At 73.0% G+C, this 55,859-nt stretch carries 51 protein-coding genes (1 of these 51 running past the window's edge); 12 read left to right on the top strand and 39 right to left on the bottom strand.

What is annotated here, in order from left to right; all coding sequences use genetic code 11:
• A protein-coding gene (locus ACGWYJ_RS21225; protein WP_395107951.1) for a maleylpyruvate isomerase family mycothiol-dependent enzyme crosses the window boundary here: on the bottom strand, window positions 1–482 show its 5' portion. It extends 253 nt beyond the left edge of the window; the window shows 482 of its 735 coding nt (coding positions 1–482); the start codon lies at window positions 480–482; its stop codon lies off the left edge, out of view.
• 59 nt (window positions 483–541) lie between these two features.
• Complete coding sequence (locus ACGWYJ_RS21220; RefSeq protein WP_395107950.1) at window positions 542–781, bottom strand: hypothetical protein; 240 nt, start codon at window positions 779–781, stop codon at window positions 542–544.
• A 175-nt stretch (window positions 782–956) separates the two neighbouring features.
• On the opposite strand from ACGWYJ_RS21220, the gene ACGWYJ_RS21215 reads away from it, so the two are divergent.
• Together ACGWYJ_RS21215 and ACGWYJ_RS21210 are read left to right on the top strand one after the other, a co-directional pair.
• Complete coding sequence (locus tag ACGWYJ_RS21215) at window positions 957–1,889, top strand: endonuclease (RefSeq protein WP_395107948.1); 933 nt, start codon at window positions 957–959, stop codon at window positions 1,887–1,889.
• A gap of 87 nt (window positions 1,890–1,976) precedes the next feature.
• A complete protein-coding gene (locus ACGWYJ_RS21210) occupies window positions 1,977–2,429 on the top strand; it encodes a hypothetical protein (RefSeq protein ID WP_395107947.1) in 453 nt (150 codons plus the stop codon).
• Window positions 2,430–2,570: 141 nt separating this feature from the next.
• On the opposite strand, the gene ACGWYJ_RS21205 is transcribed toward ACGWYJ_RS21210, so the two are convergent.
• From ACGWYJ_RS21205 to ACGWYJ_RS21175, 7 genes are all read right to left on the bottom strand, one after another.
• Window positions 2,571–4,166: a hypothetical protein gene (locus tag ACGWYJ_RS21205; protein WP_395107946.1), complete on the bottom strand. Its 1,596-nt coding sequence runs from the start codon at window positions 4,164–4,166 to the stop codon at window positions 2,571–2,573.
• Between the two features lie 12 nt (window positions 4,167–4,178).
• Window positions 4,179–6,572 carry a GTPase-associated protein 1-related protein gene (locus ACGWYJ_RS21200; RefSeq protein ID WP_395107945.1) on the bottom strand — a complete coding sequence of 798 codons (2,394 nt, stop codon included), beginning with the start codon at window positions 6,570–6,572 and terminating at the stop codon, window positions 4,179–4,181.
• Entirely contained in the window at window positions 6,565–9,426 is a 2,862-nt protein-coding gene (locus ACGWYJ_RS21195) for an SAV_2336 N-terminal domain-related protein (protein WP_395107944.1), read from the bottom strand. The genes ACGWYJ_RS21200 and ACGWYJ_RS21195 overlap by 8 nt, the downstream gene beginning before the upstream one ends.
• A 2-nt stretch (window positions 9,427–9,428) precedes the next feature.
• Entirely contained in the window at window positions 9,429–10,415 is a 987-nt protein-coding gene (locus ACGWYJ_RS21190) for an AAA family ATPase (protein ID WP_395107943.1), read from the bottom strand.
• A gap of 11 nt (window positions 10,416–10,426) precedes the next feature.
• A complete protein-coding gene (locus tag ACGWYJ_RS21185; protein WP_395107942.1) occupies window positions 10,427–12,013 on the bottom strand; it encodes a hypothetical protein in 1,587 nt (528 codons plus the stop codon).
• Between the two features lie 17 nt (window positions 12,014–12,030).
• The gene (locus ACGWYJ_RS21180; RefSeq protein ID WP_395107941.1) at window positions 12,031–13,095 is read right to left on the bottom strand and encodes a trypsin-like peptidase domain-containing protein; all 1,065 of its coding nucleotides are present in this window, start codon (window positions 13,093–13,095) and stop codon (window positions 12,031–12,033) included.
• Between the two features lie 218 nt (window positions 13,096–13,313).
• Complete coding sequence (locus ACGWYJ_RS21175; protein WP_395107940.1) at window positions 13,314–14,183, bottom strand: AraC family transcriptional regulator; 870 nt, start codon at window positions 14,181–14,183, stop codon at window positions 13,314–13,316.
• A gap of 92 nt (window positions 14,184–14,275) precedes the next feature.
• Here ACGWYJ_RS21175 and ACGWYJ_RS21170 point away from each other — a divergent pair, with 92 nt between their 5' ends.
• Both ACGWYJ_RS21170 and ACGWYJ_RS21165 read left to right on the top strand, forming a co-directional pair.
• Window positions 14,276–15,058, top strand: a complete 783-nt coding sequence (locus ACGWYJ_RS21170; RefSeq protein WP_395107939.1) for a phytanoyl-CoA dioxygenase family protein — start codon at window positions 14,276–14,278, stop codon at window positions 15,056–15,058.
• A gap of 233 nt (window positions 15,059–15,291) precedes the next feature.
• Window positions 15,292–16,119, top strand: a complete 828-nt coding sequence (locus ACGWYJ_RS21165) for an alpha/beta fold hydrolase (protein WP_395107938.1) — start codon at window positions 15,292–15,294, stop codon at window positions 16,117–16,119.
• A 24-nt stretch (window positions 16,120–16,143) separates the two neighbouring features.
• On the opposite strand, the gene ACGWYJ_RS21160 is transcribed toward ACGWYJ_RS21165, so the two are convergent.
• The 4 genes from ACGWYJ_RS21160 to ACGWYJ_RS21145 all read right to left on the bottom strand — a co-directional run bounded on the left by ACGWYJ_RS21160 (window position 16,144) and on the right by ACGWYJ_RS21145 (window position 18,895).
• Complete coding sequence (locus ACGWYJ_RS21160) at window positions 16,144–16,776, bottom strand: class F sortase (RefSeq protein ID WP_395107937.1); 633 nt, start codon at window positions 16,774–16,776, stop codon at window positions 16,144–16,146.
• A gap of 4 nt (window positions 16,777–16,780) precedes the next feature.
• Entirely contained in the window at window positions 16,781–17,233 is a 453-nt protein-coding gene (locus ACGWYJ_RS21155) for a hypothetical protein (protein WP_395107936.1), read from the bottom strand.
• Window positions 17,234–17,544: 311 nt separating this feature from the next.
• A complete protein-coding gene (locus ACGWYJ_RS21150; protein WP_395107935.1) occupies window positions 17,545–18,375 on the bottom strand; it encodes an SAM-dependent methyltransferase in 831 nt (276 codons plus the stop codon).
• Window positions 18,376–18,547: 172 nt separating this feature from the next.
• Entirely contained in the window at window positions 18,548–18,895 is a 348-nt protein-coding gene (locus tag ACGWYJ_RS21145; RefSeq protein ID WP_395107934.1) for a hypothetical protein, read from the bottom strand.
• Between the two features lie 52 nt (window positions 18,896–18,947).
• Here ACGWYJ_RS21145 and ACGWYJ_RS21140 point away from each other — a divergent pair, with 52 nt between their 5' ends.
• Window positions 18,948–19,370 (top strand): hypothetical protein, encoded by a 423-nt coding sequence (locus ACGWYJ_RS21140; protein ID WP_395107932.1) that lies wholly within the window; start codon window positions 18,948–18,950, stop codon window positions 19,368–19,370.
• A 10-nt stretch (window positions 19,371–19,380) separates the two neighbouring features.
• On the opposite strand, the gene ACGWYJ_RS21135 is transcribed toward ACGWYJ_RS21140, so the two are convergent.
• Window positions 19,381–20,376, bottom strand: coding sequence for an aldo/keto reductase (locus ACGWYJ_RS21135; RefSeq protein ID WP_395107931.1), 996 nt, complete (start codon window positions 20,374–20,376; stop codon window positions 19,381–19,383).
• Window positions 20,377–20,501: 125 nt separating this feature from the next.
• Between ACGWYJ_RS21135 and ACGWYJ_RS21130 the strand changes: the two genes are divergently transcribed.
• The gene (locus ACGWYJ_RS21130) at window positions 20,502–21,362 is read left to right on the top strand and encodes a helix-turn-helix transcriptional regulator (RefSeq protein ID WP_395107930.1); all 861 of its coding nucleotides are present in this window, start codon (window positions 20,502–20,504) and stop codon (window positions 21,360–21,362) included.
• A gap of 83 nt (window positions 21,363–21,445) precedes the next feature.
• Here ACGWYJ_RS21130 and ACGWYJ_RS21125 read toward each other — a convergent pair whose 3' ends face one another.
• The 4 genes from ACGWYJ_RS21125 to ACGWYJ_RS21110 form a co-directional block, all read right to left on the bottom strand.
• Complete coding sequence (locus tag ACGWYJ_RS21125; protein WP_395107929.1) at window positions 21,446–21,787, bottom strand: hypothetical protein; 342 nt, start codon at window positions 21,785–21,787, stop codon at window positions 21,446–21,448.
• A 100-nt stretch (window positions 21,788–21,887) separates the two neighbouring features.
• Window positions 21,888–22,985 (bottom strand): winged helix DNA-binding domain-containing protein, encoded by a 1,098-nt coding sequence (locus ACGWYJ_RS21120; protein WP_395107928.1) that lies wholly within the window; start codon window positions 22,983–22,985, stop codon window positions 21,888–21,890.
• Between the two features lie 202 nt (window positions 22,986–23,187).
• Window positions 23,188–24,573, bottom strand: coding sequence for a tannase/feruloyl esterase family alpha/beta hydrolase (locus ACGWYJ_RS21115; RefSeq protein ID WP_395107926.1), 1,386 nt, complete (start codon window positions 24,571–24,573; stop codon window positions 23,188–23,190).
• A gap of 126 nt (window positions 24,574–24,699) precedes the next feature.
• Window positions 24,700–25,386 (bottom strand): TetR/AcrR family transcriptional regulator, encoded by a 687-nt coding sequence (locus ACGWYJ_RS21110; RefSeq protein ID WP_395107925.1) that lies wholly within the window; start codon window positions 25,384–25,386, stop codon window positions 24,700–24,702.
• A gap of 171 nt (window positions 25,387–25,557) precedes the next feature.
• Here ACGWYJ_RS21110 and ACGWYJ_RS21105 point away from each other — a divergent pair, with 171 nt between their 5' ends.
• Together ACGWYJ_RS21105 and ACGWYJ_RS21100 are read left to right on the top strand one after the other, a co-directional pair.
• Window positions 25,558–27,465: a helix-turn-helix domain-containing protein gene (locus ACGWYJ_RS21105; RefSeq protein WP_395107923.1), complete on the top strand. Its 1,908-nt coding sequence runs from the start codon at window positions 25,558–25,560 to the stop codon at window positions 27,463–27,465.
• Between the two features lie 92 nt (window positions 27,466–27,557).
• Window positions 27,558–28,241, top strand: a complete 684-nt coding sequence (locus ACGWYJ_RS21100) for a DNA alkylation repair protein (protein WP_395107922.1) — start codon at window positions 27,558–27,560, stop codon at window positions 28,239–28,241.
• Here the strand turns inward: ACGWYJ_RS21100 and secD are convergent.
• The 13 genes from secD to ACGWYJ_RS21035 form a co-directional block, all read right to left on the bottom strand.
• Complete coding sequence (gene secD, locus ACGWYJ_RS21095) at window positions 28,210–30,492, bottom strand: protein translocase subunit SecD (protein ID WP_395107921.1); 2,283 nt, start codon at window positions 30,490–30,492, stop codon at window positions 28,210–28,212. The genes ACGWYJ_RS21100 and secD overlap by 32 nt on opposite strands.
• Entirely contained in the window at window positions 30,489–30,947 is a 459-nt protein-coding gene (locus ACGWYJ_RS21090; RefSeq protein WP_395107919.1) for a GreA/GreB family elongation factor, read from the bottom strand. The genes secD and ACGWYJ_RS21090 overlap by 4 nt, the downstream gene beginning before the upstream one ends.
• A gap of 93 nt (window positions 30,948–31,040) precedes the next feature.
• Window positions 31,041–32,318, bottom strand: coding sequence for an FAD-binding oxidoreductase (locus ACGWYJ_RS21085; protein ID WP_285697319.1), 1,278 nt, complete (start codon window positions 32,316–32,318; stop codon window positions 31,041–31,043).
• A 117-nt stretch (window positions 32,319–32,435) separates the two neighbouring features.
• Complete coding sequence (locus ACGWYJ_RS21080) at window positions 32,436–33,998, bottom strand: PucR family transcriptional regulator (protein WP_395107918.1); 1,563 nt, start codon at window positions 33,996–33,998, stop codon at window positions 32,436–32,438.
• A gap of 58 nt (window positions 33,999–34,056) precedes the next feature.
• Window positions 34,057–34,845 carry an IclR family transcriptional regulator gene (locus ACGWYJ_RS21075; protein ID WP_395107917.1) on the bottom strand — a complete coding sequence of 263 codons (789 nt, stop codon included), beginning with the start codon at window positions 34,843–34,845 and terminating at the stop codon, window positions 34,057–34,059.
• Window positions 34,846–34,861: 16 nt separating this feature from the next.
• Window positions 34,862–35,818, bottom strand: coding sequence for a PDR/VanB family oxidoreductase (locus ACGWYJ_RS21070; protein ID WP_395107916.1), 957 nt, complete (start codon window positions 35,816–35,818; stop codon window positions 34,862–34,864).
• On the bottom strand, window positions 35,815–36,036 hold the full coding sequence (locus ACGWYJ_RS21065) for a hypothetical protein (RefSeq protein WP_395107915.1): 222 nt from the start codon (window positions 36,034–36,036) through the stop codon (window positions 35,815–35,817). Before ACGWYJ_RS21065 ends, ACGWYJ_RS21070 begins: the two co-directional genes overlap by 4 nt.
• Complete coding sequence (locus tag ACGWYJ_RS21060) at window positions 36,033–37,091, bottom strand: Rieske 2Fe-2S domain-containing protein (protein ID WP_395107914.1); 1,059 nt, start codon at window positions 37,089–37,091, stop codon at window positions 36,033–36,035. The genes ACGWYJ_RS21065 and ACGWYJ_RS21060 overlap by 4 nt, the downstream gene beginning before the upstream one ends.
• A 141-nt stretch (window positions 37,092–37,232) precedes the next feature.
• On the bottom strand, window positions 37,233–37,712 hold the full coding sequence (locus tag ACGWYJ_RS21055) for a GyrI-like domain-containing protein (RefSeq protein ID WP_395107913.1): 480 nt from the start codon (window positions 37,710–37,712) through the stop codon (window positions 37,233–37,235).
• 77 nt (window positions 37,713–37,789) lie between these two features.
• Window positions 37,790–38,545, bottom strand: coding sequence for an endonuclease/exonuclease/phosphatase family protein (locus ACGWYJ_RS21050; RefSeq protein WP_395107912.1), 756 nt, complete (start codon window positions 38,543–38,545; stop codon window positions 37,790–37,792).
• A gap of 91 nt (window positions 38,546–38,636) precedes the next feature.
• A complete protein-coding gene (locus ACGWYJ_RS21045; protein ID WP_395107911.1) occupies window positions 38,637–39,179 on the bottom strand; it encodes a flavin reductase family protein in 543 nt (180 codons plus the stop codon).
• Between the two features lie 8 nt (window positions 39,180–39,187).
• Entirely contained in the window at window positions 39,188–40,345 is a 1,158-nt protein-coding gene (locus ACGWYJ_RS21040; protein ID WP_395107910.1) for an LLM class flavin-dependent oxidoreductase, read from the bottom strand.
• Window positions 40,346–40,498: 153 nt separating this feature from the next.
• Window positions 40,499–41,650 (bottom strand): class I tRNA ligase family protein, encoded by a 1,152-nt coding sequence (locus ACGWYJ_RS21035; protein ID WP_395107909.1) that lies wholly within the window; start codon window positions 41,648–41,650, stop codon window positions 40,499–40,501.
• A gap of 314 nt (window positions 41,651–41,964) precedes the next feature.
• Here ACGWYJ_RS21035 and ACGWYJ_RS21030 point away from each other — a divergent pair, with 314 nt between their 5' ends.
• The gene (locus ACGWYJ_RS21030; protein ID WP_395107908.1) at window positions 41,965–42,675 is read left to right on the top strand and encodes a YoaK family protein; all 711 of its coding nucleotides are present in this window, start codon (window positions 41,965–41,967) and stop codon (window positions 42,673–42,675) included.
• Window positions 42,676–42,695: 20 nt separating this feature from the next.
• On the opposite strand, the gene ACGWYJ_RS21025 is transcribed toward ACGWYJ_RS21030, so the two are convergent.
• Genes ACGWYJ_RS21025 through ACGWYJ_RS20995 form a run of 7 tightly spaced genes read right to left on the bottom strand, consistent with a single transcriptional unit; the run spans window position 42,696 to window position 49,400 of the window.
• A complete protein-coding gene (locus tag ACGWYJ_RS21025) occupies window positions 42,696–43,613 on the bottom strand; it encodes an ABC transporter substrate-binding protein (protein ID WP_395107907.1) in 918 nt (305 codons plus the stop codon).
• Entirely contained in the window at window positions 43,610–44,785 is a 1,176-nt protein-coding gene (locus tag ACGWYJ_RS21020) for an LLM class flavin-dependent oxidoreductase (protein WP_395107905.1), read from the bottom strand. The genes ACGWYJ_RS21025 and ACGWYJ_RS21020 overlap by 4 nt, the downstream gene beginning before the upstream one ends.
• Window positions 44,775–45,740, bottom strand: coding sequence for an LLM class flavin-dependent oxidoreductase (locus tag ACGWYJ_RS21015; RefSeq protein ID WP_395107904.1), 966 nt, complete (start codon window positions 45,738–45,740; stop codon window positions 44,775–44,777). Before ACGWYJ_RS21015 ends, ACGWYJ_RS21020 begins: the two co-directional genes overlap by 11 nt.
• On the bottom strand, window positions 45,740–46,768 hold the full coding sequence (locus ACGWYJ_RS21010) for an ABC transporter substrate-binding protein (RefSeq protein WP_395107903.1): 1,029 nt from the start codon (window positions 46,766–46,768) through the stop codon (window positions 45,740–45,742). The genes ACGWYJ_RS21015 and ACGWYJ_RS21010 overlap by 1 nt, the downstream gene beginning before the upstream one ends.
• A gap of 9 nt (window positions 46,769–46,777) precedes the next feature.
• Window positions 46,778–47,494: an ABC transporter ATP-binding protein gene (locus ACGWYJ_RS21005; RefSeq protein ID WP_395107902.1), complete on the bottom strand. Its 717-nt coding sequence runs from the start codon at window positions 47,492–47,494 to the stop codon at window positions 46,778–46,780.
• Complete coding sequence (locus ACGWYJ_RS21000; protein WP_395107901.1) at window positions 47,491–48,339, bottom strand: ABC transporter permease; 849 nt, start codon at window positions 48,337–48,339, stop codon at window positions 47,491–47,493. Before ACGWYJ_RS21000 ends, ACGWYJ_RS21005 begins: the two co-directional genes overlap by 4 nt.
• Window positions 48,336–49,400, bottom strand: coding sequence for an NrtA/SsuA/CpmA family ABC transporter substrate-binding protein (locus ACGWYJ_RS20995; protein ID WP_395107900.1), 1,065 nt, complete (start codon window positions 49,398–49,400; stop codon window positions 48,336–48,338). Before ACGWYJ_RS20995 ends, ACGWYJ_RS21000 begins: the two co-directional genes overlap by 4 nt.
• Window positions 49,401–49,776: 376 nt before the next feature.
• Between ACGWYJ_RS20995 and ACGWYJ_RS20990 the strand changes: the two genes are divergently transcribed.
• The 3 genes from ACGWYJ_RS20990 to ACGWYJ_RS20980 are packed head-to-tail and all read left to right on the top strand — an operon-like array spanning window position 49,777 to window position 55,238.
• Window positions 49,777–51,168, top strand: coding sequence for a PQQ-binding-like beta-propeller repeat protein (locus ACGWYJ_RS20990; protein WP_395107899.1), 1,392 nt, complete (start codon window positions 49,777–49,779; stop codon window positions 51,166–51,168).
• A 5-nt stretch (window positions 51,169–51,173) separates the two neighbouring features.
• On the top strand, window positions 51,174–52,961 hold the full coding sequence (locus ACGWYJ_RS20985; protein WP_395107898.1) for an HSP90 family protein: 1,788 nt from the start codon (window positions 51,174–51,176) through the stop codon (window positions 52,959–52,961).
• A 3-nt stretch (window positions 52,962–52,964) separates the two neighbouring features.
• Window positions 52,965–55,238 (top strand): hypothetical protein, encoded by a 2,274-nt coding sequence (locus ACGWYJ_RS20980; RefSeq protein ID WP_395107896.1) that lies wholly within the window; start codon window positions 52,965–52,967, stop codon window positions 55,236–55,238.
• On the opposite strand, the gene ACGWYJ_RS20975 is transcribed toward ACGWYJ_RS20980, so the two are convergent.
• Window positions 55,235–55,859: hypothetical protein (locus tag ACGWYJ_RS20975; RefSeq protein ID WP_395107895.1), on the bottom strand; the 625-nt coding region annotated here is incomplete at its 5' end. The genes ACGWYJ_RS20980 and ACGWYJ_RS20975 overlap by 4 nt on opposite strands.

Here is a 55,859-nt window from a genome sequence, read left to right as displayed (position 1 = left end):
AGCCAGGCGATGTGACGCAGCCGGGCGGTGTCGGGGTAGGCGATGCCGAGCGCGTCGGTGATGTCGTGCGCGTGGGTCCAGTTCTCGGCGAGGCGCGTGGTGGCCAGGGACGCGGGGGAGACGCGGTTGGTGACCCACCGCAGGCGTGTCCCCTTGGGCTGGGCGCGCAACGCCTGCGGGAGGGGGAAGGCGACCGCGCGCCAGCGTGCCAGCAGGTCGGCAGGGGAGATGCCGCGTTGCGCCGCGACCAGGCTGCCGGCCGAGTCGTCGACCTTGCCCGGCAGCGCCGCCGCGAACGCCTCCTCGTCCCCGGCGATCGAGGCCGCGACCAGCTCCTCCGACTGCGCCAGGTGCAGGACCACGTCGGCGACGCTCCATCCTTCGGCGGCCGACGGGCTGTCCCACTGGGCGGGGGTGAGCGTGGCGAGAACGCGGTCGAGCTGCTCGTAATCGGCGGCGAGGTCATCGAAGATGTCCGTCATCCGGCAACATTAGCGAACGAACCGGACCAACCGCGGTGAGAAGGCGCCGAGGCGTCAGGTCACGAGTCGTCCACGGGCGGGTCCACCCAGAGCACGGCCTGCGCGGGGGCGCGGATCGCGATCCTCTCGCCGGTGTTCAGCACGAGGGTGAACTGGGCGAGCGTCTCGCCGTGGGCGTTGCGGTACCCCTCGGCGTCCACCTGGAGGCCGCCCGCGACGCCGTCGATGAGGATCTCCACGTCCGTGCCGAGGAGGGGCGTCCAGGTGTTCGGCTGGATGGCCTGCGCGTCGGCGGTCATGCGCTGATCGTCCCACGGTCCGCGGCGGTGCGGTCACCGGGCCTCGCCGCGGCGGGCGGCGGCCTCACCGGGCGGCGGGACCGCCGCTTGTCGGCGCCCGGGGGCCGGGTTACGTTGCGGCCGTAGTCCGAACCTTCCTCACAGATGGGCCTCACCGATGGGCTCGGAGCTCCCCGTGCGTCAGAGTCCCCGCATTCTCGCCCTCGCCGTCCTGTCCGCCCTCGCCGCCCTGATCGCCGTCGTTCCCCTCGCCGGGACGTCTCCCGCCCACGCGGGCGCCCTCGCCTCCGGGACCTTCAGGGCGCTCACCTACAACATCGCCGGTCTCCCCGACTTCCTGTCGAGCGCGCCGAAGCCGCGGGCGCCCGCGACCACCGCCATCGGGCAGCGGATCGGGCCGTTCGACATCGTCAACGTCCAGGAGGACTTCAACTACCACGCGTACCTGTACGCGGCCGACGGCCACGCGTACCGGACGCCGACCACGGGTGGCGCGGGCTTCGGCAGCGGGCTCAACACCCTGTCGCACCTGCCCTACAGCGACCTGGACCGGATCACCTGGGACCGCTGCTTCATCAACCAGGCCGACTGCCTGACCCCCAAGGGCTTCACCTTCCTCCGCGTACGGCTTGCCGAGGGCGTGCACCTGGACGTCTACAACCTGCACGCCGACGCGGGGGACACGGCGGGCGACGAGTGGGCGCGCCGTGGCAACCTCGCCCAGCTGACGTCCTACATCCGCGCCCATTCGGCGGGGAACGCCGTGCTGGTCATGGGCGACACCAACACCCGGTACACCCGGACGGGCGACAGGATCGCCCAGTTCGCCGCCGACAACGGGCTGACCGACGTGTGGGTACGGCTCGTCCGCGGCGGTGTCGCGCCCGCGCCGGGCACGCCCGACCTCGGCTGCCCGGGAACGGACCCGGGCGTCGAGTGCGAGGTGGTCGACAAGATCCTCTACAGGAGCGGCACGGGGGTGACGCTCGACGCCACCCGCTACGCCAACCTCGACTCCGGTTTCCGGGACGACCGTGGCCGCATGCTGTCCGACCACTTCCCCATCGCCGCCGACTTCACCTGGACGAGCACCCCTCCGGCCGGGTGACCGGTCTCCCGGCGAGGACGGGAGGCTCCCGGCGCGAGTCGCCGCGGATTTGGGACAACACGTACAGTAGGCGAGTAAAGTCGTCCCGTGATCGTTACCCCCAAGGGCCTCTACGCCACCGCCCTGCTCCCCGTCCTCCTGCTCACCGCAGCCTGTGGAGGCGACGAGTCGGCGGCGCCCCCGCCCGCACCGACCACTCCCAAGGCCGCCCCGGCGACCAGCACCGCTCCCCAGCCGTCACCGTCGCCCACCCTGGCGTCCCTCGACGACGCCGCGGACGGCCGGAACCTGGACGCCTGCCGCGACGGCACCTGCGAGGTCGTCGTCAAACGGGGCGACGAGCTGCGCTTCGACAAGAAGTTCGACACCGGCCCGCTGCTCGTCCTCAGCGCGGGCGAGCGTTTCTCGGTCACCAACACGACCACGGGCTTCACCTCGTCCATCAGCGGCGGCGGCAACATCCAGACCGGCGGGATCCGCATCGACCTCGGCGAGTCCAAGGGAGACCGCACGGCCCTCACGATCAGTCCCCGCTCCTGAAGGCCCGTGCCGGACGCGGTGCCACGCGCGCCGGACGGCTAGGGGAGCGGGGAGCAGAGGCGGAGCAGCAGCGCGAGCGCGGCCACGGCGATCGTCAGGCTCAGGACCAGGACGAGCAGCCGGGCAGGGGCGTAGGGCTTGTCACGCATGGGATTCCTGGGTGTAGAGGATGCCCTGGCGCTCCAACATCCAGCGGGTCAGGCGCCGGACGCTCGGGTCCGTCCCGGCCTCGCCGTCCACGGCGGCGGTGCTGAAGTAGGCGACCTCGCCGAAGTACTGCTCCGCGAGCCTGGCCGTGTTCCCGAGCCCCAGGCCGTCGGGGTCGCAGAGCCAGTCGCGCACATGCTCCGCGTCCGGCATCCGGCCGGCGACGCCGGTGCTCGCCAGCAGGTCCGCCTTGGTCACCACCACGGCCAGGGAGATCCTCTTGAGACGCGCGCCCATCTGGCGCAGGCAGGTGAAGGTGGTCTCGAAGGCCAGCCCCTCGGCGCGCGGGTCGGAGCGTTGCCGGTCGAGGCGCTGCCGGTCCCGGGGCGGCAGCCCGGCCCAGAACCGCTCCACCGCCAGCGGGTCGATCGCCAGCACCAGGACGTCGGTGTCGGCCAGGTACTTCTGGTCCCGCCCGCGCACCGAGTCGTAGGTGAGCTCGCCCGGAGGGTCGAAGAGGTAGAACAGCCGTTGCGGGCCGGTGTTCAGCCGCAGCCGCAGCCGGTAGCCCTGCGGCCTCACGGCGGGCGGCGTGGGCGCGGTGTCGCCGGCGGCCTCCAGCCGCGCGTCGATCGCGGCCAGCCGCTCGCCGGTGCCGTCGATCGCCTCCACCGTGTCGTCCGCGTCCTCGGCGATCTCGCGCAGGCTTCGGGTGATGGCGCGCATGAGCCTGGTCTTGCCGGTGCCGACGCTGCCGGTGAAGGCCACCACGATCTCCGGGGTGGCGCCCGCGCCGCGCGGCAGGGGCTGACCGCAGGACGGGCAGTACGCGTCCAGTCCGCCCGACCGGATCACGAGCGTGGGCAGCGCGGTGCCGCAGGAGCAGTGACGCCGCAGGACCCCGTACGTGCCGGGCCGGGTGTCATGGTGGGCAGCGCCGCAGCCGGGGCATCGGTAGATGGGCAGCGGCGCCGCCTTCTGGCAGGTGCCGCACAGCGGTCTGTGCTTGCCGGAGATGAGGCGCACGACGGTGTCCAGTGCGCGTATCGCCCACGCCGCCGGGACGGCGACCAGGAGCACGGCCACGACCGCGACCGCATGCCCGAGCCCGGTGACGAGAAAGATGACGGTGCCGGCGAGGCCGCCCAGCGTGAGGCCGACGAGCTCCGCCCCCACCAGTATCCACACCAGGAGGGCGTCGAGGCCGCTGTGCCGCTGCACCAGGTCGACGAACCGGTCCAGAGTCGCCTTCCGGTACCGGCGCACGGCGAGCCGGGCGGCGCGGCGCAGGTCCGCGCGGACCGGCCCGGAGAAGTACCCGGGCACGGCCACGCCGCGATCGTCGGCCGGTCTCCCCTGAGCGACCGGGACGGGCCCTTCGGCCGCCCCCGTCTCTTCCCGCTCCGCCTCTTCCCGCTCCGGCTCGGCCCGCACCGCCGGGACGGGATCGGTCACGAGCGCCTCGACCAGCGCTCGCCCGTACGCGGTGCCGAAGGAGTGGACGCCCAGGTACATGCCGATCACCAGCCGGTACACGACCGCGAGGAGCACCGGGATGGCCTGGAGGAGGACGGAGAGCACGACGAGCATGGCACCCGCCCCTCACGGACGCCTGAACAAGCGGCCGAGCCGGCCGGGCGTCTCGGGCCGGTTGGTGCGGGCCCACAGCTCGAAGGCGCGGGCGTCGTTCTCGCTGCCCCGCTCCTGGACGACGGCGGCCACCGCGCGCAGTTCGCGGTGCGGCCACGACGGGACGGCCGGCACCAGCGCCTCGCTTTCCAGCAGCCGCGCGCGGTACCGGGCGTTCTCCCTGATCAGGTGCTTCATCAGCAGGTACGTCCAGGCCGCCAGGTCGCGCTCGGCCGGTCCGGTCGCCAGCCGTTCGCGCAGGTGCGCGCACAGCGCGTGGAACACCTGGTCGGGGCAGCGCTCCACCGAGGTGGTGTTCGCCGGATACCGGGTGATGATCACCGGCAGCCTGCGGTCCAGGAAGGTGCGCAGGTCCGGTCCGCCCTCGGCGTGGGCGGCGTAGAACTCCAGCAGCGACTCCTCCCGCGGCGGCATCGGCGAGGCGTGGATGCGGCGCAGCCGGGTGGCGATCTCCAGCATCCGCTCCGCGCTCGCCAGGTCGGCCTCGGGCAGCGCCGGACGCACCGTGATGATCTGTTCCAGCAGGTCCGTCCAGGGTTCGTCGGGACGGCCCGGACCCGGCGGATCGTGCAGGGCGGCGGCCAGCCACCGGCCCAGCGGCCCGCCGCCGAACGCCTCGCCCGGCAGTGCCGCCACCAGCCGGGCCGCGTCCTCGGGCGGCCAGCGGCCCTCCGGCCACAGCAGGGTCAGCAGCTCACCGGTGACGCTGTGCCGGGACACCCGCGCGATCAGCGGCAGCACGTCCGCCGCGGCGCCCTCGCCCTGCCGGGCGTGCTCGATCAGCCAGTCGACTTCGAGGGCGGGCCGATCGGCGAGGTCGTCCCGGTCGAACATCCGCACCGGCAGCGCGGCGAAGGCGGCGCGCCGCTCCGCCGTGGAGCGCGCGGCGAGCCCGTCCAGCAGTCCCCGGCGCAGCGCCGGCCAGGCGCGCGCCGCGTCCTCCAGCCGCGCGGGCGGCCGTCCGGAGAGCACGGCGGAGGTGAGCGCGCCGTTCCCGCAGGCGCGCACGACCTCGCCCGGGACGAGCGCGTTGGCGTCGGCGGCCCAGCCGAGCAGGTCCAGCGCCGCCTCCGCGCCGGCGTCCGGCAGCCACCGCGCGCACGCCTCCCCGGCGAGGCTGCGGCCCCCGGCGTCGCGCAGCGGCACGATCGCACCCGGGAGGCGGCCCGCGCGGAGCCGTTCGAGCGCGTCGTCGAGCAGCAGGCGTTCGATGTGGGCGGCGCGGTCCCCGTCGAGCTTGCGCGCGATCTCCATGAGCTGCCGCTGCCGCGCCTGCCCGAGACGGGCGAGGGGCTGGGCGAGCGACGCGTCGACCATCGCGCTCAGCGTCGCGTCCCCGGCCATGCCGCGGGCGTCCCAGAGCCAGCCGACCGCCGCGTCCAGCTCGGCGTCCAGCAGCGGCACCTTCGCGCGCATCGCGGCGGCGGCCAGCGCGGGGAACCACTGGACGAGCGAGCCGCCGGCTCCGGCGCGCAGTTCGGGCGCCGCCCGCCACAGCTCCCCGGCGGCGGCGATCCCCACCCTGGCCAGCAGGGTCGCCGCCGGATGCGGCCGCACGCCGGGCTCACCGCCTTCCGCCATGTCGAACAGGAGCAGGCCGCCGGGGGCGAGGCCGCCGGACCGGCCGACCGTCCCGATCATGTGGGTGCCGCAGTACTCGGGGCTGTGGCTGTAGGTGGAGAAGGTCAGGTCCGCCGCCAGCGCGTCCCCCAGCAGGTACGACACCGCCGCGACCCAGTGCGCGACCGCCGCGCTGCCGGCGCCGTTCACCAGGACGGGAGGCCCGTTGCCAGCCATGCACTCGTCCACCGCCGACAGCAGCGCGGGCAGCAGGGCGGCGTGCGGCTCGGCGTCCAGCCAGGCGATGACCGACGCGCGGTTCAGCGGGCCGCGCGTCGGCGGGTCCCGCAGGACGGGCAGGACGGGGTCGCGCACGGGTGCCGACCGCCACACCGGCGACTCCCACAGCTCGATGGGCAGCGTGCCCGCGAAGTCGGCGCGCGGGTCGTCGCTGATCAGCGTGTGCGCGAAGTAGTTGCCGGGACGGTTGGAGAAGTCGACGCCGGTGAACGCGACGCGGGCGGTGAGGGTGGCGCCGGGCCGCTCGGCGTGCTCGGCGCGGGTGTGCAGCAGGTTGACGGGGTAGGCGTCCAGCGGGAGCGTCCCGTCGGGGGACATCAGGCCGGTGGGGGCCTCGTAGACGGTCAGCTGCTCCACCTCCCGCATCGCGACCGGCGAGATCCCGGGGCTGGCCGCGTTGAACTGGAAGCCCGCGTAGTCGGAGAGCCCCCGTTCGCACGAGGTGTAGTAGAGCTGCCGCAACGCCATCCGGGTCCTCTCAGTCACGCCATGCGGGGATCATGCGGAACTGGCTGAGCAGCCAGAGGAACGGGTCGGTGACCCGGTGGGGACGCACACCGGACGCCACCCTGTTGTCGTGCGTGGGCGGGCCGCCCAGGGCGGACACGCCGAAGTAGCGGAAGCGGCGGTAGTGCTCCGACATGATCGTGTCGATGCCGGCGGCGCCCCAGTCGTCCAGCAGGCCCCGCACCTGCTCGTGCACCTCGCGGCCGTCGTCCTCGGCGTACGCCGGGTACCCGGCCGGCGGCTGCCGCAGGGGGCTGGACGCCGGGAACCCGTGCGCCAGCGCGTCCATCTTGGAGAAGACCACCGCGACCGGTTTGTCGACGATCGCGCCGCCGTCCAGCAGCGTCCGGGTGATCCGGTTCAGCACGGTGATCGGTTGCTCGGCGTCCCGGGGCCGCGCGGGCAGCGGCGTGCCCGGCTGGGCGTGCAGCCGTGCCTGGACGAGCTGGAGCGGGTCCAGCATCAGCAGGACGCCGTCCGCCCCCTGGAGATAGCGCGCGACGCGGTCGAGCCGTTCGGCGGAGGCGAAGTGCTCCCCGGCGGTGTCGTAGAACGACAGCAGCGTCTCGGTCACCCCGCGCCGCGGCAGGATCCCGCGCCGGGGCAGGGAGAACTGGAAGACCAGCGGCGAGACGCCCTGCGGCCCCGAGGGCCTGGTGACCTCCGGGAGGCGCGCCTCCTGGTACAGCGGCCACTCGTAGTAGCGGCGGAACCGCTGCCGCGTGGTGTCGTCCGCGCCCACCAGCGTCGCGTCCAGCAGTGACGAGACGGTGTGCTGAAGCTCGTGGACCAGCACCGTCATGTACGCGGTCTTGCCCGCCTCGCGCGGGCCCACCAGGGCGAGGAGCCGGCTCGGCATCTTGGCGAAGCGCGGGGGCAGCGTGCTGTGGCAGGCCGGGCACACCCGGATGCGGGTGGTGCCGCCGCAGTCGGGGCACACGGCCTGCTCGGCGCGGCCCCGCCCGCCGAACACGGGGGGCTGCGGGCGCCGGTAACCGGTCCGCTCGTACTGGATCCCGTCCAGCCGCGCCGCGCACACCCGCCCGTCCGGGCGGGGTTCGCCGGTGCAGCGGAACCTGATGTCGCGTTCGGCGAACCGGTCGTAGCAGTACGGGCAGATGTGCGGGGCGCGGCGGGCCGCGAACGGGACGCGCGGCGCCGGAGCCGGGCTCGGGGCGGTGGTGCCGGAGGTGGCGTTCTCGCCCAGCATCGCCTTGAGCTCGTCGGCCTTGCGCGCGTACCGGCCGCCGAAGCGCCGCAGCACCTGCTCGGCGACATGGGCGAACGGCAGGCTCTCGTCCTGGAGGAGGTAGTCGCCCTCGATGCCGGCGCCGGCGATGAACGCGCGGAAGTCGCGGTTCTGTCCCAGGCGCGCGCCGACCAGCGCCGACACCGCCTCCAGCACCCGCAGCGCCTCGGGCAGCGAGAGCCCGTTGCACAGCTCCTCGCGCACTCCCGGCAGGAAGTCGTAGCGGACCTGGTCGGGCGCGGTCCCCGGCGGCGCCGTCCCGACCCGCCGCAGCAGCCCTCCGAGCATGACCTCGGCGATCTGCGAGCCACGCGGCACGGGCGCCATCGCCTCGTGCACCAGGCGGACCACCGGCAGGCTGACCGGGGCCGCGGCCAGGCAGGTCGCCAGGCGGAAGGCGCCCGGCGACGCGGTGGCCTGGAACCTGGCGACCCGTTCGGCGGGCGCGAGCGCGGAGTCGTCCTCGTCGGGCGGCCACGGGTCGGGATCGCCCTCGTCCGGGTCGACGAGCACCGCCATGCCGTCGACGCCGCCGGTGCCCGCGCCGGTCAGCAACCGGGCCCACGAGCCCAGCCAGGCCGGTTCGATCTCCAGCACCGGCACCGGGAACGCGCCGTTCTCCGGGGCGGGCGCCTCGAAACCGGACCAGCGCAGACGGGTGTTGGGCAGCCCCGGCGCGCCCGCGTGCAGCCGTACGGGGACGGGGCGGGCGGCGCATCGTTCCCACAGGCGCTGAGGCAGCGGCTGGCAGATGGCGACCGGTCCGCGCCGCGCCCAGCCCGCCAGCATGCGGTGCGCGTCGCCCGACGACCATTCCGGCCCGGTGCAGTCGCTGAACACCAGGACGGCCTGCCGCCCATGGCCGTCGAAGACCGCGCCGGGACGCCGCGCGGCCGTGCCGGGTGAGCGCGGCCGTACGCCCAGCCCGCTTCGCGCGCCCTGCCCGCCGGGTTGCCGCTCCATCACCCAGGTGCGCACGTCCCGGAACGCGCCCGTCTCCTCCAGCAGCGCGCGCAGCTCCCCGGCGAGCTGGTGCCACAGCTCCATGGACCGGTGCCCGTCGATCACCAGGGCCAGGTCCAGCCAGCGGGTCCGCGCCGGGACCAGGACGGGCGCCCAGATCCGCTCGTCGGCGATCCGCCCGACCGTGGCCTCCTCGTCCAGGACGGTCTCGGTGCGGGACGGCGCGGTGCGCTTGAGCGGGCGCAGCGCCCGGCTCAGCGGCAGCGGACGGGCGATCCCCGGGGGAAGGGGAGCCCGGACGGGCGTCGCGCTGGCAGGGACCGGTCCCGCGTCCAGCTCCGGGGGAAGGTGCAGGGCCGCGGGCGCGGACAGGGCGGCGGACAGAGCGGCGGGCGGAGTGGCGGGCAGGGCGGCGGGCGCGCCGGTGCGCTCCGATGGCGGCGCGGGCTCCCGCGGTTCCCGCGAGTTCACCGGGTCAGGCGGTGGCGCGGGCGGCGCGGGCTCCGGTTCCCGCGACCGGACGGTGATGTGCCGCGCCAGCCAGAGCACGTCGCGCAGATCGTCCTCACCGGGATCGGCACCGAGATCCCGAAGCAACTGGACGAGGCGCGGCAGGGTCATGGTCAGCCGTCCATCGTCCGCAGATGCTGGAGCACCATCTCGATCAGGCGGTCCCTGCCGTCCGGCCAGCTTCCGTAGTAGTTCAGGTAGATGGCGTTGAGGAGCTGGTCGGTGGCCAGGTCGCCGTCGGCCCTGCGGCGCTCGAAGTCCTCGATCAGCGACTCGCCCTCGGCCGCCAGCTCCGCGCCCAGATGCGAGCGGACGATCGCGGTCAGCCGCTCCCGGTCCGGCGGCTTGATCCGCAGTTGCAGGCAGCGCCGCAGGAACGCGGGCGGGAACTCGCGCTCCTCGTTGCTGGTGATGATGACCAGCGGGAACGCCTCGCAGCGCACCTTGCCCCCGGTGATCGTCGCGTACTCGCTCCCGTCATGGGTCAGCACCCGCACCTCGGGCTGCCGCTTGGCGGCCCGCATCAGCTCCGGGATCTCGTACTCGCCCTCCTCGAACAGCGTGAGCAGGTCGTTGGGCAGGTCGATGTCGCTCTTGTCCAGCTCGTCGATCAGCAGCACCCGTGGCTGCTTCCCGGGCAGGAACGCCGTGCCGAGCGCGCCGAGCCGCAAGTACCGGCCGATGTCGCGCGGGTCGGCGTCCGGGGCGTCCAGCGCCTCGCCCGCCCCGGCGGCCCGCTCCCAGAACGTGGTGTCCTGGAGGCGGGCGATCGCGTCGTACTTGTAGAGCCCCTCCTGGCGCGTGGACCTGCTGGTGATCGGCCAGTACAGGACGTCGCCCAGCCGCAGCTCGTGGGCGACGCTGTAGGCGAGGGTCGACTTGCCCGTACCGGGCTTGCCCGTCACCAGCAGCGGGCGGCGCAGATACAGCGCCGCGTTGACCAGTTCGATCTCCTCCGTGCTGGCACGGTAGGTGGTGGCCCGTTCCGTGCCCAGACGGCTGCGCACGGGATCGAACCTGCGCCAGGGCGGCGGCGGTGGCAGGCGCCCGATGCCGTCGTGGGGCTCGCCATCGCCGCGATAGATCAGCCAGTCGCTCACTGCACTCACTCCTAGGGGGCCGCCCGTCCGAGGCGCTCGCGCGGCGGGCTTCGGGTGGGGTCGTCCCAGAGCACCGCCAGATGCCGCAGGGGCTTGTCCGCGAGCAGCGCGACCTTGCGTTTCTCGTACAGGGTCATTTGCAGGTCGTCCAGCCGCGTGCCGTCGAGGCACGTGGTGAGCTCAAGCCGGAACCGCGCGCCTTCGCACAGCCCGTTCTGGGACGGGTCCACGGAGGTGTCGCGGGCCCCATCCGTGCCGTGGACGCGCGCGGTGCAGCCCGCCGTGCGCCACACCGCGATGGGAACGCCCTCGTCCAGCGCGGTCCGCAGGGACGAGCGGTCACCCGGGGCGGGCGAGCAGAGCCCCACCGACACCCAGTCGCGATGCAGCAACAGGTCCCGCCGCAGCTCGTGCCGATGCGCCTCGGTCTCGGCGCAGCCGACCCAGCGGTGCGGCACGCCCGCGGTGTGACGGCCCTCGGCGATCGCCTCCCAGCGCGCGCGGGCCTTGTCCAGCAGCCGCCAGGAACGCTGCCTGACCAGATCGCGCACCACCACGGGATAGTCGAGGCCGAGGAAGGAGTCGTGCTGGTCGGTGTCGCCGAGCCACAGGTGCACGTCCTCGGCCATGAGGCCGCGCGGCAGGATGAACTCGATGACCAGCTGGTCGGAGGCGGAGATCTGGTTCTGGTGCTTGTGTTCCAGCGCCTGTTCCAGCAGGTGGGGCACCAGTTCCCGGACACGCTCCAGGCTCAGCGCCTCCTGGGCGTCGTCGCCGGTGGCCGTGGCGGCGTCGAGGTCGGCCGCCGCGGGGTCGAGCCGGGTGCAGCGGGCGCCGCCGTCCTCGTCCCACATGAACCAGGTGTCCAGCAGGAACCGCCGCTGATCGGTGCCCTTGGGCGCGAGCCGTACCACCAGCGTGGGACGGGCCGGAGCGCGCGCGGCGGCGTCGTGACCGTCGCGGCGGCGCCGCAACAGCAGCAGGGGCTGGTCGCCGCCCATGAGATCGGCGATCTCCCGGGCCAAGCGCTTCACCGGCAGATCCGCCGACGTGGTGACCAGCGTCAGCTCCCCGTACCGCTCGTCGAGCAGGCACAGCAAGGACAGCAGGGGATGCAGCCGCTCCCGGCCGTCCGAGCGGGGGACGGGGAGCAGCTCCAGCGCACGGATCAGGCCGTCCGCGTCGTGCGGCGCGCCGGTGCCCGCCCCGGGGCGGGAGAGCGCGGCCCGGTACAGCCGCTCCACCGAGCGCCACGGGGCCTGATCCCGCTCCAGCGTGCGGCGCAGCAGGTCGATCAGGGTGTCGCGCTGCCAGAGCGTGAACCACTGCGACGGCAGCACCTCCTGGCAGTACCGCATCGCGGCGTGGTGGTGCTCCGAGCCGCGATGGTCCGTGGACATCGCCTCGAGAAGCTCGTGCAGCAGCCCGGGACGGGACGCGGCGTACTCGGCGATGGCCGCGATGTCGCTCTCGTCGGTGCCGCCGCGGACCGGGTCGAAACGCGTCCCGGAGGCGCGCAGCACGCCGATCAGGTGGGTGCGCGCGTCCCTGTCGAGCATGCCGGGCAGCGAGCCCAGCAGCTCCGTGAGATGCCTCAAGTGCTCCGCGTGCTCGCTCACGTGAGCGTCGGGGCGGCGTTCAGGCGGTCACGGGCGGGGGAGGGAAGCGCTCGGAGGACGCTCGACATCAGGACCCCTTCGTTCCTGTAGGTGAACTCGCCGGTGGCGGGGTCGACCAGGTCGCCGCCGGCCCGGTGCACCGCGCACACCTGCCAGGAGTCGTTGAAGACGGGCGACCCCGACGATCCCGGGAGGGTGGCCGTCACGTACTGCACCACGTCGCCGCCGACGTACTCGACGAAGTTGCTCTGCATCGCGATCTGCTTGGGACGGCCGCCCGGGTGCTGGATGATGTTCACCCGCTCGCCGGCCGCGATCCGGGGCTCCTCCCAGGCCAGCCATCCCCAGCGCTCGCCGGGCGAGCCCCGCAGCTCGAAGATCGCGAAGTCGAGCCGGCGGTCGGCGTGGAAGAGCCCGCCGGGGGCCGGCGTGTACTCGGACCTCTCCAGGGCGTTGCCGAACCTGTCGTCCTCGTGGTTGAAGCAGACGGTCGTCCCCGCCAGGGCCTCCGGCGAGGGCACCACGTGCGCGCAGGTCACCATGAGGTCGGGCGCGACGAGGAACCCCGTGCCGAGCATCGTGCGGCCGCCGCCGTCGACCGTGACGAGCGCGACCGGGCGGGCCACCTCCAGCGCGTGCGCGAGGAACGCGATCGGCCGGAGCGTGTTCGCGACGATGATCTTCTCGGGTGGCGGGGCCGGGGCCGCGCCGCCCCGCCAGTCCCCGACCGGCGGGAGGTCGGCGACCGGCGTCATCATCGCGTGCCGTGTCATCAGCTCGCTCAGCACCCGCTGCCGCTCCGGCCCGGCCACCGGCTTCACCGCGTTGAGGAACAGGCCCAGCACCTCCTGGCCGCGCTCGTCGCGCCCGTAACCGGCCAGGTAGGTGACGATGTGCCCGATCGACAGGTAGGCCGACCCCTCCAGCCTGATGTGCCGCGCGAGACGCCCGAGCCCGGCGATCGCGAGCATGCTCCTGCGTCCTTCGCCGCTGGACAGTTCCTCGATTTCCAGAAGGACGTCGAGAAGCCGCCGTTGTTCTTCGACGCTCAGCTTCACCATGGGACCCCCGTGTGCCCTGGCAGAAGATTACGGCCCGGAGGCCATCGGAGCACGACCACGCCGGAGAAAAGGCAAGAACCGGCCATCCCGCGTCATTCGATGATCGACATCGTGGTCCGCTTCGCGGGTAAATCGGATGTTTCTCTTGTGCTGCGGGTATTCGTGAAACGGCCGGATCGTGCCAAAACGCGAAGGGAACGGCCGAACGCGGGCGCGCTTTACGGCCCCGCCGGGCCGGACCTGTTGCGCCGCCTGTACTCGGTGGGGGTCAGCCCGACCAGGCTCCGGAAACGCCGGGCGAAGTACGTCGGGTCGTCCCAGCCGACGCTCGCCCCGATCCGCGCGACCGGCAGCGCCGAGTTCACCAGCAGCGACGCCGCCCGCTCGGCCCGCACCCGGGCCAGGAAGCCGAGCGGCGAGAGGCCGAGGTACCGCCGGAACAGCCGTCCCAGATAGGCGGGGTCCAGGTTGACGGCCTCCGCCAGCTCGTCCAGCCGCCACGGGGCCGAGGGCGCCGCTTCGAGACGGGCGATGGTCGCGGCCACGGCGGGATGGACCGCCGCCTCCAGACCGGCGTCCTCGGGACCGCCGCGGTCGGTGCCGTCGGTCAGGATTCCCAGCACGGTGATCAGGCGGCCGAGCGTCCTGCCGGGGCGGCGGCCGGATTCCAGGTCGCGTTCGAGCAGTTCGATCTGCGCGATCGCCTCGTCCGCGTCCGGAGGGTCGAGGGATCGGACCGCCACGCCCCGGGCCCCCGACGCCACCGGGTCCGTCCACAGCAGCCTGCGCAGCGCCGGCAACTGGTAGAGCTCGGCGCGCAGGGCGTGCTCCGACAGGCAGCAGTTCGCGACGGTGAGGTCGGCGCAGTCCCGGAACGCGTGCCAGGCCCCGGGACGCACCACGATCGCGTCCCCGTGCCGCAGCGGGCGCTCGCCCGCGCTGGTGACGTGGCGCCCGCCGCCCGGCCCGACGATCGCGATCTCCAGGAAGTCGTGGGTGTGCGGCTCGACGCCGGCGGTCAGGCGGTGCCGCCCGCCCCAGATGGGTCCGTCGGCGAACAGCGCCTGCTCGTGCAGGGTGGTCACCATGTCGGGATCGTACGACTGCTCGCCGGAATCGGCCTAGCCCGTGGCGGTGCCTCTCGGTGAGGCTGGACGCACACCGATCGAGGAGGTTTCCCATGATGAGCGACACGATGATCACCGATGTGGACGCCGAAGGCCGGGTCTCGGAGGAACTGGTGGCGGCCTACCGCGAGAACGGCTTCGTCCGAATCCGCGGGGTCCTGGACGAGGCCGGGGTCGAGCGGTTCAGAACGGCCGCCGAGGGCTACCTGGAGGCCCATCGCTCCGAGAGCCTGGAGACCGGCGCCGTGTTCAGCCAGCTCGTCAACGTCTGGCGGCGCGACCCGGTGCTGCGCGAGCTCACGCTGAGCCCGCGGCTCGGCCGGATCGCGGAGCAGCTCGCCGGGTTCCCGCTGCGGCTGTGGCACGACCAGATGCTGGTCAAGGAGCCGCACAGCAACGCGGCCACGGAGTTCCACCAGGACCGCCCGTACTGGCCGCACGCCGGCGACCGCCTGGCCCTGTCGGCGTGGATCGCCCTGGTCGACGTCCCGCCGGAACGGGGATGCATGACCTTCCTGCCCGGCACCCAGAACCGGACCGACCTGCGCCCGCAGGACCTGCACGACTCGGAGGACCTGTTCGAGGCCGACCCGTCCCTGCGGTGGGCGCCCCGCGTCACCCTCCCGCTCCGGGCCGGGGACTGCACCTTCCACAGTGGCTACACCGGCCACATGGCGCTGCCCAACCGGACCGGGACGGCCCGGCTCGCGCACGTCACCATCTACATCGACGCCGAGACCACCTACTCGGGCGCCGGCCACCCGGTGACCGACGACCTCGGCCTCACGCCCGGCGACCGCCTGGACGGCGACACCTTCCCGCGCCCCTGGGCCTGAGCGCGGCCGCGGTCGCCGAGCGGAGGCGCGCGGCCGATCAGGTGGCGGGGATGAGGCGATAACGGCGAAGCCTCATCCCCGCGCCGCGGTTGCGGTTTCCGGTGTGCGGCGTCCGGTAAGCGGTGTCTGGTGTTCGGGTAAAGATTGAGCGACCCCGGCTTGTCTATTTTGTGTGGTCGGTCCGGGTATAGCGGTGCGGTACGACGACCACGAAAAGCACATCGGGGGAATCGATGCCGTTCATCACCACGCGTGATAATCAGGAGATCTACTACAAGGACTGGGGCCAGGGGGACCCCGTCCTCTTCATGCACGGGTGGCCCCTGAACGCCGACGCGTGGGACGACCAGATGAAGTGCGTCGCCGACACGGGATTCCGGGGCATCGCCCACGACCGGCGCGGCCACGGCCGTTCGAGCCAGCCCTGGGACGGCTACGACTTCGACACGTTCGCCGACGACCTCAACGACCTGATCAGCACGCTGGACCTGCGGAACCTCACGCTGGTCGCGCACTCGATGGGCGGCGGCGAGCTGGCCCGCTACATCGGCAGGCACGGCACGTCCCGGGTGCGCAAGGCGGTCATGGTCGGCGCCATCCCGCCGCTCATGATCAAGGGCCCGGACAACCCGGAGGGCGTACCGGAGAAGGTCTTCGAGGACATCAAGCGGGGCATCCTCGGGGAACGCTCCCAGTACTGGATGGACGCCTCCGAGCCGTTCTTCGGCGCCAACCGCCCCGACAACCGCGTCACCCAGGGGAACCGCTACGCGTTCTGGCGCATGGGGATGCAGGAGAGCATCCAGGCGGGCGTGAAGTGCGTGGACGCCTTCTCCCGGACGGCCTTCCACGACGACCTGCGCGCGTTCGACATCCCGACGCTGCTGGTGCACGGCGACGACGACCAGATCGTCCCGATCGACGGCACCTCCCGCAAGGCCATCCAGATCATTCCCGACGCCACCCTGAAGGTGTACGAGGACGGCCCGCACGGCCTGACCCTGGTCCCGGGCTACAAGGAGATGTTCAACAAGGACCTGCTGGCGTTCCTGAGGAGCTGACCGGCGGGTCCGCCGCGAACGCGGTCAGACCAGGTACCCGTAGACGATGACGTTCTCGGTGTAGTGACCGCGGTCGCCGTCGAACCGCCCGCCGCACGTGATCAGGCGGATCTCCGGCCGCGTCGTGCCCCCGTACACGCGGTCGGTGGGGAAGTCGTCCTTCGGCCGGCTCTCGATCCGGTAGACCTTGAACCGCGGGCTGGTGCCGTCCTCGCGGCGCACCCGGACGAGCGCCCCCGGCCGCAGAGCGCCGAGCCTGTAGAACACGCCGGCCTCGGTGCGCGAGTCGACATGGCCGACGATCACGGCGGGACCGGGCTCGCCGGGTGAGGGCCCCTCCTTGTACCAGCCCGCCTCGTCGACCCGGCTCAGCGGCGGGACGGCCAGCGTCCCGTCGCGGTTGAGCCCGAGCCCGGTCACGCGAGCGCGCACCTTGATGCGGGGGATCTCGATCCGTTTCGGAGCCGATCGCAGCAGCGCCTGGGTCGGGGCCGGCCCCGGCGCGGGGGCGGTGGCCACCGCCCCCGCCGCCGGCGGCCGTGGCGGCGCGCTGGTACGCAGCCCTTCGACGAACAGATGGCCGCCGCCGAGGATGAGGGCGGCGGCCACTCCCCATTGCAGGTAACGGAGGTGGCCGCCGCGCCTGTGCCGGATCATGCGCTCAGCTGTCCGCCGAGACCCGGCGACGCCGCGTGAGCACCAGCCCGCCGCCGAGGGCGATCGCGCCGAGCCCGGCGCCGGCCATCAGGTAGTCCGGCGACACGGAGGCGCCACCGGCACCGGCCGGGATGCCGCCGTGCGGGATCCTCTTGACGTAGCGCCCGTACACCCACTTGTGGTTGAACTTGCTGGGCGTGACGCTGAAGATCTGGACGTAGCCCCTGGTGGTCTTGCAGCTACCGGTGAACTTCCTGCCACGGGGCAGGCTGCCGAGGATCTTGCCCTGCGGCCTCTCGCGCACGTGCAACGCGCTGGCCGTGACCTCGTAGCGGCAGCTCGTCGGCTTGCTCATCCCGTCCATGGGCTGCTGCTGAGCCGCCGACGCGGGGCCGGCCACGCCAAGGGCGGCAAGGCCCATTCCGGCCGTGATCATCGCCGTTCCGATGAATCGCACTTCTGGGTTCCTCCTGTCGGGTCGTGGTCTTCCACGAACAAAAGGGGGCGTGCCCGAGTGAACGATTCACATAGTCAGACCATGATCAACATCGCGTAAAGAACTTGACTCACGAAAAGATCAGATATGTCCCTTAAAGGGGTGCGGGTCATGCCTTTATTTGATTCTCTCACCGGCGTTTTCGGCGTCGATGGCCCGATCGTCGTCGTCGTCCATCTCGCCTGTGGGAGGAATTCCTTGAAGAGGCGATCGGCTCGAATTCGCAGCGCCCCTTTTCCGGGCATGCCGCCGATGGCCCCGGCGGCGCGCCGTCAGGGCTTCCTGCCGACGGCGCAGAACTGGTACACCTCCGGCGGCAGCCCGCCGCCGGCCTCGGTGACCGCGGGACGCCACCGCGAGCACGACACCACGCCGGGCTCCAGCAGTTCCAGCCCCTCGAAGAAGCCGGCGAGCTGCTCCCGGCTGCGCAGGCACATGGGGGCGACCCCGGCCTCGTTGCTCATGTCCACCGCGCGCTGGGCGGCATCCCCGTTGACCTCACCGGTCGGGTGGGCGATCGCCAGGTGGCTGCCCGGCGGGACGGCGTCGAGGAACCGCCGGACGACGTCGTGCGCCTGGTCGTCGTCGACGATGAAGTTCAGGATCCCCAGCATCATGATCGCGACCGGCCGGGTGAAGTCCAGCGTTTCGGCCGCGCCCGCCAGCACCGTGCCCGGGTCGCGGACGTCGGCCTCGATGTAGTCGGTGGCGCCCTCGGGGCTGCTGGTCAGCAGGGCCTTCGCATGCACCAGCACGAGCGGGTCGTTGTCCACGTACACGACGCGGCAGTCCGGGGCGATCTCCTGGGCGACCTGGTGGGTGTTGGCGGCGGTGGGGAGGCCCGTTCCCAGGTCCAGGAGCTGCCGGATGCCGGCCTCGCCGACCAGATGGGTCACCGCGCGTCCGAGGAACTCGCGGTCGGCGCGTGCCGAGGTGACGATGTCGGGGATGAGGGCCTGGATCTGGTCGCCCAGCCGCCGGTCGGCGTCGTAGTTGTCCTTGCCGCCCAGCCAGTAGTTCCAGACCCGGGCGGTGTGCGGCACGGTGATGTCGAGCTTCGGTTGCTGGCTTGCCTGCTCGGTGGAGGGGGAGTCGCCGGTCACGACGGGCCTTTCGTCCGGGGTGTCCGCGGGTGCTGGGAAGGATAGGGCGAGGTTACCGACCGGCGGCCGGCGAAGCCCCGCAAAATCGGCAAAACACGATCTTTTGCCGCCTGGCTCCGCGACGCCATCGGGGGACCGGCCGGGGTCGGACAAGCGCCCACCACGAGAAGGATCACCGGCACCGCCCCACCTTGGCCCCGGCCGGACGCCGCGTGCCCCGGCGCCCGATCCGCTCCAGGCCGAGCACCTCGTCCAGAGGCACCGCCTGGTCGATGGGACGCGCCGTGAGCCAGGTGAACAGGAGCCGGCGGTCGGTGACGCACAGCAGCCAGGGCAGCTCTTTCTGGACCTCGTTCCGGAACCGCTTGGCGATGGTGTCCGCGGCCCCGGTGACCGGGCCGTCCGGCACGGCGCCATCCTTGATCGGGCCGGTCACCGACTCGACCTTGACCAGAGGCTCGCCGGGCTCCAGCCGGTCCACCATCCGCGCGGCATGCCGCCGAACGTTCCTGTCGGTCATAGCGCGCAATGCTAACGGCGACCGGGAAAACGGGCGGTGTCCTTCGTCGGCCATGCCGTCGATCATCCGGCGCGTCTCGATTGCCCGTACGCGAGAGCCGGCGGCGACCTCGGCGACATCGGCCGGCCGCGGGCAGCACCGCCTGACCGTCGATCGTCGCGGCCACCGTGCGCCGCAGCGCCGCGTCCGGAACGTCCCGCGGCGGCACGGAGCGCGCACCGGCCCGGACGGCACGGGCACCGGCCACCGCGGACGCGTCGTCCATCAGCGCGATGACGGACCCCGCGCCTTCGGCGGCGCTCCGGTGCCGGAGCGGCTCCCGCCGAAGCCGATCCAGAAGGAGATCGTCCGGCTGGCGCGGGACCCGGGCTACGACGTGGAGCGCATCCACGCCTATCGCCGCCGCGAGTACAAGAGCCTCGACATCGGCACGGACACGATCAGGGCCCAGTCCGGTCTCGACCGGCAACGCTGACCCGGCGGGCTCAGTTCCCCACGCCGAGGCCCGACATGAACGCGGGCGGGTACCGGTCGCCGCGTGCCGAGCCCGGCGGCACCGCCTTCTCGATCTCGGCGAGGTCGTCGGCGGTGAGCTCCAGGTCGATCGCGGGCAGCGCCTCGTCGAGCCGCTGGCGGGTACGGGCGCCGACCAGCGGCACCACGTCCTCCCCCTGCGCGGCCACCCAGGCGATGACGAGCTGGGCGACGGAGCACCCCTTGGCCTCGGCGACCCGGCGCAGCGCCTCCACGAGGGCGAGGTTGTGCTCCACGTTCCCGCTGGAGAACCGCGGGCTGGAGGCGCGGGCGTCGCCGGGGGCGGCGGCGCGGTCGGGGGTCCAGTGCCCGGAGATCAGGCCGCGGCCCAGAACGCCGTAGGCGGTCAGCCCGATGCCGAGATCCCGGAGCGTCGGCAGCACCTCGGCCTCCACCGCCCGGGAGATCAGCGAGTACTCGATCTGGAGGTCGGCGATCGGGTGCACGGCGTGCGCGCGGCGGATCGTGGCCGCGTCCACCTCCGAGAGGCCGATGTGCCGCACGTATCCGGCCTCGACCATCTCCTTGATCGCGCCCACCGTCTCCTCGATCGGCACCGCCGGGTCCAGCCGGGCGGGACGGTAGATGTCGATGTGATCGACGCCCAGCCGGGTCAGCGAGTAGGCCAGGAAGTTGCGCACCGCCTCGGGACGGCCGTCCTGCCCGCCGAAGTGCGGACCCGGACCGCGCAGCATGCCGAACTTGACGCTCAGCACGTAGTCGTCACGATTCCGGCCGCGCAGCGCCTCGGCGAGCAGCAGTTCGTTGTGGCCCATGCCGTAGAAGTCGCCGGTGTCGATCAAGGTGACGCCCGCGTCCAGCGCGGCATGGACGGTGGCGATGCTCTCCGCGCGGTCGGCCGCGCCATAGGCCCCCGACATGCCCATCGCGCCCAGGCCCAGCGCGGAAACGGCCGGCCCGGTCCTGCCCAGGGTTCGTATCTGCATCATGTTCTCCTCGTTCTCGATGCCGTCTCCACCCTGTGCCCGCGCAGGCTCGTGCGAAAGCGGAGCGTTCATCATGGGAGAGCCGCTCCCTGTCTGGACCCTCACCCGCGAGGCAGGATGGAGGCATGCAGCGTGACCTGCTCGCCGACTTCCTGCGCCGCCGCCGTGAGGCGATCCGTCCGGCCGAGGTGGGCCTGCCCGACGGCCCGCGGCGCCGGACCGCCGGCCTGCGCCGGGAAGAGGTGGCGATGCTCGCCGGCATGTCGGTGGACTACGTCGTGCGCCTGGAGCAGGGCCGCAGCAGCCAGCCGTCCCCGCAGCTGCTGGGCGCGCTGGCCAGGGCGTTGCGTCTGTCCGACGACGAGCGCGATCACCTGTTCCACCTGGCCGGTCACCGGCCGCCGCCCAGCGACGCGGTGGCCCGCCTGGCCCGGGCAGGGCTGATGCGCATGCTCGACCTGCTCGGCGGCACCCCCGCCCTGGTGCTGTCCGACCTGGGGGAGGTCCTCGCCCAGAACCGGGCGGCCGTCCTGCTGATGGGCGACCACTCCGGCTTCTCCGGAGACCGGCGGTACGTCGTGTACCGCTGGTTCACCGACCCCGCCGCCCGCGCCGTCTCCCCGCCCGAGGACCGTGATCACTACTCCCGTGAGCTCGTGGCCGACCTGCGCGCGGTCGCCGGCCGGCGGGCCGGCGACCCCACGGTCGCGGGGCTCGTCGGCCGCCTGCGGGCCGCGAGCGCGGAGTTCCGCGGGCTGTGGGCCGAGCACGAGGTCGCGGTTCGGCGCGCGGACCGCAAGACCCTGCTGCACCCGCGGGTGGGGACCCTGGTGCTGGACTGCGAGACCCTGGTCACTCCCGACCAGGCCCAGCGGCTGCTGGTGCTGACCCCGGCCGACGCCGAGACCCGCGAACGGCTGGACCTGCTGCGGGTCCTCGGCACCGAAGAGTTCCCCGCAGAGAACGGGGACACGCCTGTGCGGTGAGGCGGGCGCCGCTCATGCCCGGGGCCGGTTCTCGGGGACGTACAGGCGGATGTCGTCGATGTACGCCGAGCCCTCGTAGTAGTTCAGATGCGGGTCGCCGATGATGAACGAGTCCGGGTAGGCCGAGCCCTTGGGAAGCGGTAGGCGGCCTTCGGCAGGAGTTCCGGGCGCAGTTCGGCGCTGGTGAGGTGCCCTGGGAAACGCCCGCCCGGTCCGTACGGCCTGTCCATGGAGACGTTCCCGCACCGGGTCTTGATGTAGTACTCGTTGCTGACGTTGTTGTTGGCGGCCTCACGGAACTTGTCGCCGCGTGCGAACAGCGCGTTGACGCCGTTGAAGGTGCCCTCGAAGGTCCGGTAGATCCGCCCGGTCTTCGGGTCGCAGGTCCCGGCGTTCTTCCAGCGGTCGTCGTCGCTGTCGTCCATGATGACCTTGCGCCGGTAGTGGATCCCGGGGGGACTTGCCCATTCCTTGGGCGGCTCTAAGGCGATGCCTTCCGAACAATGCCCGGCGGATGCTCGCCGCTCAGTGGGGGGACGCGTCGATTCGCAGGCGGTCGCTCTCCCCGTCGGAGAGGAACGACGCGAGCGCCCGTCCCTCCTCTTCCACGGCGGCGCGGTCGGCCCGGGAGAGGCGGCGCAGCGGGGCGACCACGACGGTGCCGGCCTCGACCGTCCAGGTCGCGGCGACCCGGCCGTCGACCAGGACGACGCGGGCCCCGGCGACCGACAGGCCGCGGTGGGCGTCATCGATGATCCGGCCGCGGTCGTGGTAGCCGAGGATCGCGTTGTCGAACGCCGGCAGGAACCGCACGGGGGCGGGTGTGTCCGGGTCGGGGCGGGGCGCGTCCGGGAGGTCCAGCAGCTCCCTGCCCCGCTCGTCCTTGAAGGTGACCAGTTCCCCTCGTACGGCGGCGACCGCGGCCGGCAGCCCCGCGAGTCCGCACCAGGCGCGCAGGTCGGCCGACGCGGCGGGGCCGTACGCCGCCAGATAGCGCCGGACCAGCGCCTGGCCGACCGGGTCGGAGCCGTCCTGCGCCAGTGGGTCGGCCTCGCGCCCCAGCCAGCAGGAGATCGCGACGTTGCGCACGCCCGCGCTCGTGCGCCACAGCCCGCGCGGCGGCGCCTGCGCCATCGGGACGAGGGCGAGCAGCATCTCGCCGAGGGCGCGCGGCCCCGGCTCCGGCCGGCGGCCGGCGAGCTCCCGCGCGAGTTCGCCCAGGGAGCGTGGCTCGCCGTCGGCCACGAGCGCGCGTCCGGCCGCCGCGAGCTCGTCGAGGTCCACCCCGGCGAGTTCGCGCCGGTAGACCCCGAGCACGCGCTGCCGCAGCATGGCGTCGTGCCGTGACCGCCAGGCCAGGACGTCCTCGGCGGTGACCAGGTGGACGGTGCGCCGCATGAGGTGGGTCCGCACCACGCGCCGCTCGACCAGCAGGTCGGACAGCGCGGACGGGTCGAAGGCGCGCAGCCGCGACCAGAGTCCCACGAACGGTTCCTGCGGCTCCTGCGCCTGGAGCCCGCCGAGGTGCGCGACGGCGTCGAGGACCGGCAGGCCGGCGCGGTCGAGGAGCAACTGCCGGGCGAGCGTCGCGCGGTTGAGCGCCCGTGCGTCCAGGACGGTCACCGCGCCTCGCCCCTCGGCCGATCACCAGGCATCGTGACCCCTTTCTCCCGAGCGTCTCGGTCACGACCAGGGTCGCAGGGGAAGCGGTCAGAATCTGACCGCTTCGGCCGGGGATACGCGCCACTGACGGCGGCGTGCCCGGCGACCATCACCTGGCGCCGGGCACGCCGCCCGCGTCGTCGAGGGAGTCGTACCGGCCGGGTCAGCCGAGGGAGCAGCTGTTCACCACGTCACCCGAGGTCTGGCGCGGGATGGTGGCGCTGCGCGGCGGCGCCTGGCCGCCGCCCGGTGCCGTCCAGCGTTCGAGGGCCTCGAAGGCGGTCCGCATGCAGGGCAGCAACGGCCGCATCCTGTCGGGGAACATGTCGTACTCCAGGTCCAGGTGCGACGCCCCTTCGATGCGGTAGTAGCGGTGCCGTGCCCCCGCCCCCTGTGAACGGATCATCGCGGCGTAGGCGTCCCCATGGACCGTGATCGGCAGCAGGGCGTCCAGCGTCCCCTGCACCGTGATCAGCGGCTTGCCGATGCGGCCCGACATGGACGCGCGCTTCACGGCCTGATGCACGCTCTTGGGACGCGAGTGGTAGTCGTAGTCGGCGTCGCAGTTCGGCGTGCCGCTCTCGCAGAACGGGATGCCCGCCTCCAGGTCGCCGTCGTAGGCCGGGTCGATCTCCTCACGGTAGATGCGCTGCGTGCCGTCCCAGATGATCTGGTAGTTGAAGTCCCACAGGAACTCCGACCCCGGCGCGAAACCCGCCTTGATCATCGCCTTGTGCGCCGCCGGATCGCCGGTCGCCTTGTACCTGGGGTAGTTGCGCAGCGCCACGGGCAGGTAGACCAGCGCGTTCGACGCGCCGTGGCGCGGCCAGAGCGTGCCTTCGGAGTCGACGCCCCCGTCGTACAGCCCGGGATGGTTCTCCAGGGCCCAGCGCACCAGCTGGCCGCCGTTGGAGATGCCCGCCGCGTACGTCCTGCGCGGGGACCTGCCGTAGTGGCGGGCGACGGTGGCCTTGGCGGCGACGGTGAGCTGGGTCATCCGGTGGTACCACTCCAGGATGGCGTCACCAGGGCGCCTGCCGTCCTTGAAGAACTCGGCGCCGTTGTTGCCCTTGTCGGTGGACGCGAACGCGTAGCCCTTGGCCAGGACCCAGTCGGAGATGGTCGCGTCGTTGGCGTACTGGCGGCGGTTCCCCGGCGCGCCCGAGACCACCAGCCCGCCGTTCCAGCGCTTCGGCAGCCGGATCACGAACTGGGAGTCGTGGTTCCAGCCGTGGGTGGTGTTGAACGTGGAGGTGTCGGGAAAGTAGCCGTCGATCTGGACACCCGGGACGCCGCTGGGGTTCCGCGTGCCGGCGGCGTGCAGCCCGTCCCAATGGCTGCGATCGGTGTGCCCGGAGGCGACCGTGCCGGCGGTGGTGAGGTCGTCCAGGCAGGCGGCGACCTGCCGCTCGGCGCCCGGGACGCGGACCTTGTGCGGGTGGGCGCAACGGGAGTCGGCGTGCGCGGGCGGGACGGCGGTGACCAGAGGGACCGCGAGGAGCGACCCGAGCAAGGCCGAGACGACGGATGATCTGCGAAGCGTCGGCATGTGCAGCTCCCAGGGTGGGACACCGGACTCATGGATCAAGCCCGTGGTGGACGCCACGCTGCTCGACCGGGACGGGCGCGGCTACGTGGTGGGGGCCACTCTTCGCCGTCGTCCTGTGGTTGCCGTTCAGCGACCGGGCCCGGGCGCGTCGCGGGAGACCATCTTGAGCGCGAGGTCGGCGTAGAACGCGCCGAGCCGCTCCGGCGAGTCGGGGCCGTCGAGCCGGTACCAGCGGACGAGGTCGATGCTCAGCGACAGCATCGCGCGGGTCACCCGTTTGACGTCGATGCGCGCGAACGACCCGTCGGCGACCCCGTGGGCCACGGCGTCGCGGAAGAAGTCGTTGGTCTCGTGGCGCAGCGCCAGCACCTCGTCGTAGTGCTCGGAGGTGAGCGCGGCGAGCTCCATCTGGCAGACGCGCGCCGCCACGTGGTGGCGCGCGTGCCACGCGGTGTAGCCCGCGACGATGGCGCGCAGCCGGTCCGCCGGGGCGTCGATGCCGGGGGCCAGGACGGACGGGCCCTGCACGTACCTCAGCACCCGTTCGTGACCGGCCCGGACGATCTCGTACAGGACCAGTTCCTTCGACGGGAAGTGGACGTAGAGCGCCGCCGGGCTGAGGCCCACGCCCTCGGCGATGTCGCGGGTGGTCGTGGCGTGGAAGCCGTTGGCGGCGAAGCACCGCACGGCCGACGTCAGCAGCCCCCGCTGCACGGTGCCGAGATCCTCCCTCCACAGCTCGGGGGAGTGGTCCTGAAGCCGGGGGTCCACCGCCAGCTCCCGCGGGGTGAACCGGGCCTGCCGTCTGGCCATCCGCGACCCTCGCCTCCCTTGTGAGCCCGATGCGCCTTCCTTGAGACGGAGGCACGGTGAGGATGCCGCCGCTCGCGATGAGCCTTGACAGGAGCATCCTAACCAGTGACTATGCGCTTAGTCATTGCTGGCGGGGGGCGACGAGCCCGCGTTGGCAGGAGCGAGGGGTTTGTGAACGGGCGCAGTTTTCTCCGGCTTCTCGTTGAGGGGGCGCCGCTCCCCCTCTACGACGAGGTCCTCCGCGACGCGGTCGCGGAAGCCGCCTCACCCGAGGAGGCGGAGGAGTTGCAGGCCGAGCACACGCTCGCGCTCCAGCTCCACGACACGCTGGAGAAGCAGCGTGCCCGCCATGAGCAGCAGCGCGCGCTGGTCGAGTGCGCGAAGGAGCTCGCGGAGGACCGCGACGACCCCGACGCCGTCCTGACCCTGATCGTCGGGCAGGCGCAGCGGCTGCTCGGCTGCGACATGGCCTATCTCAGCCTGAACGACGACGAGGACCGGGCGACCCGCATGCGGGTGATGGTCGGCGCGACGTCCTCGGCGTGGAAGGACGTCCGGATCCCGTTCGGGGTCGGCATCGGGGGCAGGGTCGCCGCGACGGGAACGCCGTTCTGGACGCCCGACTACTTCCAGGACGAGCGGCTGACGCACGATCCGGTGGTCGACGCGTCGGTCAGGGCGGAGCGGCAGGTGTCGATCGTCGGCGTGCCGCTGCGCAACGGCAAGGTCATCGGGGTGCTCTTCGCCTCGAACCGCACACCGGGCCGGTTCTCCCACGACGCCATCGCGCTCCTGGGGTCGTTCGCCGAGCTCGCGGCGGCGGCCATCGAGCGGGCGCGGTCGAGGCAGGAGCGCGACCGGGCGCTGGCGGCGCTGCGGCGGGAGAACGAGGACCTCCTCCAGCGCACGGCCGACCAGGACCGGGCGGTCGCGGCGCACGACCAGAGCATGGACATCGTGCTGCGCGGCGGCGGCCTCCAGGAGGTCGTGACCGCCGTGAGCGACCGGCTCGGCGGCGCCCTCGCCGTCTTCGACGAGTTCGAGACGCCCGTCGCCTGGACGCCCGGGGCGTCCGAGGAGGCCCTGAAGGACATGTCCGTCGCGGCGGTGGACTCCGGCGGATCGGTCGGCGGCGTCCACGACGGGACGCACTGGGTCACCGGCCTCGCGGCCGGCACCGAGACACTGGGCACCCTGGTCTGGGCGCCGCCCGCCACGTCCAGCGAGGTCGGCGACCTGGACAGGCGGCTGCTGGAACGGGCGGCCGTCGTCGCGTCCCTCCTCCAGCTGTTCCGCCGCAACCTCGCCGCCGCGGAGGCCAGGGTGCGCGGCGAGCTGCTCGACGACCTCCTCATGCCCAACCCCGGCACGTACTCCTCGCTGGCCGAGCGCGCCCTGCGGATCGGCTACCGGCCGCGGCGGCGGCACGCCGTCGTCGTCGCGCACGTCCGGCCGGAGAACCGGCGGAGCCTCGCCTCGGCCGCCGCCGACCTCGCGGCCGCCGGCGACGGCCTCAGCACGGTACGGGACGGCCGGGCGGTGCCGGTCGTCCCCTCGGACGACCCGTCCATGACGGGCCGCCGGATCGCGCGCTCGATGACCACGCGCCTGGGGGCGCCGGTCACCGTCGGCGCCGCGGGACCCGTCGACGACCCCGCCGACCTGCCCGCCGCCTACGAGGAGGCGCTGGCCTGCGCGCACGCCCTCCTCAGGCTGGAACGGGTGGGCACCGCCGCCACCGCCGCCGACCTCGGGTACGCGGGGCTGCTGCTGAGCGGCGGCGCGTCCGCCTCCGAGTTCGTCACCCGGACGCTGGGCCCGGTCATCCGGCACGACCGGCAGCGCTCGACCATGCTGGTGGAGACCCTCGAAACGTACTTCGCGACCGGGCAGAGCCTCGCCGCCAGCGCCAAGAGGCTGCACATCCACCCCAACACCGTCACCCAGCGCCTCGACCGCGTGAAACGCCTCCTGGGCGTGGATTGGAACAGCCCGGACCGCACCCTGGAAGTGCAACTGGCCCTGCGCCTGCACCGCCTCAGCCGCGAACTCGAAACCACCGCCGCCGCCCGCCCGTAGGCCGTCCACTCCGCGGCGAAGGGCCTACCGGGCGACAGGGGAGGGGCCTTCGTCGTACTCTGCTGCCTCCGGGCGACGGATGGGAGGCTGGGATGGCCGAGACGACGTTGACCGAGACGACGGTCGCCGAGGTGATGGCCGAGCTGGCCGCGCTGGAGGACCCGAAGGTCCGCGCGGTGAACGAGAAGCACGGCGACGACCACGGTGTGAACCTCGGCAAGCTGCGGGCGCTCGCCAAGCGGCTGAAGACGCAGCCGGACCTGGCGCGCCGGCTGTGGGAGACCGAGGACACCGCCGCGCGGCTGCTCGCGATCCTGATCTGCCGTCCGAAGGCGTTCGAGCGGGACGAGCTGGACGCCATGCTGCGCCAGGCGCGCGCGCCCAAGGTGCACGACTGGCTCGTGAACTACGTGGTGAAGAAGAACCGGCACGCCGAAGAGCTGCGCGTGGCGTGGCTCGCCGATCCGGACCCGGCGGTCGCGAGCGCCGGCTGGGCGCTGACCACCGAACGCGTGGCGAAGAAGCCCGAGGGCCTCGACCTGGCGGGGCTGCTCGACGTCATCGAGGCGGAGATGAAGGACGCCCCGGAGCGCCTGCAATGGGCGATGAACCACTGCCTGGCGCGGATCGGCATCGAGCATGCCGGGCACCGCGCCCGCGCGATGGACATCGGCGAGCGCCTGGAAGTGCTCAAGGACTACCCGACGCCCCCGGGCTGCACGTCCCCGTACGCACCCATCTGGATCACCGAGATGGTCCGCCGGCAAGGCGGGTAGAGGCCCGCGGGGCGGGCTCCGGGACGTCCCCTCCCGGCCCTGGCCGATGGCGTGAGGCCCGGTTCTGGAGGACGACCGCCAGCGGGGTCGCGGTGAAGACGCTGGAATACGTGCCGACGACGATGCCGATCAGCAGGGCCACGGCGAAGTCGGTGAGCGAGTCGCCGCCCAGCACGGCCAGCGCCGTCAGGATGAAGAGCGCGCCCATGCCGGTGTTGACGGTGCGCGGAGCGGTCTGGAGCGCGCCGCGCCCGGCGATCCGGGCGAACGGCGCCGCGGGATCGGCCCGTCGCAGCTCCCGGACGCGGTCGAACACGACGACCGAGTCGTTCACCGAGTACCCGATGATCGTCAGCAGCGCGGCCAAAATGATCCCGTCGATCGGCTTGCCGAGCCAGGCGAACACGCCGGTGACGATGGCGATGTCGTGCAGCATCGCCAGCACCGCGCCCGCCGCGTACGTCCAGCGGAACCGGATCGCCAGGTAGGCGAGCTGCGCCGCGAGCGCCACGGCCAGGGCGATCACCGCCTGGCGGCGCAGGTCGGCGCCGAGGGTGGGGCCGATCAGCTCATCGCGCTGCTTGGTGACCGTGCCGCCCGGTCCGGACAGCGCGTCGTGGATGCGTCTCTCCTCGGCGTTGGTGAGCTCCTGGGTGCGCACCGTGATCTCGGCGGTGCCGGAGGTCTGCACCACCGCCCGCGGGAACCCGGCCGAGGACACCGCGGCGCGGGCGTCGTCGATGTCGACCGGACGGCTGGTCGAGTACTCCACCAGCCGCCCGCCGGTGAACTCCACTCCGAGGTCCAGGCCGCGCACGGCGATCCCGGAGACCGCCGTCACCGCGACCAGCGCGGAGATCGCCAGCCAGAGCCGCCGGTGGCGCATCAGGTCGGGGTCGCGGCGGTCCAGCCAGGCGCGCAGCCGTCCGGGCCCGCCCAGTCCGGTCGCCGCGAGACGGCGCGCCACGGCACGGCGGCCGATGACGGTCTCGGTGAGGGCGCGGCCGAGCACCATGGCCGAGATCATCGAGGCGATGACGCCGATGGTCAGCGTGACGCCGAAGCCGCGCACCGGCCCGGAGGCCAGGAAGAACAGCAGCGCGGCGGCCAGCAGGGTCGTGACGTTGGAGTCGGCGATCGCCGACCATGCCCTGTCGAACCCGGTGACCAGGGCCGCGCGCACGCCGCGGCGTGGCCGCGCCCGGTACTCCTCCCGTGCCCGCTCGAACGCCAGCACGTTGGCGTCGATCGCCATGCCGACGGCCAGGACGAACCCGGCCAGCCCCGGAAGCGTCAGCGTGGCGCCCAGCATGACCAGCGCCGCGTACGAGATCAGCGCGTAGCAGGCCAGGGCGACGGTGGCGAGCAGTCCCGCCAGCCGGTACACGGCGACGATGAACAGGCCGGTCAGCGCGACGCCGATGACCGCTGCCCGCCAGCTCGCCTCGATCGCCTCCGCGCCGAGCGTGGGGCCCACCACCCGCTGCTCGATGATCTTCACCGGGACGGGCAGCGAGCCGCCCTGGATGAGCGCGGCCAGATCGCGCGCCCGCGCGGCGGTGAAGTCCCCGGTGATCCGGGTGCTGCCGCCCGTGATCCCGACCCGGCACGGCACGTCCTCCGCGACCTGCGGGGACGAGATGACCTGGTCGTCGAGGACGAAGGCGATGCGCCGTTCGTCCCCCGAGGCGCAGGCGGCGCGTGCGGTGAGCCGCTCCCAGGCGCGGCCGCCGTCGCCGCGGAACTTCACGGTGACGTACCAGCCCGCCAGGTCCTGCGGGTCCGATCCGGCGTCGGCCGAACCGATGCCGTCGCCGGTGAGGGCGGCCGGGCCGAGCAGCACCGGCCGCCCCTGCTCGTCCGGCAGGACCCGTTCCCCCGCGCGGGGCGCGCCGCCGTCGTGGGCGCGAAGGGGGTGGGCGGTGAGCTGGGCGGTCCGGCCGAGCGTCTCGGCGGCGCGGGCGGGATCCTGGACGTCGGGCAGTTCCACGATGATGCGCCGCTCACCGGAACGGGTGAGCGACGACTCCGCCACGCCCAGGGCGTTGACCCGGCGCTCCAGCACCTCGCGGGCGCGATCGGTGGACGCCGCGTCCGCCTTGGCGCGTGGCGTGTCCTGCGTCTCCAGCACGATCTGCGTGCCGCCGCGCAGGTCGAGGCCCAGCCTGGCGGGCTCGGTCAGCGCGAAGAGCACCGACAGGGCGAGCACCGCCACCGCCAGCAGGCCGCGCACGATGTTGGCGCGGGTCAACGAGCCGGCCTCGGAGCTTCCCCGGACCGGTGCCGCCCGTAGGGCACGGCACTGAGCAGGGTGACCGACAGGACCGCGCCGCTGGGGACGTGGAAGGTGCGCCGATCGCCCTGGCGCGCCCCGGTCAGCGCGGCGCCCAGCGGCGAGTCGGGGGAGTAGACCTCCAGGTCGCCGTTCTCGGCCCCGCGGATGCCGAGCAGGAACGTCTCGGTGTCACCGGTGTCGTCGTATCGGACCGTGAGCACCATTCCGGGCTTGGCCACCCCGTCGTCCGGCGGCTCCTGGCCGATCACCGCGTCGTCCAGCAGATCGCGGATCTGCTGGATGCGGGTTTCGCGTTCGTGCCGCCAGGTGAGGTCCTCCTCAGCGGAGTCCGGCGTCCGGCCGGGGGTGGTCAGCGCCGCCAGCTCGTTCCGCAGCCGGTCGGCGGCCTCCGGTGTCAACCATGCGGGCATGAGCCCTCCTCTTCGGATCAAAGACGTACGGGAACGCCCCCGGATCCGGATGGACCGGGGGTGTGCGGGTGTTGGGCGCGGCTTACCGCTCGCTCAGCGGAGGCGCTCCAGCAGGTGCAGGGCCGGTGGGCGCTCACCGGTGACGATCTGTTCGGCGAGCAGGCGTCCCGTGGCGGGGCCCTGCGTGACGCCCCACATGCCGTGGCCGCCCGCGACGTAGACGCCCGGCCGGGGCAGCGCCCCGATCAGGGGACGGCCGTCCGGGGTGACCGGACGCGGCCCCACCCACAGATCGTGCCGTTCGTCCCAGCGCACGCCGTCCAGCAGCGGGCGGGCCGACGCGACGATCGCGTCCACCCGCGCCCGGTCCAGCGGCGCGTCCGGGCCGCGGAACTCCATCGTGCCCGCGACGCGCAGCGCTCCCCGGTACGGCGTGCAGGCCACCCGTTCGGCCGGCAGGTACACCGGCGCGGGGACGGGACGGTCGACCGGCACGGTGAAGGAGTAGCCGCGTCCCGCCCGTACCGGCACGCGCATGCCCAGCGGCGCCAGCAGCCGGGAGATCCACGCCCCCGTCGCGATCACCACGGCGTCGGCGCTCAGCACCGTGTCCTCGCGCGAGCGCACCCGCGCCCGGCCCTGGCCGTCGTGACCGCGGACGTCCACGACGTCCATCCGGTCGATGCGCCCGCCCCGGGCGGCGACCGAGTCGGCGAGGGCGTTGACGAAGGCCCCGGGGTCGAGGCGGCGCTGCCCGTCGATGCGTACGCCCGCGGTCACCTCCCGGGAGGCGAGCGGCGCGAGCTCGCGCAGGTCCCGCTCCGGCACCGCGTCGTACTCGACCGGCTGCCCGGCCTCCCGCATCCGGGACAGCTCCGCCAGCAGCTCCCCGGCCTGCTCGGACGTGCGGAACGCCGCGATGATCGGTTCCTGGACGGTCGTGGCGCGCACGCCGCCGGCCGTCATCGTGTCGTAGGCGGCCAGCGCGTCCGCGTTGAGCTGGAGGCCGGCCTGGACGGCCCGCGTCCAGGCCGACTTGCGGCAGTGCGCCGCGAACCGGGCCAGGAACCTCCACAGCCCGGGGTCCGCGGTCAAGGGGATGTGCAGGGGAGCGGCGGGGCGCAGCATCGAGCGCAGCCCGTACCGCAGGGTCGCGGGCTCGTTCAGCGGGATGGTCAGGCCAGGCGCGAGCCAGCCCGCGTTGCCCCAAGACGCGCCCGCGGCCACGCCGGTGCGGTCGACGACGGTCACCTCGACCCCGTGCTCCTGGAGGAACCACGCGGTCGACAGGCCCACGACGCCCGCGCCGACCACGATGGCCGAACGGGGCGCCCCGCCGGTACGTCCGCCGGCCTGTCCGTCGCCGACCATTCCGAGACCTCCACGACCTTCACCGCGAGCGATGCCCTACTCAACGAGTGTCGTCCAGACACGGCCCAACGTGGCTGTGGAAGTCCCACAATCGAGGACCCTGCCGGTGTGGGATCTCTACTCCTCCGGCGGCCCGCCCTCGTCCGCGATGGCGAGCTCGACCATCATGGCCAGGCGCTTGCGGGCGTCCCGCAGATCGAGGGAGGTCACCGCCTCCATCTTGCGGAGCCGGTTGCGCACCGTGTTCTCGTGCACGCCGAGCCGCGCCGCCGCCTGCGCATGGTCGCCCTGGGCCTCCAGCCACGCCCGCAGCGTCGGCAGGTATCGCGTCGCGTGCTCCTCGTCGTACCGCCGCAGCTCGGCCACCGGTCCCCGGGCCGGGACGCGGCCGGTACGCGCGGCGGTGCGCAGCCGTTGCAGCAGGATGTCGTTCCACGCCTCGTCATAGGCGGGGGGCGCCGCGTCCGGCGAGCGGCGCTCGTGCAGGGCGAGGCACTCGTCGGCCTCCTGCCGGGCCGCGGGCAGGTCGGGGGTCGCCGCCGTGGCGCTGATCCCGGCCGACACCGTCACCTGCGCCGGCAGCGTGGCGCGCAACTGGGCCACCCAGCGCCGTCCGGCGGTGGCGCCCTCCCCGGGCAGCAGCGTGTACAGGGTGTTCCCCGCCAGGGCGCTCCGCCCCGGCCGCGACCAGCCGAAGCCCGTCGTCGCCCGCTCGAACGCCAGCAGCAGCGCCGCGTGGTCGTCATCCGGGCGCGTGGCGTGCCGCTCGGCCGCCATCCGCGGGCGGACGGCGATCGCGCGCACCGGTCCCGGTGGCAGCCCGAGCCTGCTGACCACGGTCGCCGCGTCGGCCGTCCCCTCCAGCAGGCGGATCACCAGGTCGGATTCGACCTGCCGCTCCAGGTCCGCGCTGGCCCGCGACCGCAGCAGATGCAGCGCCACCGTCCGCGCCCCCTCGACCAGCGCCCGGCGCCGCGGGCCGTCCAGTGGCTCGTCGCACGCCACCCACACCGATCCCAGCAGTTCCCGCCCGGCCCGCGCCGCGACCGCCATCCGGCCCGTCAGCCCGTACTTCGCGTCCGCGGCCACGAACAACGGCTCGTCCGACACCTCCAGGTGCGCGAACACGCCACGTGCCTCGAACTCCGCGCGCAACCGCTCCGGGACCTGCCGTCCCAGGATCGTCTCCACGCGCGCGGGGTCCGCGTGCTGCTGGAGGCTCGAATAGGCCAGGACGCGCGACAGCCGGTCCTCGATGGTCACCGCGCCGTCGACCGCGTCCGCCAGGCTGTCGGCCAGCGCGAACAGGTCGGTCGGCCCACGCCCGGACTCGGTCTCGCGTCCCTCCAGCACCAGCCCGTACACGACCCCGGCGAGCTCGCTCCAGGAGACCTCCGAGTCGACCACCATCACCGCGACGCCTTCCGCCTCCCCGGCGGACGCGTCGCCCTCCCCGGCCCGTACCAGCACCACGACGGCCTTCGCCGCGACCCCCCAGCGCACCGCCTCCTCCACGGACCCGGCGCCCACGGCCAGCAGGACGTCGCCGACGACGACCCGGCCGGCCGGTCCTTCGGGGATCACCACCCCGCGCAGCTCGGTGGCTCGGGGGACCGGGCAGCAGACCAGCCGGACCCCGTAACCGCCCAGCACGTTCACCAGGCGATCCAACCTGACCACGCACGCACCCCCCCGTTCCGGCCTCATCCCATCCTGGCACCCGCCGGGCGGGCGGAGGTCACGCGCGGGAGATGGCCCGGGAGATCGCGCGGGCGCTGGTGCGCAGCAGCGGGGCCAGGGTGCGGGGCTGGGCGGTGCCGTGGCGGACGACCAGGGACAGCGCCGCGATGACCTCGCCTTGAGTGTCATGGATGGGGACGGCGACGGAGAGGGCGTCCATGGTGACCTGGCGGTCGCTGACGGCGTACCCGCGGGCGCGGGCCTCGGCGAGCGCCGCGCGGATCCGGTGCGGATCGGTCATCGTCAGGGCGGTGTACCGCGTGATCGGCCGGGCCAGGACCTCCTCCTGCACCTCCGCGGGCGCGTGCGCCAGCAGGACGAGCCCGACCCCGGTCGCGGTCAGCGCGAAACGGCCGCCGACGCGGGTCAGCACCGGCACCGCCCGGCTGCCGGCGATCCGCTCGACGAACACCAGCTCGATGCCCTCGCGCACGGCCAGCTGCACGTTCTCGCGGGTGACCTGGGACAGGTCCTCCAGGTAGGGGAGGGCGCGCTCGCGCAGGCCCAGGCCGCGCGGAGCGAGCGAGCCGATCTCCCACAGGCGCAGCCCGATGGTGTAGCGGCCGGCCTGGTCGCGTTCCAGGGCGCCCCACGCCACCAGCCTCGTCGCCATGCGGTGGACGGTGGAGACCGGCAGCCCGGCATGCCGGGCCAGGTCGCTGAGCGTCAGCGCGCGCCGGTCCGGGGTGAACGCGCCGATGATCTGCAGCGCGCGGTCCAGGACGGGCCCGGGGCGTTCGGGCCGTTCGGTGCGTACGGCCGCGTCCTGCGGAGCGGATACCGGCATGGGGGCTCCCGGAGGGTCACAGCTCCAGCAGGAGCTTCGGGCAGGTGGCGCGGGAGACGCAGATGAACATGGTGTCGTTGGCGTCCCGCTCCTGCGGGGTGAGGAGGGAATCGCGGTGGTCCACCGTCCCGCCGAGCACGGTGGTCTCGCAGGTGCCGCAGGTGCCCTCCCGGCAGGACGACAGGACCTGGACGCCCGCCTCCTCCACGACCTCCAGGATCGATCTTCCCGGCGGCACGGTCAGCGTACGCCCGGTAAGGGTGAGCTCGACCTCGAAGGACTCGGCCCGCACCGGATCGCCCGCATCCCTGGGGACGAAGCGCTCCATGTGCAAGGTGCCGGTCGGCCTTTGGACGCACCGCTGCTCGACGGCCCGCAACAGGGGTTCGGGCCCGCAGCAGTAGATGAGCGTGTCCTCTGCGGTGCCGGACAAGACGGCGTCCAGGTCGAGCAGCCCGTACCTGTCTTGGGGACGCAGCTCGACCCGATCGCCGTAAGCGGCTGCGAGTTCTCCGGCGAACGCCATGGACGCGACCGTACGGCCCCCGTAGACCAGCCGCCACTCCGTGCCCGCCGCGTCCGCGGCCCGCAGCATCGGCAGGAGCGGGGTGATGCCGATGCCCCCGGCGATGAACAGGTAGCCGGACGCCGGGTGAAGCGGGAAATGGTTGCGGGGGCCGCGGCCGATGGCCGCCGTCCCGGGATGGAGCTCGTCGTGAACGGCCGCCGAGCCGCCCCGGCCGTCCGGTTCGCGCAGGACGGCGATACGCCACGCCGTGCGGTCGGCGGGGTCCCCGCACAGCGAGTACTGGCGCACCAGGCCGTCGCCGAGGACCAGGTCGATGTGCGCGCCCGGTGTCCAGGCGGGGAGCTCGGCGCCGTCCGGGTCGGCCAGGTCGAGCGCCACGACCCCGTCGGCGACCCGTTCCCGGCCAAGGACCACGAGCTTGCGGTCGGGAGCCTCCAGGCTCATCGGACGGCTCCCGCGCCCACGGGTTCCGGCAGGCCGGAGTCCCGCGCGTGATGCCCGTCCGGGTGGCCCAGCAGCCACGCCCACACGTCGAGGGGACCGTCCGCGACGTACGAGGCGCCGCAATGGCAGGTGCCCTCCAGGAGATCGCTGCCGGGCAGCCACACCACGCGCATCACGGCGCGTCCGGGCGGCATGCGGACCGGGTCCATCGCCGTCACGCCCGCCGCGCCGCGGGGGCCGCGTCCCGCCCGGCCATCCTGGCCAGCATCCTGCGGGCGGCCAGCCCGCCGGTGTCGATGTTGATCGACAGCTCCTGGTACCCCTCGGGCTCGGTCGCGATCACCTGCTCCAGGACGTCGAGCGCCTCCACGTCCTGGAGGACGACCGTCCGGTTGCTGTCCTCGAGGAAGTCCGACACGGCCTGGTCGTCGAGGGCGAAGTCGCGGGCGACGGCCCAGAAGTCGTGGGTGGAGTGCTCGGTCTCGGGGGTGATCGCGTACACGACCTCGACGTGGAAGGCGTCGGGGTCGCTGCCGTCGGGGCCGGGCAGGACCCCGAGGGGCGCGATGCGCGAGTGCAGCTTGTACAGGCAGGGCGGGGTGTACTCGATGTCCTGCCAGCGCATGATGCGCCCGGTCAGGCCGGTGGACTTGGCGTAGAAGGGCGGGCACTCCGCGTCGTCCATGTGCCGGGAGACGTAGACGATCCCGGCCTCCTCGTCCACCTCCGTGGTGATCGGGGTGGCGGCGACCTCCGGGGTGCCGATGTAGCCGCCGTGCAGGTACGTCTCGTGCGAGAGGTCGAGCAGGTTGTCCACCAGAAGCCCGAACCGCGCCTTGAGCGGCTCCATGCCGGACACCGTGGTGTAGCCGGGCGAGTCCAGCCAGGGCGCCCGCGGGATGCGCGCCGGGTCCGCCTTGGCCGGGTCACCGATCCAGACCCACACGAAGCCGTCCTGCTCCACGATGGGATACGTCTTCAGCCGGGCCGTCCGGGGCACCCGGGTCTGGCCGGGAACGGCGACGCAGACGCCGTCGGCCCCGTAGGTGAAGCCGTGGTAGCCGCACACCACCTGGTCGTCCACCAAGCGGCTGGGCGCCTGCGACAGCGGGAAGCGGCGATGCACGCACCGGTCGGACACGGCGGTGACCGTCCCGGCCCTGGTGCGCCAGAACAGCAGCGACTCGCCACAGATCGTCCGGCTGAACAGCTCGTTCCCGATCTCGTACCCGAACGCGGCCACGTACCACTGGTCCCGCGGAATGCTCGACACAGGCGCTCCTTCCGATTCGGCAGGAACGATCGTGACCCCGGGCACCGACCAGGCGGAACACCCCTTCCCACATGCTGGAAAACCGGGGGCGCACCCCAGCACCGGCTTCTAACGCCGTGTGGGCCGCAGGACGCGTCCGGCCTACTTGATGGGCTGGACGAGATCGGTGCGCCAGTCGTCCGGCGCGGGCCAGGAGGGGATGTCCGGCTCCCGCGTCAGGTCGATCCAGTGGTAGACCTCCCAGGCCGGCCCGCCGGCCTCGCCGTTGGCGGCCAGCCACTCCTCGATGCGCCGGTACGCCTCGCCGAGGCGGTCGTGACCGCCCAGGTGCTCGGTCACCACGGCGCGCCCGCCGGGCAGCTCACCCGCGGTGACCGGCCCCTCCCCGGCGATCTCGGCGTCCACCGGCACGCCGGTCTCGACGTCGGTGTGCGTGTCGCCGAAGGTGTGGTAGCGGACGAAGGGCGGCCCGGCGGGCGTCACACCACGGTCGCGCAGCAGCCGCCACAGCCGGTGCAGGCTGTCGCCCTGCTCCTTGGGCAGGTCGGCGATCGGTATCGTCTTCCGGACGCTGATCACCTGTTGCGGTGTGCGCTCCTCGACCTGGACGTTCGTCATCATCCGCCCCCTTCTCCTCGGTTGGACGGCCGTGACCATCTTCCGGGCATGCGGCCCCGCGCGGGTACGGAATCAAGTGTTCAGGCGAAAGTCGCTTCTATTCCGAAGTGGTCGGACAGGTACATGGAGCGGCCGTCGGGAAGCGGAACCTCGTCGTGGAAGACCAGCCGTGTGGTCGCCGCCATGGCGGGCCGGGTGAAGATCTGGTCCAGCGGCTTGGTGTCGGAGTATTCGGGAGTCGGGCGGAAGGTCGGCTCGGTGTCGCCTTCCAGGACGTCATGGAGCCCGGCGGTGGCGGCGAAGTCCCGGAGGAGATCGGATCCGCGGGGGACGTTGAAGTCACCCAGGACGATCAAAGGGTCGGCGGGGCCGAGCCGGGCGACGAAGGCCGCCAGCTCGTCCAGCTCGGAGCGCTGCGCCTTGGCGTAGGCGTTGGACGGGGACCAATCGTCGTTCATGTTCGCCGACAGATGCGTGTTCAGGATCGTGACGGTCCGGTCCGCGAATCGGACGCGGGCCATGAGCATCCCCTTGCGCATGACCCATTCCTTGCGGGCCGGACCGGCGAAGGTGAAGGCCCGGAACCGATGGTGGACGACCGGCGCCCGGGACAAGATCACCAATCCGCCCCTGACCAGCGGAAACGTTGCGCCGTGGACGACGTGCGTGAAGGACCTCGCCGTGCGGCGCAGCAAGGCGAGGTTGGCGGGCGACATCACCTCTTGCAGGCAGACGACATCGTATGAGGAGTTCTCAAGAAGGCGCCCCAAAGCGCCGATGCGTGCTCGGGAATGACCACGGAAAAGCGTGTTGAACGTCAGGACCCGGGCTTTCACCGGCGTTTTCCCTGTCGCTCTTGGCGGAACGCGCTTGTGGGCATTCGGCCATCCTAGGCCGTCACCGGCCTGTCGCCTTTTTTTCGGGCTCTCATGGCCGCTCCGTCGTGGGGAGGAAGCGGCCGTACCTGCCCCGGTGGTAGAGGAGGGGAAAGTCGCCCTCGTGGGCCTCGACCGCGGTGACCAGCCCGACGACCAGGATGTGGTCGCCCACGTCCAGGGTGTTGTGCAGGCGGCACACGATCTGGGCGCAGGCGCCGTCCAGGAACGGGAGGCCGTGCGCCTCGTCCAGGTGCCAGGCGGTCGGCGCCGCGAAACGGTCGATGCCCCGGCGCGCGAAGCGGTCGGCCAGCCCGGACTGGTCGCCCGCCAGGATGTTGACGGCGAAACGGTCCGCGGCGCGCAGGGACGGCCAGGTCGTGGACGAGCGGTCCACGTAGAACGACACCAGGGGCGGGTCCAGGCTGGCGGAGGAGAACGACGTCGCGGTCAGCCCGACCGGCGCGCCGTCGCCGGAACGGGACGCGGTGATGATGACGACGCCCGCCGCGTGCCGGGCCAGCGCCCCGCGGAAGCTGTCCGCGTCCACGGCCTGGCCGGGCAGGATCCGCGAGTTCACGGTCTTCGATGTCATGCGGCGGCTCAGGAGGCTGCGAAGGGGACGGCGGCGGGGGCGGTGTCCTCCGCGCTTCCGGCGGGGTGCCTCCACAGGCCGCGGCGGCGCAGGACGGGCAGGACGCCCTCGCCGAACCAGTACGCCTCCTCCAGGTGCGGGTGGCCGGACATGATGAACTCCTCCAGCCCGAGTTCGGCGTACTCGGCGATCCGGTCGGCGACCTCTTCGTGGCTGCCGACCAGCGCGGTCCCGGCGCCGCCGCGGACCAGGCCGACGCCCGCCCACAGGTTCGGCGCGACCTCCAGCTCGCGCAGGCCCTTGGCGGCGCCGCCGTGCAGGTCGAGCATGCGGCGCTGGCCCTCGGACTCGCTGCGGCGCAGGTTCGCCTGCACCTGCTCGATCGCCTCGTCCGAGATGCCCGACAGCAGCCGCCCGGCCTGCGCCCACGCCTCCTCGGCGGTGTCGCGGGAGATGACGTGCAGCCGGATGCCGAACCGTGGCTCGCGTCCGTGCTCGGCGGCGAGGCGGCGGATCCAGGCGATCTTCTCGGCGACGGCGGCGGGCGGCTCGCCCCAGGTCAGGTAGACCTCGGCGTGCCGGGCCGCGACCTGACCGGCCTCCGGGGACGAGCCGCCGAAGTAGATCGGCGGCACCGGGTCGGGGACCCGGACGAGCCGGGCGTTCTCGACCCGCAGGTGGGCGCCCTCGAAGCCGACCCGCTCGCCCCGCCACAGCGACCGGACGATGTGCAGGAACTCGTCCGTGCGCGCGTACCGTTCCGCCTTGGTCAGGAAGTCGCCGTAGGCGCGCTGCTCGTGCGCTTCGCCGCCGGTGACCACGTTCAGCAGCAGCCGCCCGCCCGAATGCCACTGGTAGGTGGCGGCCATCTGCGCGGCCAGCGTCGGGCTGAGCAGCCCGGGACGGAACGCGACCAGGAACCTCAGCCGTTCCGACGCCTCCACCAGCAGCGCGGTGGTCAGCCAGGCGTCCTCGCACCACGCCCCGGTCGGGGTCAGCGCCCCCTCGAATCCGACCTCCTCGGCCGCGCGCACCAGTTGCGTGAGGTAGCCCAGCGACGCCGGGCGGTCGCCGCCGGCGGCGCCCGCCGGCAGGCCGTGCCCGCCGCCGACGATGTAACGGCTGTCGCCGTAGGTGGGCAGAAACCAGTGGAAGGTCAGGGTCACGGGGGTCTCCCTCTCGGCGAACGGTCAATCCCTATCAAATCAGTAGATTATAGGGGAAATTGGCGGACAGGGAGCGCCAGGGTCGTCAGAGCGGCGAAGATCACTCCGGGGGCGCCCGCGTGCCGACCTCGGACGACCCCCGGCGGGCGGGGCTCAGCCGAGGGCGAGCACGTTCATGACCAGCCGGGCCGTGCGGCCCCCTTCCTCCTCGGCGATCGCCAGCCCGGTGGCGACGTCCAGGTCGTCCAGGAGCGCGCGGGTCACGGCCGCCTCCGCGGCCGCCGAGGACCCGGGACGGCCCGCCGCGCGGTGCACCCGGTCCAGCCGTTCCGCGGCCGAGACGAGCAGGTCCGGCGAGTAGTCCCAGTCCTCCGACCACGCGGCCCCCGTGAGGAGCATGAGCCGGACGGCCGTGGCCGGATGGTCCTGGATCAGATCGCCGACCAGGATCAGGTTGCCGTCGGACTTGGCCATCTTGGCGCCGTCCCTGCGGACGACGCCCACGTGGAACCAGGTGCGGGCGAACGGCCGCACGCCCGTGAGCGCCTCCGCCATCGCCGCCTCGTAGGCGTGGTGGGGGAAGCGCAGGTCGGCTCCTCCCGCGTGCAGGTCCAGGGCGGGACCGAAGGTCGTCATGGCCATGGCGGCGCACTCGGCGTGCCAGCCCGGACGTCCCGAGCTCCAGGGACTGGGCCAGGCGGGCTCTCCCGAGGTGGAGGGACGCCACAGGGCGACGTCCAGCGGGTCGTCCTTGCCGGGGTCCTCCGGGGCGTCGTCGAATTCGGCAAGGAGGCGAAGCGCGCCCTCGGTGTCGACCCCCGCGCGTGATGGCACGCCGGCGCCGCGGAAGTACACCGCCCCGTCGCGGACGTAGGCGCGGTCCAGGGCCAGCAGCCCTTGCGTCAGCGCGATGACCTCGCGGATGTGGTTGTGCGCGCGCGGCTGGTGATCGACGGCATGGACGCCCAGAGCGGCCAGGTCGCGTTCGAAGTAGAACTGCTGGACGGCGGCGAAGCTGTCGTACGGGCTGCCGGAGCGGTGCGCGGCGCGGTTGAGCACGTCGTCGACGTCGGTCACGTTCCGGCACACCCGGACCTCGCCGCCCACGTGCCGCAGCACCCGGGCCACGACGTCGGCCCAGACGAAGGTGCGCGCGTGACCGAGGTGGGTGGCGTCGTACGGGGTGATCCCGCAGACGTACATGCGGGCCGGGCCGACGACCGGCATCGGGCGCCCAGAGATGCTGAGAGTGACGGCGCCGTTCGCGAAGGAGCCGTCCGCGTTGGTGTCAGAGGATCCGGACATCGCCGTGGCGGGCCTTCCAGAGCTGGTTCTGCGCAAGAGAGATCATGACTTTCCGCTTGTGTTCGTCGGGTCGCGCACGGTCACGCGCACCTGGAGATCCAGGGGGCGGCGGAGCCATGGTATGCACGCCGGCGGGCCCGGCACGCCGGCGCCTCCCGCCTCCGGGGGGCGGCTCCGGTGACAGGACGGCGGAAGGACATTCACGCGAGGCGAATATCGGCATTACCCATGAGCGGCCACCCATAGTAAAGAAATGCAATTCCAGGCCGTGGAAATTGCATTCCATGGTGGACGCCCGCCTATGATCTCGGCTCATGGGCCGCACGAGCGGGGACGGGCGCGCCGGCGCCGGGGACCTGCGAACGGCGTGCATGCTCGCACTGACCTTCTCGGCGGGCGTCGCCGACGCCGCCGGGTACCTCGCCCTCGACCGGGTGTTCGTCGGCAACATGACCGGCAACCTCATCATCCTGGGCATGGCGGTCGGCCGTCCGGACGGCCTGCCCGTCGCCGGGCCGCTCGCCGCCCTCGCCGCCTTCATGGCGGGCGCGGCGATCGGCGGACGCGTGCTGCGGACGGCCGCGGGCGGATGGACGAGCCGGGTGACCGCCCTCCTGGGCGTGGTCGCGGGCATCATGGCGGCCTGCGTGATCGTGGACCTGGTGCGGCCCGTCGCCGGCGGCTCGCCCGAGGGCGTCCTGCTCGCGGCGATGCTGGCGTGCGCGCTGGGCATCCAGGCCGCGACCGCCCACCGGGTGGCGGTCCCCAACGTCACCACCGTGGTCATCACGTCCACCCTCACCGTCCTGGCCTCCGAGTCGCGCTTGGCCGGCGGGCGCGGTCAGGCGTGGGTCCGGCGGTCATCGGCCATCGCCGCGCTCGCCCTCGGCGCCGCGGCGGGCGCTCTCCTCCTGCGCGTCGGCCTCGCGGCGTGCGTCGGGCTCGCGGTGCTGGTCACCGTGCTCAGCATGGCCGCCGGCCACGCCACACGCGCGCGTCGGGCGATGCCGCCCCCGGCCGGATGACCGGCCAGGGGCGGTACGGGTCAGTCTCGCGCCGTGTCCCTGACCAGATCGGCGATCTCCGGCAGCGTCGCCGCCGCCACGGTGATCTTGTTCTCGATCAGGCCGTTGGCGTGGAAGAGGTCGGCAGCGCGCTGCTGTTCGGCGAGGAACTCCTCGCTGACGGGGTGCAGGCCGAAGGGGCGCTTGCGCAGGGCGTTCTCCCAGTCGTCCAGGTCGCCGCCGCCGTCGGCCGCGAACAGCGCGGCGGCCTCCCGGGGGTGCTCGCGGATCCAGAGGTCCGACTCCTGGAGGGCCGCGACGATCGCGGCCAGCTCGTCCCAGTGGTCCTGGGCGAAGTCACGGCGGGTGAACCAGAGCGAACGGTGGCTGAACAGCCCTTCCGTGGCGACCAGCTCCCGAATGGACGCCTCCCTCTCCACCCGGCTCAGCGACGGGTAGGAGCCGACCCACGCGTCCACCTCGCGGTCCAGGAACAGGCGTGCCGCGTCGCCGTAGGCGTCCACGGGCTCGATGTCGCTCCAGGACAGCCCGGCACGGTCGAGGGCGAAGAGGACCAGGGTGGTCTGCCAGGAGCCGTGCGCGAGCGCGATCCGCTTGCCCTTGAGGTCGGCGAGGGAGGTGATGGGGGAGTCGTCGTGGACGATGAGCCGGCCGTTCTCGTGCCGTGGCCCGGACGTCGCCACGTACACGACGTCATGGCCCTTGCCCTGGGCGGTGACGGGAGGGGTGGAGCCGGTGCCGATGAAGTCGTAGCCGCCGTCGAAGAGATGGTCGCCGTGCAGGGTGGGCAGGCCCTCGGTAGGAGCTGGCCGTTCACCGGCCGGCAGGGAGCGCAGGTCCACCCATTCGACGTCCGGCAGGGAACGCTCCAGGATGCCGCGGTGACGCAGCACCCACAGGGAGTTGTTGCTGGGGAAGTAGCCGACGCGAATGCTCATCGCGAGTTTCCTCTCTGGGCGGGGATCGAGACGGGGGTGGATTCGGGGGAGGCGCCGCGCAGCAGGGGGAGCACGTTCTCCCCCACGCGGTACGCCTCCTCCAGGTGCGGGACGCCGGCGAGGATGAAGGCGTCCACGCCGATCGCGAGCAGCTCGTCGAGGCGGGCGGCGACCTGCTCGTAGCTGCCGACCAGCCCGAACGCCGGGCCGCCGCGCAGCAGGTGGAAGCCGCCCCACACGTTCGGGGACGCCTCCAGCTCGCGGTACTCCCTGACCGGCCAGTCGATGAACCGCGAACTGCGCAGCCAGCCCACCGAGTCGCCGGAAGCCTCGGGGCCGCGCAGCGCGCGGGGATCGACATGCCGCCAGCCGCGGCGGATCTCGTCCCATGCCTCGTCCTCGGTCTCGCGGGCCAGGACGTCGAGCCGCACCGCGAACTTCGGGGCGCGGCCGATCTCCGCGCTGTGCTCGCGTACCCGCGCGAACTTCTCGGCGAGCGCGGGGAACGGCTCCAGCCAGGACAGATAGTGGTCGGCGTGGAGGCCCGCGGCGCGGATCGCGGCGGCCGACGAGCCGGAGAAGTAGATCTCGGGGAAGGGCTGGGCGGCCAGCGGCTCCGGCAGTCCCGCGCCCTCGACGCGGTAGAAGCGGCCGTCGTAGTCGAACGGGCCGCCCTTCCACACCCCCTTCAGCACGTCGAGGAACTCCGAGGTCCGGGCGTAGCGGTCGTCGTGGCCGACCTTGTCGCCCCACCAGAGCTGGGCGGGCCCGCCGCCACCGGAGATGATGTTGTAGACGACCCGCCCTCCGGTGGCGCGCTGGAGGCTCGCCGACATCCGCGCCGCCTGCACCGGATGCAGGAAGCCCGGCTGAAAGGCGATCATGAACCGGTAGGTGGTGGTCTCGCGGGCGAGGCTCGCCGCGGCGGCCCACGGGTCGTCGGTGAACGGGAACGAGGGCAGCAGCCCGCCGACGAATCCGGCCGCCTCCGTGGCCCGCGCCACGTCGGCGATGTGGTCGGCGTGCGTGAACCCGTCGTGGCGCCCGTCCCGGACGCCCGGGGCGAGGGCGCCGGGGACGACCGGTGCCCACCCGCCGCGGCTGGAGATCCGGCGCCGGAGCGACGGCTGGTCGCCGTGGGTGCCGACGCGCCAGTAGATGTCAACGGACATGTGCGGTCTCCTGTTCGTAGAGGAGGGGCAGCAGGTGTTCGCCCAGCCGGTAGGTCTCCTCGATGGAGGGGCGGACCTCCAGGAAGAAGCTCGACACCCCGCGTCCGGCCAGTTCGCGCAGCCTCTCCGCGACCGTCCGGTACGAGCCGATCAGTCCGGGCGGGTACGCGCCGGCCGCGTCCTCGGGGAGGCGGCGGGCCGCGGCCCACGCCTCGTCGTCGTCCTCGCGCGCCAGGACGGGCAGGGCGAGCGCGGCCTCCGGGACGCGCCCGTGCCCGGCCGCCCGGCGGCGCAGTTCGGCGATCGCGTCGCCGAGGTCGTCGGCGTAGGTGAACACGTGGACGTCGGCGTGCCGGGCCGAGAGGTCCAGCGCCTCCGCGGAGGTGCCGGACAGGTGGACGCGCGGGAAGGGACGGCCCGACAGGGGAGGCTCGAACCCGCCCGCCAGCACTTGGAAGTAGCGGCCTTCGTAGGTGAAGCCCTCCTCGGTCCAGACGCCCTTGGCGATGGTGAGGAACTCGTCGGCGCGCGCATAGCGGTCGGCGCCTTCCAGGAAGTCGCCTTGCGCGCGTGCGGTCGCGGGGTCCAGGTCCACGGCGAGCCGCCAGTCGAGGCGGTCGCCGGAGAAGCGCTGCAACGATGCCGACACCTTCGCCGCGTACACGGGGGTGGCGGCGCCCGGGTGGAACTCGGCCACCGCCCGCAGCCATCGGCTCTGCCTGAGCAGGCCCGCCGCCACCACGAGGGATTCCTCGCCCTCGGGATCGAAGGGCGCCAGGACCCCGTGCAGCGTGGCGATCTCGGCGGCGCGCCCGATCTGCGCCAGATGGTCGAACGGCCCGTACGCGCCGGGGCGCAGGTCGGTGACGAACGCCGGCGGCCGCGGCCCCGGACGCCAGCCGCCCCGGCTTCCCTCGCCGCGCGTGGGCAGGGTGACGAAGAACCTCGGCGCCATCACGCCACCGCCTTCGCCGCCGACAGCCGCGCGCGGGCCTGTGCGAGCGGTTCCGGCGCGACCCACGCGTCCAGATCGACGTCGGCGGCCAGGAACCCGTGCACCAGCAGGAAGTCCTTTTGCAGGCGCAGGAGCTCCAGGCGCTCGTCCGACAGATCCGGGTGCAGCGAGCGGTGGAAGTCGCCCCGGTAGGCGGTGGCCACGCCCTCGGCCTCGGACCGTGTCTCGCTCGCCAGGATCTCACGGACCCGCCGCAGGTTGCCCGCGGCCCAGTCGGCGGCGCGCAGCGTCTGCGCCAGGAACGCGACGACGAGGTCGGGACGCTCGTCCAGGAGCCGCGCGTGGACGGTGATGGGCCGCGGCGTGCCGTTGTTGACGCGGGTGCGGCGGTCGGGGTGCGCGTCCAGGTCCACGGCGACCCGCAGACCGAGCTCCCGGGCCTGGTCGGCGGCGCGGGCGCCCTTGACGTAGACGGCGTCGACCTCGCCGCGCGCCAGCTCCTCCAGCCCCGGCCAGGCGAGCCGGCGGCCCTGGGCGTCCCGTCCCACCGACGGCGACAGGCTCGCGGGCACCTCGGCGAACGTGACGTCGTCGAGCGTCAGCCCGCCCTGGGCGAGGGCGCCCTTGATCCCGTGCAGGGCCATCGCGCGGGGGAAGCTCTTCGCCCTGGTCTCGGCCCAGGCGGGCAGCGCCACCACGGCTCCGCGCAGGCCGGCGGCGCCACGGATGCGCGAGTCCGGCCGGACGAGGATCGACTGCCACTCCTCGATCCAGGTCAGGCCGATGAGGCGGGTCGGGGCGCCCTCCGAGCGGGCGGCCAGGGCGGGCACGTTGCCGCCCTCCCGGAACAGGCCGAGCAGGTCGTGGTCGAAGTGGTGCCGGGCCAGGCCCGGATCGGCGTCCTGGAGGACCCCGACGTCAAGGCCGGACGCGGCGAACTCCTCTCTCAGCCAGCCGAGGCCGTGCGCCAGGCCGCTGGCGGTCGGCACCGGGCAGCGGGTGAACCAGATCGTGTCGATGGTGGACATCGGGACTCCTCACAGTGCGGAAGGGACGACGCCGAGGTGGGACAGGAACGAGCGGCGGTACTCGGCCGCGGCCGGGGCGTCACGGTCGCGCGGGCGATCGAGCCCGATATCGCGGGTGACGGCGAAGGCGCCGTCGCGCAGCACCGCGACCCGGTCGGCGAGCCGCACGGCCTCGTCCACGTCATGGGTGACCAGCACGACCGCGGGGCGGTGCCGCGCGCACAGCTCCGCGACCAGGTCCTGGGTCTTCAGCCGGGTGAGGGCGTCGAGCGCGGCGAACGGCTCGTCCAGCAGCAGCACCTGCGGGTCCCGGACGAGCGCGCGGGCCAGCGCCACGCGCTGCGCCTCCCCGCCCGACAGGGTCGCGGGCCAGGCACGCTCGTACCCGGCCAGGCCGACCTCCTCCAGCGCGCGCCGCGCCGCGTCGCGCGACGAGCGTGGAAGGCCGAGCGTGACGTTGGCCAGGACGCGCCGGGCCTGGACGAGCCTCGGCTCCTGGTAGACGGTCGTGCGGCGCGGCGCGGTCAGCACGGTGCCCGCGTCGGGACGTTCCAGGCCGGACAGGATGCGCAGAAGGGTGGTCTTGCCGGTGCCGCTCGGGCCGAGCAGCGCGAAGAACTCGCCCCTGCGGATGTCCAGGTCGATGCCCGCCAGGACGGTCCTGGCGCCGAACGACTTGCGCAGCCCCCGGATCCGTACGGCCAGGTCGGCGGTCGGCGTGCTCATCGGGCGGTCACCTGTTTCCGCCAGGGCATCGCCAGCCGTTCCAGCCCCCGGATCGCCAGGTCGATGACCAGGCCGAGCAGGGCGTAGAGCAGGATGCACAGCACCATGTAGTCGTTGCGGTAGTACTGCTGGGCCAGCGTCACCAGGTAGCCGATGCCCTCCTTCGCGCCGAGCTGCTCGGCGGCGATGAGGCCGGTCAGCGCCACCGACAGGCTGATCCGCAACGCCATCAGGACGTTCGGCAGCGCGGTCGGCACGATCACCGCCACGGCCAGCCGCGTCCCGCGCAGCCCGAACCCGCGCGCCGCCTCCACCACCTTGCGGTCCACGCCGCGCACGCCCAGGTAGGTGTAGGCGTACATGGGCGCGGACGCCGCGACCGCGATCAGCACGATCTTGAAGGTCTCGCCGACGCCGAACCAGGAGATGAACAGCGGCACCAGCGCCAGGAACGGCACCGCCCGCTTCATCTGCATGACCGGGTCGACCAGCTCCTCGCCGAGCGCGGACAGTCCCGCGGCGACGCCCAGCACGAGCCCGGCACCGCAACCCGCCAGCACGCCGAGCCCGGTACGCCGCGCCGAGGCGGCGAGGTAGTCGGTGAGCTGGCCGGTGGAGACCAGTTCGCCCAACGCGCCCAGCACCGCGCCGGGCCCCGCGAGCACGTCCGGCGGAATGCGCCCGGTGCCCGCCCCGTACCACCAGGCGGCGAGCAGGAGCAGCGGGACCGACGCCCGGACGGCCGCCGACAGGGCCGGACTCCTTCGCCGCGCGCCGACGTGCGCGGGCGGACGCAGGCCGGCCGCCTCGTCGTCGACGAGCGCCGGCGCCTTCTCCAGGGTCATGACGAGGCCCCGGACGCGGGCGGGGCGGTGGCGGCGCCCGCCGCCCGCAGATCGACGATCACTTCCTCGGGGGCGATGTCGGCCGGCAGCACGCCGTACTTGCGGAAGATCGCGCCGACCTCGCTCACGTACTCGCCGTCGTCCGCGGTCGCGTAGCGGGGGACGTTGCCGTACCGGGCCTTGGCGAGGTTGTCGGCGAGCCGCGCGCCCGAGACGGCCGTGGGGCCCTTCTTGAGGAAGACGTTCTGGAACTTCTCCGGCGACCGCTTCTCCTCGGCGGCCAGCTCGCGCAGCACGTCCAGGAACGCGCGGACCGCCTCGGGGTGCCGCTCCAGCAGCTCGGTACGGGCGGCCCACATGTTGAGGTCCTTGTCGGGCAGGTCGCGCCCGTGGATCAGGACGCGCGCGCCCTTGGCCACGACCTCCGGGTAGGCGTTGACGATCGCCCACCAGGCGTCCACCTTGCCGGTGGCGAACGCGGCGGCGCCCTGGACGGGGTTCAGGTAGACCCGCTTGACCCGATCGGCGGGGATGCCGGCCTCCTGGAGCGCGAGCAGCAGCAGGTACTCGCCGCGCCCGCCCTTGTTGACGGCCACCTGCCTGCCCACCAGGTCGCGGACGGACCGCACCGGGCTGCCGGCCGGGACGACCAGCCCGTCGGTGTGCGGCGCGGCCTTGTCGGTGACCGGGTCGGTGAACGCGAAGATCTTGATGTCGCGGCTGTTGGCCAGGTACCCGAGCGCGGGGGAGATGGCTCCTTCGAGCACGTTGACCGATCCGGAACGGACGGCCTCGATGGTCGCGGTGAACGAGGCGTACGAGCCGCCCCATTCGACCCGGGCGCCGACCGCCGCGAGCCGCTTCTCCAGGATGCCCTCGCGCTTGGCGTAGGCGAGCGGTCCCTCGTTGCCGGGGTCGCTGAGCTTGATCACCGCGGAACCGCCGCCGCGGCCGGGTGACGCGCCGCCCGCCGCGGACCCGCCGCACGCGGCGGTCAGGCTCAGCAGCGATGCGGCCACGGCGAGCGCTGCGACGCGCAGGAATGGACGAGAACTCCGCATGGTGGCATGGCCCCTAACAAGACAAAGGACGTGACGAGGAACAGAGGAGTGAACGGGGGAGGGAAGCGAGCGCGGGGGAGGGGAACGCAGCCGCGTGGGACCGGCGTGCCCGGTGACGGCGTGCTCAGTGGCGGGTACTCAGTGACGGCGCGTCGGGAGCGGCATGCTCGATGGCCGCGCTCAGTAACAGAGCGTGCTGGTCAGGCGCATGTGGTCGACCACGCGCCGGACGGTCAGGGCGATCCGCGGCATATTGCCTATAATTCAGGTAGGAATACTCGTTAGTCAAGAGGTGGACGTCACCTCACCGCGACGCTCACCGGAACGCCCGCCGGAACCGGGGCATGGCACGGCCCGTCGAAGCCAGATCATGAGGATGAGAGCGATCGCCGGCGGCGTGATGACGGGCGCCACCGTCGCGGCGACCCTGACCGCGTGCCTGGCGGCCCCGGCGGACTGCGATGACGCGGCCCGGTTGTTCGCCCGGCATCGCGACGGCGGTGGCCTCGGCTCAGGGGTCGCGGCGTCCGCCTCCCAGCAGCCACGGGATCCGGATGACCGGCACGACGCGCGGTTCCGCGACGCGCCCGGCCTCGTACGGGAGGCCCTTCGCTTTCGCGGTGACGCGTGGCTGGGACGCCTGCGCTGGTTCGCCTCGCACCGCACCGTCGCCCCCGGCGTGCTGAGCCCCGTCACCGAAGGCGTCGTCACGATCGGAGCGCCGACCCGCCTGGTCGAACAGGGCCAAGGCGCGCCCGCCGTCCCGGCCGATCACCGGGTCGGCGCGCTGCGGGCACGGGACGGGCGGCTGCTGTGGAGCCGGTCCGGCGAGTCCAGGGGAACCGGGCCGGGGATCCAGTTCGCCGGCGTCAAGGAGCTCGCCGCGGGCTTCGACCTGCGCACCGGCGGCCTGCGTTGGTGCGCGGAGGGCGGGACGCGCGTGGATCCCGGCAGCGTCGTCGCGGCCGGGGACGGGACGGTCGTCACCGCCGACCTGGGCGGCGACACCGTGACCAGGATCCGCCTGGCCGACGGTGAGCGGCTGTGGTCGGCGAGGCCGCAGTACGAGCGGCGCGAGATGTCCACACCCGACCACTTCACCCGCCTGGCCCTCGGCGAGGGCGTCGTGGCGGCGGGCACCGTCGAGACCCTCGCCGGCAACCCTGGCGGCGAACTGGGCGTCTACCGCCTCGCCGACGGCAGGCGGCTGTGGCGGCTGTACGATCCCCATCCGGACGACGTGGACGACCACGCCCGTGGCAGCGCCTACACGCGCCAATTGCTGGGAATCGCGGGCGGCGGCCTCGTCGCCGTCGAACGCCACTCCGGCACGCCCGATGCGGTCCAGCTCACCGTTTATGAGGCCGCCACCGGCCGGGTCCGCTGGACCCGTGAGGTCCCCTTCGACGATTCAGAGGAACAGCAGTTCACCATCGCGGGTTCGCTCGTCCTGGCCGAAATGGACGTGCCCGCGCCCGACGAGGACGGGACAATCACCGGGTGGCGGATCGCCGATGGCGGCAAGGCGTGGACCCTCTCCTACGGTTACGCGGACGGCCCCGACCTGACCACGGCCGTCGTGACGGGACGCCACCTCTACACGAAAGGCTCCGGCGGGCTCATCGCGATCGACCTCAAGCGCGGCGCCATGAGCACGACGCGGGCCTTCCGTTCGGCTCCGATCTCGGCCATGGCCGCGGGTGACGGAGTGCTCGTCGTCCAGATCGCCAACCTTCTCCTGGCCTTCGACCTGCCGCGGATAGGGTGATTGGGGTGCAGCACAACTTCAGCGTGGATCTGCGGGGAATCGTCGATCTGCTCGGCCGACACCTGTACAGCAGTCCCCGCGTCTACGTACGGGAACTGCTGCAGAACGCGGTCGACGCGATCACCGCCCGGCGCGCGTCCGGCGACGACGCCGAGGCCCTCATCCGGATCGAGCCGATCGAGGCGACCGGGGACGGGACGCTGCGGATCCACGACACCGGCATCGGGCTGACCGGGCCGCAGGTGCACGAGCTGCTCGCGACGATCGGCAACTCGTCCAAGAGGGACGAGCTCGGGCTGGCGCGGCACGACTTCCTCGGGCAGTTCGGCATCGGGCTGCTGTCGTGCTTCCTGGTCGCCGACGAGATCGAGGTGATCACCCGCAGCGGGGACGCGCCGACGGTGACGTGGCACGGGCACTCCGACGGCCACTACACGCTGGAGGAGACGGCGCCCCGGGACGAGCCGGGCACCACCGTCGTCCTGCGGGCGCGCAGGGACTTCGAGCACTGGCTCGCCACGTCCACCGTCACGGAACTGGCGCGGCACTACGGGTCGCTGCTGCCCTACGAGGTACGGGTCGGCGACGAGCGGATCACCGAGGGCACGCCGCCGTGGCGGGCGGAATATCCGAGCCCGCGGGCGCGCCGGGACGCCCTGCTGCGCTACGGCCGGCGCCTCATCGGCGCCGAGCCGTTCGACGTGATCGACCTCGCGGTCCCCGAGGCGGGGCTGAGCGGGGTCGCGTTCGTCCTGCCGCACGAGACCGGCCCCGGCGAGCGGGCGGCGCACCGCGTCTACCTGAAGCGGATGCTGCTGGGCGAACGGGTCGAGAAGATCATGCCGGACTGGGCGTTCTTCGTCCGCTGTGTGATCGACACCGAGGAGCTGCGTCCCACCGCGAGCCGTGAGCGGCTCCACGAGGACGACCTGCTGACCAGCACGAGGGAGGCGCTGGGCGAGTCGCTGCGCGCGTGGCTGGTCCGCCTCGCGTCGACCTCCCCGGAACGGCTGGCGGCGTTCCTGCGCGTCCACCGGCTCGGGGTGATGGCACTGGCCCGGCAGGACACCGAGATGCTGCGGATCGTGGACGAGTGGCTCCCGTTCGAGACCAGCGAGGGCAGGGTCACGCTCCGCGAGTTCCGGCGGCGCCACCGCGCCCTCCACTACACGCCGAGCGTCGAGGAGTTCCGGCAGCTCGCGGGCATCGCCGTCGCCCAGGGCATGGGCCTGGTCAACGTCGGCTACACCCACCACCTGGAGGTCCTGCGGCGGCTGCCCCGGCTCGATCCCGGCCTGCTCGTGCGGCGGCTCGACCCGGGTGAGCTCGCCACCCGGTTCGAGTCCCTCGACCCCGTCAGCGAGTCGGCCATCCGCGATTTCCTCGCGATCGCCGCCGCCGTCCTGGAGCCCAAGGGCTGCGAGCCGATCGTGCGTTCCTTCGAGCCGGTGTCGGTGCCGGTGCTGTTCCTCGAAGGCGCCGGCGCCCGGTCCGCGATCCGCGGCTCCGCCGGATTCCAGGAGGCGGACGGGATCTGGGGCGAGCTGGTCTCGGGCGGGCGGGAGCCGCGCGAGCCGGCCCGGCCGCGGCTGGTGTTCAACCACCGCAACGCGCTCATCGCGCGCCTGACCTCCACCGTGGACGCCCGGATCGTGGAGTTGTCGGTCGAGGCCCTCTACGGCTACGCGATGCTGGCGGGCAACCGTCCGCTGCGTCCCGAGGACATGGCGGGCGTGAACCGCGCGTTCCTCGGCCTGGTGGAGCAGGCCGTCCACCCGGGCGGCCAGGGGTAGCCGATGCTGCTCGGCCGTGACGAGGTCCTCGCCAGGCTCGCCACCGCGGACCGCCTGGACGCCGCCAACGGCGGGCCCGGAGGGGAGGTCTACCTGGAGGCGGTGCGGGAGGTCGTCCCGCACGCCGAGGCCCTCGGAGACCCGGAGGTCCTCTTCAAGACCAAGGTGACGTTCGCCTGGGCGCTGCGGGGCAAGCCGCTGAACGGCGGGCCGCTGGCCTTCTTCTCCGAGGCCCTTCCCGTCCTGCACGAGTGCCTGCGGATGTGGCATGCCGAACCGCATCTGTATCCCGAGGACCTCGTCCACTGGATGTGGTGTCAGCTGTTCCTCGTCGTCGACGCCTACGTCTGGCTCTATCCCGAGCCCGCTCAGCGGATCCACCGGCTGCTGGACGATCTGGAACGCCACTGCCCGCCAACCCGCGTCGGAACCCGTTACGCCATCGACCGCTACCGGATGACGGTCGAGGCCCGCAGGGGTGACCTCGATGCCGTCGAGCGGATCTGGCGGGGCCTGCGCTGGCACGCCGAGGCGGGGAAGCACTTCGTGATGCCCGGCGTGGTCTGCCATGAGGCGCTCATGTGGCGGCGGCTGGGCCGGGTCGATCGTGCCGTCGAGGTGCTCGCGCCCCTGACGGCGGGGCACGTGGGCGCGGCCCAAGAGGGCGAGGACGGCGAGGTCGGCGACGACCTGGTCATGCCGTTCCTGTGCGCCGGGCGCCTTGAGGAGGCCGTGGCGGCGCACCAGCGCACCTACACGCGGCCGGGCAAGAAGCTGGAGGACGTCGCGGCCCACCTGGAGTTCTGCGCGCGCACCGGGAACGAGGAGCGCGGACTGGACGTCCTGCACCGCCACCTCGCCGATGCCGCGGAGGAGGTCACCTCGGTCGAGGGCATGTGGACGGCCGCCGCCGCGGCCCTGCTGTGCCGCCGCGTCCTGGAGAAGGACATGGACCGGGAATGGTTCTGGCCCTGTGACTGCGACGATCCCGACTGCGACACCTTCACGGTGTGGTCCTACTCCGCCCTGTTCTCCCACCTGCGCTGGCAGGTGGTGAACTTCGCGCTCACGCTCGACGAGCTGAACGGCACCACCTTCCAGAGCGAGAAGGTCACCGAGCTCCTGCACGCCGGGGCGATCGTCGAGCACCTGCCCCTGCCGGCGGGAACCGCCGAGCCGCGTCACCGCGCGGCACCCGGGCCGGCGCCGCATCTCTCCACCGCGACCCGCGACGATCTACGGGCCGGCCTCAGGGACGCCCTGGCCCTGGAGCGCGAGCGGGACATCAGCGTCCGCCTGCAACAGCTCCTCCAGAACGCGGTCGCGATGGACGAGCCCGAAGCGGCACTGGAGATCCGCCTCGCCTTCCTCAGCGCGCTGGCGTCCTGGAAGAGCGGTCGCGTGCGCCTGTTCACGACGCTCGCCGAACTGGCCCGCCTCGCCTCGCACACTACCCACTCGTCCCTCATGACAGCCGACCAGCTCGATCGCATGTGGGACGCTGTGCCCATCGCGCTGGACCGCGTCCTGACCTACCCCACCGTTCACGCCGTCCAGATCCAGAGCCTTCTCCGCATACTGGAGCCGCACTGCCGTCCCGGCACGGAGGACCTTCACCACCTGCGCTGGTTCCGCGTGGAGCTGGAGTCGCGCCGCGGGGACGTGGACGCGGCCAAGGCCGCATGGGCGGCGTTCAGCGAACTGCCCTCCACCGCCACCTACGAGACCCGTTCCAACATCCTTCGCCGCACGCGGTGGTGGCTGCACCTTGGCCTCGACGAGGAGGCCATGGAGTCGATGGCCCCGCTCCTGGACGAGTCACGTCCCGGCGCCGAGGAGCGAGAGGACTACCTCCTCCTGCCCTACCTGCGTACGGGACGCCTCGACCGGGCACACGCCGTCCACGAACGCACCTACCGCACCGTGCAGGACCCACCCGAGGTGGCGGCGCACCTGGAGTTCTGCGCGAGGACGGGCCTGCTGCAGCACGGCCGCGAGATCATCCAGCGCAACCTGGACGTCTACCACATGTATTACGACGACACCGAATGCTCCTTCGACCGGGTACGGGCCTACGGCCCTCTGGTACGGCTGAGCGAGAGCATCGTGGCCAACGGCCTGGACCACCCGTGGACCTGGCCCGCCCACGAATGCTGCCCCGCCTCCGAAGGCTGGAGCTACGCCAGGCTCGCCAAGGAATGCCGCCCCGAAGGCGCCCTCTTCACCGCCCGCTGGGCCGAGCTGATGGGCACCGCCGGGCGGCCGATGCCGGGCTAGGGCAGGAGGGCGACGAAGCTCGGCTTCAGCAGGTCGCGCACCTGGGCGTAGGAGGCGCCGAACGTCAGCTTCCCGCAGCCGTCGCTGCCCCCGTGAATCCACGCGAGCTGGAACTCGCCCGCCGTCGGGAACGCGCTGAGCAGCGGCGGGTTCTCCTGCATGCCCGGTAGCTGCTCGCCGGTCGCCTTCTGCGGCTGGAAGTCGGCGGGCTCGAACGCCGGGTCCCCGCGGTCGCACTCCTCGTACAGCCGGCCCTGGCCGACGCGCTGGGTGAGGCGGGACTGGAGCGTGCCGATCCCGGCGGGGGTCAGCGTGCTGGGAAGGAAGACGTCGGCCGCCGTGAGCCGGCGTCCCGTCCGCAGGTCGACGGTGACGACCTCGCCGCCCGGCGAGCCGTCCGCCTGCTGGCACCAGTCCGACAGCAGCTCGTAGCGGACGGAGACCAGCCGGGGCCCGCGCAGCCCGGTCTCGGCGACGGTGCGCACCGTCGTCGGGCGGCCGGCGCAGTTCGCCGCCAGGCGGGCGGCGCTGGCGCGGCCGATCGTGATGAGCCGGTCGAGCGGGGCGCGCAACGCCTGGTTGATCCGCCGTTCCAGCGCGGGGTCGCCCAGCCCGCCGACC

This window comes from Actinomadura sp. SCN-SB, assembly GCF_043906805.1.
Taxonomy (GTDB): domain Bacteria; phylum Actinomycetota; class Actinomycetes; order Streptosporangiales; family Streptosporangiaceae; genus Spirillospora.
The sequence above is the reverse complement of the archived record's forward strand: the minus strand, read 5'-3'. Positions and strand labels throughout refer to the sequence as shown.

Bases quoted from the DNA above. Each gene is read 5' to 3' on its own strand.
- ACGWYJ_RS21220 (WP_395107950.1), bottom strand. From the start codon at position 781: ATGACCGCCGACGCGCAGGCCATCCAGCCGAACACCTGGACGCCCCTC.
- ACGWYJ_RS21205 (WP_395107946.1), bottom strand. From the start codon at position 4,166: ATGCTCGTCGTGCTCTCCGTCCTCCTCCAGGCCATCCCGGTGCTCCTC.
- ACGWYJ_RS21195 (WP_395107944.1), bottom strand. From the start codon at position 9,426: ATGACCCTGCCGCGCCTCGTCCAGTTGCTTCGGGATCTCGGTGCCGAT.
- ACGWYJ_RS21180 (WP_395107941.1), bottom strand. From the start codon at position 13,095: ATGGTGAAGCTGAGCGTCGAAGAACAACGGCGGCTTCTCGACGTCCTT.
- ACGWYJ_RS21175 (WP_395107940.1), bottom strand. From the start codon at position 14,183: ATGGTGACCACCCTGCACGAGCAGGCGCTGTTCGCCGACGGACCCATC.
- ACGWYJ_RS21170 (WP_395107939.1), top strand. From the start codon at position 14,276: ATGATGAGCGACACGATGATCACCGATGTGGACGCCGAAGGCCGGGTC.
- ACGWYJ_RS21165 (WP_395107938.1), top strand. From the start codon at position 15,292: ATGCCGTTCATCACCACGCGTGATAATCAGGAGATCTACTACAAGGAC.
- ACGWYJ_RS21160 (WP_395107937.1), bottom strand. From the start codon at position 16,776: ATGATCCGGCACAGGCGCGGCGGCCACCTCCGTTACCTGCAATGGGGA.
- ACGWYJ_RS21145 (WP_395107934.1), bottom strand. From the start codon at position 18,895: ATGACCGACAGGAACGTTCGGCGGCATGCCGCGCGGATGGTGGACCGG.
- ACGWYJ_RS21140 (WP_395107932.1), top strand. From the start codon at position 18,948: ATGCCGTCGATCATCCGGCGCGTCTCGATTGCCCGTACGCGAGAGCCG.
- ACGWYJ_RS21135 (WP_395107931.1), bottom strand. From the start codon at position 20,376: ATGCAGATACGAACCCTGGGCAGGACCGGGCCGGCCGTTTCCGCGCTG.
- ACGWYJ_RS21130 (WP_395107930.1), top strand. From the start codon at position 20,502: ATGCAGCGTGACCTGCTCGCCGACTTCCTGCGCCGCCGCCGTGAGGCG.
- ACGWYJ_RS21125 (WP_395107929.1), bottom strand. From the start codon at position 21,787: ATGGACGACAGCGACGACGACCGCTGGAAGAACGCCGGGACCTGCGAC.
- ACGWYJ_RS21115 (WP_395107926.1), bottom strand. From the start codon at position 24,573: ATGCCGACGCTTCGCAGATCATCCGTCGTCTCGGCCTTGCTCGGGTCG.
- ACGWYJ_RS21110 (WP_395107925.1), bottom strand. From the start codon at position 25,386: ATGGCCAGACGGCAGGCCCGGTTCACCCCGCGGGAGCTGGCGGTGGAC.
- ACGWYJ_RS21100 (WP_395107922.1), top strand. From the start codon at position 27,558: ATGGCCGAGACGACGTTGACCGAGACGACGGTCGCCGAGGTGATGGCC.
- ACGWYJ_RS21090 (WP_395107919.1), bottom strand. From the start codon at position 30,947: ATGCCCGCATGGTTGACACCGGAGGCCGCCGACCGGCTGCGGAACGAG.
- ACGWYJ_RS21085 (WP_285697319.1), bottom strand. From the start codon at position 32,318: ATGGTCGGCGACGGACAGGCCGGCGGACGTACCGGCGGGGCGCCCCGT.
- ACGWYJ_RS21075 (WP_395107917.1), bottom strand. From the start codon at position 34,845: ATGCCGGTATCCGCTCCGCAGGACGCGGCCGTACGCACCGAACGGCCC.
- ACGWYJ_RS21070 (WP_395107916.1), bottom strand. From the start codon at position 35,818: ATGAGCCTGGAGGCTCCCGACCGCAAGCTCGTGGTCCTTGGCCGGGAA.
- ACGWYJ_RS21055 (WP_395107913.1), bottom strand. From the start codon at position 37,712: ATGATGACGAACGTCCAGGTCGAGGAGCGCACACCGCAACAGGTGATC.
- ACGWYJ_RS21045 (WP_395107911.1), bottom strand. From the start codon at position 39,179: ATGACATCGAAGACCGTGAACTCGCGGATCCTGCCCGGCCAGGCCGTG.
- ACGWYJ_RS21035 (WP_395107909.1), bottom strand. From the start codon at position 41,650: ATGTCCGGATCCTCTGACACCAACGCGGACGGCTCCTTCGCGAACGGC.
- ACGWYJ_RS21030 (WP_395107908.1), top strand. From the start codon at position 41,965: ATGGGCCGCACGAGCGGGGACGGGCGCGCCGGCGCCGGGGACCTGCGA.
- ACGWYJ_RS21025 (WP_395107907.1), bottom strand. From the start codon at position 43,613: ATGAGCATTCGCGTCGGCTACTTCCCCAGCAACAACTCCCTGTGGGTG.
- ACGWYJ_RS21020 (WP_395107905.1), bottom strand. From the start codon at position 44,785: ATGTCCGTTGACATCTACTGGCGCGTCGGCACCCACGGCGACCAGCCG.
- ACGWYJ_RS21015 (WP_395107904.1), bottom strand. From the start codon at position 45,740: ATGGCGCCGAGGTTCTTCGTCACCCTGCCCACGCGCGGCGAGGGAAGC.
- ACGWYJ_RS21010 (WP_395107903.1), bottom strand. From the start codon at position 46,768: ATGTCCACCATCGACACGATCTGGTTCACCCGCTGCCCGGTGCCGACC.
- ACGWYJ_RS21005 (WP_395107902.1), bottom strand. From the start codon at position 47,494: ATGAGCACGCCGACCGCCGACCTGGCCGTACGGATCCGGGGGCTGCGC.
- ACGWYJ_RS21000 (WP_395107901.1), bottom strand. From the start codon at position 48,339: ATGACCCTGGAGAAGGCGCCGGCGCTCGTCGACGACGAGGCGGCCGGC.
- ACGWYJ_RS20995 (WP_395107900.1), bottom strand. From the start codon at position 49,400: ATGCGGAGTTCTCGTCCATTCCTGCGCGTCGCAGCGCTCGCCGTGGCC.
- ACGWYJ_RS20990 (WP_395107899.1), top strand. From the start codon at position 49,777: ATGAGAGCGATCGCCGGCGGCGTGATGACGGGCGCCACCGTCGCGGCG.
- ACGWYJ_RS20980 (WP_395107896.1), top strand. From the start codon at position 52,965: ATGCTGCTCGGCCGTGACGAGGTCCTCGCCAGGCTCGCCACCGCGGAC.